This is a genomic window from Ruegeria sp. AB8, from assembly GCF_056542605.1.
Window position 1 is genome coordinate 110,672 of record NZ_JBQGAB010000002.1, and the last position, 54,945, is coordinate 165,616.

Annotated in this window: 58 protein-coding genes (2 of these 58 only partly in view); 33 read left to right on the forward strand and 25 right to left on the reverse strand. The window is 60.2% G+C overall.

Annotation, left to right across the window (positions count from 1 at the left end):
* Both ACR0CG_RS02640 and mutY read right to left on the reverse strand, forming a co-directional pair.
* Positions 1 to 873: the 5' portion of an alkane 1-monooxygenase gene (locus ACR0CG_RS02640; RefSeq protein ID WP_170614224.1), read on the reverse strand. 264 nt of this gene lie to the left of the window's left edge; 873 of the gene's 1,137 nt are visible here — the first part of the coding sequence; it begins with the start codon at positions 871 to 873; its stop codon lies off the left edge, out of view.
* A 59-nt stretch (positions 874 to 932) separates the two neighbouring features.
* Positions 933 to 1,988 carry an A/G-specific adenine glycosylase gene (gene mutY, locus ACR0CG_RS02645; protein ID WP_480522741.1) on the reverse strand — a complete coding sequence of 352 codons (1,056 nt, stop codon included), beginning with the start codon at positions 1,986 to 1,988 and terminating at the stop codon, positions 933 to 935.
* An 81-nt stretch (positions 1,989 to 2,069) separates the two neighbouring features.
* Here mutY and ACR0CG_RS02650 point away from each other — a divergent pair, with 81 nt between their 5' ends.
* Genes ACR0CG_RS02650 through ACR0CG_RS02660 form a run of 3 tightly spaced genes read left to right on the forward strand, consistent with a single transcriptional unit; the run spans position 2,070 to position 4,364 of the window.
* Positions 2,070 to 2,576, forward strand: a complete 507-nt coding sequence (locus ACR0CG_RS02650; RefSeq protein WP_480522742.1) for a DUF721 domain-containing protein — start codon at positions 2,070 to 2,072, stop codon at positions 2,574 to 2,576.
* Positions 2,577 to 2,589: 13 nt separating this feature from the next.
* Positions 2,590 to 3,252, forward strand: a complete 663-nt coding sequence (locus tag ACR0CG_RS02655; protein ID WP_480522743.1) for a DsbA family protein — start codon at positions 2,590 to 2,592, stop codon at positions 3,250 to 3,252.
* Positions 3,252 to 4,364, forward strand: a complete 1,113-nt coding sequence (locus ACR0CG_RS02660) for a CaiB/BaiF CoA transferase family protein (protein WP_480522744.1) — start codon at positions 3,252 to 3,254, stop codon at positions 4,362 to 4,364. The genes ACR0CG_RS02655 and ACR0CG_RS02660 overlap by 1 nt, the downstream gene beginning before the upstream one ends.
* Here ACR0CG_RS02660 and lpxK read toward each other — a convergent pair whose 3' ends face one another.
* The 5 genes from lpxK to ACR0CG_RS02685 form a co-directional block, all read right to left on the reverse strand.
* On the reverse strand, positions 4,365 to 5,363 hold the full coding sequence (lpxK, locus tag ACR0CG_RS02665) for a tetraacyldisaccharide 4'-kinase (RefSeq protein ID WP_480522745.1): 999 nt from the start codon (positions 5,361 to 5,363) through the stop codon (positions 4,365 to 4,367).
* On the reverse strand, positions 5,350 to 6,585 hold the full coding sequence (locus ACR0CG_RS02670) for a 3-deoxy-D-manno-octulosonic acid transferase (RefSeq protein ID WP_480522746.1): 1,236 nt from the start codon (positions 6,583 to 6,585) through the stop codon (positions 5,350 to 5,352). Before ACR0CG_RS02670 ends, lpxK begins: the two co-directional genes overlap by 14 nt.
* Complete coding sequence (locus tag ACR0CG_RS02675; protein ID WP_480522747.1) at positions 6,582 to 7,382, reverse strand: 3'(2'),5'-bisphosphate nucleotidase CysQ; 801 nt, start codon at positions 7,380 to 7,382, stop codon at positions 6,582 to 6,584. Before ACR0CG_RS02675 ends, ACR0CG_RS02670 begins: the two co-directional genes overlap by 4 nt.
* A complete protein-coding gene (locus ACR0CG_RS02680) occupies positions 7,369 to 8,715 on the reverse strand; it encodes a TldD/PmbA family protein (protein ID WP_480522748.1) in 1,347 nt (448 codons plus the stop codon). The genes ACR0CG_RS02675 and ACR0CG_RS02680 overlap by 14 nt, the downstream gene beginning before the upstream one ends.
* Positions 8,716 to 8,964: 249 nt before the next feature.
* On the reverse strand, positions 8,965 to 10,482 hold the full coding sequence (locus ACR0CG_RS02685) for a DUF2125 domain-containing protein (protein WP_480522749.1): 1,518 nt from the start codon (positions 10,480 to 10,482) through the stop codon (positions 8,965 to 8,967).
* Positions 10,483 to 10,616: 134 nt separating this feature from the next.
* On the opposite strand from ACR0CG_RS02685, the gene ACR0CG_RS02690 reads away from it, so the two are divergent.
* From ACR0CG_RS02690 to ACR0CG_RS02700, 3 genes are read left to right on the forward strand one after another with little or no spacing between them, the layout of a single operon-like run.
* On the forward strand, positions 10,617 to 11,366 hold the full coding sequence (locus ACR0CG_RS02690; RefSeq protein ID WP_480522911.1) for an SDR family oxidoreductase: 750 nt from the start codon (positions 10,617 to 10,619) through the stop codon (positions 11,364 to 11,366).
* Positions 11,363 to 11,971: an enoyl-CoA hydratase/isomerase family protein gene (locus tag ACR0CG_RS02695; protein WP_480522750.1), complete on the forward strand. Its 609-nt coding sequence runs from the start codon at positions 11,363 to 11,365 to the stop codon at positions 11,969 to 11,971. The genes ACR0CG_RS02690 and ACR0CG_RS02695 overlap by 4 nt, the downstream gene beginning before the upstream one ends.
* Positions 11,968 to 12,705 carry a VOC family protein gene (locus tag ACR0CG_RS02700; RefSeq protein WP_480522751.1) on the forward strand — a complete coding sequence of 246 codons (738 nt, stop codon included), beginning with the start codon at positions 11,968 to 11,970 and terminating at the stop codon, positions 12,703 to 12,705. The genes ACR0CG_RS02695 and ACR0CG_RS02700 overlap by 4 nt, the downstream gene beginning before the upstream one ends.
* Here ACR0CG_RS02700 and ACR0CG_RS02705 read toward each other — a convergent pair whose 3' ends face one another.
* The gene (locus ACR0CG_RS02705) at positions 12,706 to 13,002 is read right to left on the reverse strand and encodes an HNH endonuclease (RefSeq protein WP_480522752.1); all 297 of its coding nucleotides are present in this window, start codon (positions 13,000 to 13,002) and stop codon (positions 12,706 to 12,708) included. It abuts the gene before it with no gap.
* Between the two features lie 47 nt (positions 13,003 to 13,049).
* Between ACR0CG_RS02705 and ACR0CG_RS02710 the strand changes: the two genes are divergently transcribed.
* Positions 13,050 to 14,234: a TIGR03862 family flavoprotein gene (locus tag ACR0CG_RS02710; protein ID WP_480522912.1), complete on the forward strand. Its 1,185-nt coding sequence runs from the start codon at positions 13,050 to 13,052 to the stop codon at positions 14,232 to 14,234.
* 1 nt (position 14,235) lies between these two features.
* Here the strand turns inward: ACR0CG_RS02710 and holA are convergent, their stop codons facing one another.
* The 4 genes from holA to ACR0CG_RS02730 all read right to left on the reverse strand — a co-directional run bounded on the left by holA (position 14,236) and on the right by ACR0CG_RS02730 (position 18,849).
* On the reverse strand, positions 14,236 to 15,264 hold the full coding sequence (holA, locus tag ACR0CG_RS02715; protein WP_480522753.1) for a DNA polymerase III subunit delta: 1,029 nt from the start codon (positions 15,262 to 15,264) through the stop codon (positions 14,236 to 14,238).
* Positions 15,261 to 15,764 (reverse strand): LPS assembly lipoprotein LptE, encoded by a 504-nt coding sequence (gene lptE / locus ACR0CG_RS02720; RefSeq protein WP_480522754.1) that lies wholly within the window; start codon positions 15,762 to 15,764, stop codon positions 15,261 to 15,263. Before lptE ends, holA begins: the two co-directional genes overlap by 4 nt.
* Positions 15,751 to 18,288: a leucine--tRNA ligase gene (leuS, locus tag ACR0CG_RS02725; protein ID WP_480522755.1), complete on the reverse strand. Its 2,538-nt coding sequence runs from the start codon at positions 18,286 to 18,288 to the stop codon at positions 15,751 to 15,753. The genes lptE and leuS overlap by 14 nt, the downstream gene beginning before the upstream one ends.
* 72 nt (positions 18,289 to 18,360) lie before the next feature.
* On the reverse strand, positions 18,361 to 18,849 hold the full coding sequence (locus ACR0CG_RS02730; RefSeq protein WP_170614449.1) for a DUF3576 domain-containing protein: 489 nt from the start codon (positions 18,847 to 18,849) through the stop codon (positions 18,361 to 18,363).
* A 282-nt stretch (positions 18,850 to 19,131) separates the two neighbouring features.
* Between ACR0CG_RS02730 and ACR0CG_RS02735 the strand changes: the two genes are divergently transcribed.
* A complete protein-coding gene (locus ACR0CG_RS02735; RefSeq protein WP_480522756.1) occupies positions 19,132 to 20,196 on the forward strand; it encodes a porin in 1,065 nt (354 codons plus the stop codon).
* Between the two features lie 104 nt (positions 20,197 to 20,300).
* Complete coding sequence (locus ACR0CG_RS02740; protein ID WP_480522757.1) at positions 20,301 to 20,960, forward strand: YggS family pyridoxal phosphate-dependent enzyme; 660 nt, start codon at positions 20,301 to 20,303, stop codon at positions 20,958 to 20,960.
* On the opposite strand, the gene ACR0CG_RS02745 is transcribed toward ACR0CG_RS02740, so the two are convergent.
* Positions 20,944 to 21,444: a L,D-transpeptidase family protein gene (locus ACR0CG_RS02745; protein ID WP_480522758.1), complete on the reverse strand. Its 501-nt coding sequence runs from the start codon at positions 21,442 to 21,444 to the stop codon at positions 20,944 to 20,946. The two genes, ACR0CG_RS02740 and ACR0CG_RS02745, sit on opposite strands and share 17 nt — an antisense overlap.
* Entirely contained in the window at positions 21,441 to 22,535 is a 1,095-nt protein-coding gene (ribA, locus tag ACR0CG_RS02750; protein ID WP_480522759.1) for a GTP cyclohydrolase II, read from the reverse strand. Before ribA ends, ACR0CG_RS02745 begins: the two co-directional genes overlap by 4 nt.
* Positions 22,536 to 22,697: 162 nt before the next feature.
* Here ribA and ACR0CG_RS02755 point away from each other — a divergent pair, with 162 nt between their 5' ends.
* Positions 22,698 to 23,384: a response regulator transcription factor gene (locus ACR0CG_RS02755; protein ID WP_050605036.1), complete on the forward strand. Its 687-nt coding sequence runs from the start codon at positions 22,698 to 22,700 to the stop codon at positions 23,382 to 23,384.
* Positions 23,385 to 23,584: 200 nt separating this feature from the next.
* Here ACR0CG_RS02755 and ACR0CG_RS02760 read toward each other — a convergent pair whose 3' ends face one another.
* Positions 23,585 to 23,827, reverse strand: coding sequence for a hypothetical protein (locus ACR0CG_RS02760; RefSeq protein ID WP_170679434.1), 243 nt, complete (start codon positions 23,825 to 23,827; stop codon positions 23,585 to 23,587).
* A 210-nt stretch (positions 23,828 to 24,037) separates the two neighbouring features.
* Between ACR0CG_RS02760 and ACR0CG_RS02765 the strand changes: the two genes are divergently transcribed.
* The 4 genes from ACR0CG_RS02765 (at position 24,038) to ACR0CG_RS02780 (ending at position 26,671) form a co-directional block, all read left to right on the forward strand.
* The gene (locus tag ACR0CG_RS02765; RefSeq protein ID WP_480522760.1) at positions 24,038 to 24,826 is read left to right on the forward strand and encodes an exodeoxyribonuclease III; all 789 of its coding nucleotides are present in this window, start codon (positions 24,038 to 24,040) and stop codon (positions 24,824 to 24,826) included.
* A gap of 76 nt (positions 24,827 to 24,902) precedes the next feature.
* Entirely contained in the window at positions 24,903 to 25,820 is a 918-nt protein-coding gene (trxA, locus tag ACR0CG_RS02770; protein ID WP_480522761.1) for a thioredoxin, read from the forward strand.
* Between the two features lie 27 nt (positions 25,821 to 25,847).
* Positions 25,848 to 26,489, forward strand: coding sequence for an LON peptidase substrate-binding domain-containing protein (locus ACR0CG_RS02775; protein WP_480522762.1), 642 nt, complete (start codon positions 25,848 to 25,850; stop codon positions 26,487 to 26,489).
* A complete protein-coding gene (locus tag ACR0CG_RS02780) occupies positions 26,486 to 26,671 on the forward strand; it encodes a Trm112 family protein (protein ID WP_170679437.1) in 186 nt (61 codons plus the stop codon). The genes ACR0CG_RS02775 and ACR0CG_RS02780 overlap by 4 nt, the downstream gene beginning before the upstream one ends.
* Before the next feature lie 25 nt (positions 26,672 to 26,696).
* Here the strand turns inward: ACR0CG_RS02780 and ACR0CG_RS02785 are convergent, their stop codons facing one another.
* A complete protein-coding gene (locus tag ACR0CG_RS02785; protein ID WP_480522763.1) occupies positions 26,697 to 27,959 on the reverse strand; it encodes an FAD-dependent monooxygenase in 1,263 nt (420 codons plus the stop codon).
* Between the two features lie 51 nt (positions 27,960 to 28,010).
* On the opposite strand from ACR0CG_RS02785, the gene ACR0CG_RS02790 reads away from it, so the two are divergent.
* From ACR0CG_RS02790 to ACR0CG_RS02805, 4 genes are all read left to right on the forward strand, one after another.
* Positions 28,011 to 29,339 (forward strand): amidase, encoded by a 1,329-nt coding sequence (locus ACR0CG_RS02790; RefSeq protein ID WP_480522764.1) that lies wholly within the window; start codon positions 28,011 to 28,013, stop codon positions 29,337 to 29,339.
* Positions 29,340 to 29,448: 109 nt separating this feature from the next.
* A complete protein-coding gene (locus ACR0CG_RS02795; protein WP_480522765.1) occupies positions 29,449 to 30,630 on the forward strand; it encodes an aminotransferase class I/II-fold pyridoxal phosphate-dependent enzyme in 1,182 nt (393 codons plus the stop codon).
* A 14-nt stretch (positions 30,631 to 30,644) separates the two neighbouring features.
* Positions 30,645 to 33,566, forward strand: coding sequence for a DNA translocase FtsK (locus ACR0CG_RS02800; protein WP_480522766.1), 2,922 nt, complete (start codon positions 30,645 to 30,647; stop codon positions 33,564 to 33,566).
* Positions 33,567 to 33,606: 40 nt separating this feature from the next.
* The gene (locus ACR0CG_RS02805) at positions 33,607 to 34,182 is read left to right on the forward strand and encodes a LolA family protein (RefSeq protein WP_480522767.1); all 576 of its coding nucleotides are present in this window, start codon (positions 33,607 to 33,609) and stop codon (positions 34,180 to 34,182) included.
* Positions 34,183 to 34,217: 35 nt separating this feature from the next.
* Here ACR0CG_RS02805 and ACR0CG_RS02810 read toward each other — a convergent pair whose 3' ends face one another.
* Both ACR0CG_RS02810 and ACR0CG_RS02815 read right to left on the reverse strand, forming a co-directional pair.
* Complete coding sequence (locus ACR0CG_RS02810; protein WP_170679447.1) at positions 34,218 to 34,799, reverse strand: transglycosylase SLT domain-containing protein; 582 nt, start codon at positions 34,797 to 34,799, stop codon at positions 34,218 to 34,220.
* A 60-nt stretch (positions 34,800 to 34,859) separates the two neighbouring features.
* Positions 34,860 to 35,741, reverse strand: a complete 882-nt coding sequence (locus ACR0CG_RS02815) for an AEC family transporter (RefSeq protein ID WP_480522768.1) — start codon at positions 35,739 to 35,741, stop codon at positions 34,860 to 34,862.
* An 80-nt stretch (positions 35,742 to 35,821) separates the two neighbouring features.
* Between ACR0CG_RS02815 and hspQ the strand changes: the two genes are divergently transcribed.
* Positions 35,822 to 36,148 (forward strand): heat shock protein HspQ, encoded by a 327-nt coding sequence (gene hspQ, locus ACR0CG_RS02820; RefSeq protein ID WP_480522913.1) that lies wholly within the window; start codon positions 35,822 to 35,824, stop codon positions 36,146 to 36,148.
* A 35-nt stretch (positions 36,149 to 36,183) separates the two neighbouring features.
* On the opposite strand, the gene ACR0CG_RS02825 is transcribed toward hspQ, so the two are convergent.
* From ACR0CG_RS02825 to ACR0CG_RS02835, 3 genes are all read right to left on the reverse strand, one after another.
* Positions 36,184 to 37,761, reverse strand: a complete 1,578-nt coding sequence (locus ACR0CG_RS02825; RefSeq protein WP_480522769.1) for a gamma-glutamyltransferase family protein — start codon at positions 37,759 to 37,761, stop codon at positions 36,184 to 36,186.
* A gap of 208 nt (positions 37,762 to 37,969) precedes the next feature.
* The gene (locus ACR0CG_RS02830) at positions 37,970 to 38,422 is read right to left on the reverse strand and encodes an ATP-binding protein (RefSeq protein ID WP_480522770.1); all 453 of its coding nucleotides are present in this window, start codon (positions 38,420 to 38,422) and stop codon (positions 37,970 to 37,972) included.
* Positions 38,423 to 38,444: 22 nt separating this feature from the next.
* Positions 38,445 to 38,783 carry an STAS domain-containing protein gene (locus ACR0CG_RS02835; RefSeq protein ID WP_480522771.1) on the reverse strand — a complete coding sequence of 113 codons (339 nt, stop codon included), beginning with the start codon at positions 38,781 to 38,783 and terminating at the stop codon, positions 38,445 to 38,447.
* Between the two features lie 102 nt (positions 38,784 to 38,885).
* Between ACR0CG_RS02835 and ACR0CG_RS02840 the strand changes: the two genes are divergently transcribed.
* The 3 genes from ACR0CG_RS02840 to ACR0CG_RS02850 all read left to right on the forward strand — a co-directional run bounded on the left by ACR0CG_RS02840 (position 38,886) and on the right by ACR0CG_RS02850 (position 41,229).
* The gene (locus ACR0CG_RS02840) at positions 38,886 to 40,058 is read left to right on the forward strand and encodes a thiolase family protein (protein ID WP_480522772.1); all 1,173 of its coding nucleotides are present in this window, start codon (positions 38,886 to 38,888) and stop codon (positions 40,056 to 40,058) included.
* 95 nt (positions 40,059 to 40,153) lie between these two features.
* The gene (locus tag ACR0CG_RS02845) at positions 40,154 to 40,609 is read left to right on the forward strand and encodes a GAF domain-containing protein (RefSeq protein WP_480522773.1); all 456 of its coding nucleotides are present in this window, start codon (positions 40,154 to 40,156) and stop codon (positions 40,607 to 40,609) included.
* Between the two features lie 101 nt (positions 40,610 to 40,710).
* Positions 40,711 to 41,229, forward strand: coding sequence for a GNAT family N-acetyltransferase (locus ACR0CG_RS02850; RefSeq protein WP_480522774.1), 519 nt, complete (start codon positions 40,711 to 40,713; stop codon positions 41,227 to 41,229).
* 22 nt (positions 41,230 to 41,251) lie between these two features.
* Here the strand turns inward: ACR0CG_RS02850 and ACR0CG_RS02855 are convergent, their stop codons facing one another.
* Positions 41,252 to 41,596, reverse strand: a complete 345-nt coding sequence (locus ACR0CG_RS02855; protein ID WP_480522775.1) for a DUF1294 domain-containing protein — start codon at positions 41,594 to 41,596, stop codon at positions 41,252 to 41,254.
* A 58-nt stretch (positions 41,597 to 41,654) separates the two neighbouring features.
* Between ACR0CG_RS02855 and ACR0CG_RS02860 the strand changes: the two genes are divergently transcribed.
* The 9 genes from ACR0CG_RS02860 (at position 41,655) to rarD (ending at position 52,470) form a co-directional block, all read left to right on the forward strand.
* Complete coding sequence (locus ACR0CG_RS02860) at positions 41,655 to 42,224, forward strand: helix-turn-helix domain-containing protein (RefSeq protein WP_480522776.1); 570 nt, start codon at positions 41,655 to 41,657, stop codon at positions 42,222 to 42,224.
* Positions 42,224 to 42,847 carry a LysE family translocator gene (locus ACR0CG_RS02865; RefSeq protein ID WP_480522777.1) on the forward strand — a complete coding sequence of 208 codons (624 nt, stop codon included), beginning with the start codon at positions 42,224 to 42,226 and terminating at the stop codon, positions 42,845 to 42,847. Before ACR0CG_RS02860 ends, ACR0CG_RS02865 begins: the two co-directional genes overlap by 1 nt.
* A 4-nt stretch (positions 42,848 to 42,851) precedes the next feature.
* Complete coding sequence (locus ACR0CG_RS02870) at positions 42,852 to 43,232, forward strand: GFA family protein (protein WP_170679464.1); 381 nt, start codon at positions 42,852 to 42,854, stop codon at positions 43,230 to 43,232.
* A gap of 15 nt (positions 43,233 to 43,247) precedes the next feature.
* Entirely contained in the window at positions 43,248 to 45,698 is a 2,451-nt protein-coding gene (locus ACR0CG_RS02875) for a GcvT family protein (protein WP_480522778.1), read from the forward strand.
* Positions 45,699 to 45,808: 110 nt separating this feature from the next.
* A complete protein-coding gene (locus ACR0CG_RS02880; RefSeq protein WP_480522779.1) occupies positions 45,809 to 46,861 on the forward strand; it encodes an alcohol dehydrogenase catalytic domain-containing protein in 1,053 nt (350 codons plus the stop codon).
* Positions 46,862 to 46,872: 11 nt separating this feature from the next.
* A complete protein-coding gene (locus ACR0CG_RS02885) occupies positions 46,873 to 47,766 on the forward strand; it encodes a homocysteine S-methyltransferase family protein (protein ID WP_480522780.1) in 894 nt (297 codons plus the stop codon).
* A gap of 10 nt (positions 47,767 to 47,776) precedes the next feature.
* A complete protein-coding gene (locus tag ACR0CG_RS02890; protein ID WP_480522781.1) occupies positions 47,777 to 48,757 on the forward strand; it encodes a GlxA family transcriptional regulator in 981 nt (326 codons plus the stop codon).
* 89 nt (positions 48,758 to 48,846) lie between these two features.
* Positions 48,847 to 51,300 carry a GcvT family protein gene (locus ACR0CG_RS02895; protein WP_480522782.1) on the forward strand — a complete coding sequence of 818 codons (2,454 nt, stop codon included), beginning with the start codon at positions 48,847 to 48,849 and terminating at the stop codon, positions 51,298 to 51,300.
* 264 nt (positions 51,301 to 51,564) lie between these two features.
* Entirely contained in the window at positions 51,565 to 52,470 is a 906-nt protein-coding gene (gene rarD / locus ACR0CG_RS02900; RefSeq protein WP_480522783.1) for an EamA family transporter RarD, read from the forward strand.
* Here rarD and ACR0CG_RS02905 read toward each other — a convergent pair.
* Positions 52,461 to 53,171 (reverse strand): SGNH/GDSL hydrolase family protein, encoded by a 711-nt coding sequence (locus ACR0CG_RS02905; protein WP_480522784.1) that lies wholly within the window; start codon positions 53,169 to 53,171, stop codon positions 52,461 to 52,463. The two genes, rarD and ACR0CG_RS02905, sit on opposite strands and share 10 nt — an antisense overlap.
* A gap of 2 nt (positions 53,172 to 53,173) precedes the next feature.
* Positions 53,174 to 53,584 carry a nuclear transport factor 2 family protein gene (locus tag ACR0CG_RS02910; RefSeq protein WP_480522785.1) on the reverse strand — a complete coding sequence of 137 codons (411 nt, stop codon included), beginning with the start codon at positions 53,582 to 53,584 and terminating at the stop codon, positions 53,174 to 53,176.
* On the opposite strand from ACR0CG_RS02910, the gene ACR0CG_RS02915 reads away from it, so the two are divergent.
* On the forward strand, positions 53,470 to 54,330 hold the full coding sequence (locus tag ACR0CG_RS02915) for an RluA family pseudouridine synthase (RefSeq protein WP_480522786.1): 861 nt from the start codon (positions 53,470 to 53,472) through the stop codon (positions 54,328 to 54,330). The two genes, ACR0CG_RS02910 and ACR0CG_RS02915, sit on opposite strands and share 115 nt — an antisense overlap.
* 2 nt (positions 54,331 to 54,332) lie before the next feature.
* Here the strand turns inward: ACR0CG_RS02915 and ACR0CG_RS02920 are convergent, their stop codons facing one another.
* Positions 54,333 to 54,524: a hypothetical protein gene (locus tag ACR0CG_RS02920; protein WP_170679485.1), complete on the reverse strand. Its 192-nt coding sequence runs from the start codon at positions 54,522 to 54,524 to the stop codon at positions 54,333 to 54,335.
* Positions 54,525 to 54,630: 106 nt separating this feature from the next.
* Between ACR0CG_RS02920 and ACR0CG_RS02925 the strand changes: the two genes are divergently transcribed.
* Positions 54,631 to 54,945: the beginning of a helix-turn-helix transcriptional regulator gene (locus ACR0CG_RS02925; protein ID WP_480522787.1), read on the forward strand. Its footprint extends 378 nt past the window's final position; the window shows 315 of its 693 coding nt (coding positions 1-315); the start codon lies at positions 54,631 to 54,633; the stop codon falls past the right edge of the window.

Consider the following 54,945-nt stretch of genomic DNA (forward strand, 5'->3'; position numbering starts at 1 on the left):
CGATGCCTTTTGCGATGCGTTCCACGAATGGTGCGGGTGGACGTGTTCGTATTTTCCGTCGCCCAGATGTTTCCGGGTCAGACCGTAATGTTCCACGTAGTTCACCAGTTCAAGCTGCCAGACCGCGACTCCGGCCTGCAGCAGGAACAGGCCCAGTCCGGACCAACCGCCCAGTGCAACCGCCAGCAGCAGCATCCCTCCTTGCAGGGCCCAATACCGCCAGAACGGATTTGACCGATCGGTCCAGGGCCGGTCCTTGCGGCCGAGTTTGGCCTTTTCCGCACGGAACGCCGAGACAAGACATTCGCGCAGGACACGGGGATAAAACCGGTGAAACCCTTCGTTGTAACGCGCGGTGACCGGATCGCGTGGCGTGCCCACGTAGCGGTGATGCACCAGCAGATGTTCAGAGCGGAAGTGGGAATACAGAACCATGGACAGCAGGATGTCTCCCAGCCAGCGCTCAAGCCGGCCTTTCTGATGCATCAGTTCATGGCTGTAATTGATCCCGATTGTGCCCGAGAGCACACCCATGCCGAAGAAAAGGCCGATCTTCGCAGCCACGCTCAGGTGGTCCGTGTGCGTGGCGTACCAGATCAGGCCGAACAATGTCAGGAACTGCAGCGGGACCCAGATTTTAGTCAGCCAGATATACCAGCCAAGCATGGAATCGGGCGTATCCGGGTCGCCATTTTCAAGCTCCATCCCCGTCAAACGGTCGAGCAGGGCAAAGGTCCACCATGTCGACAACGGAACCAGCAGAACCCATGCGCCGCCCAGAACGGCCGTTACCCAGATCACGGGGATCAGAAGGATAGAAAGCCAAAAGGGCAGGGCCGATTGCCAGCGTGACAGGGTGTCTTGTGCGATCATGGTCGGGCTCCGCAAGTGTGGCCCGACACTAGCCGGGCATTGAACTGTGATTCAACGGCTCAATGGTCGCGCCACAGATCATAAGCCTTGCGCATGACGGTCGGCAGGTCACCGGGTCGGAATGCGTGTTTTTCAATGATGGTCAACCCCGCCGGGGCCGTGTTTTCAGGCAGGGGCGCCGCCCAGATGCGCAGCACCAGATGGAAATGGGTGAACGTGTGGCGCACTTCCGCTGGCAGGACCTGCCAGTTTCCCGCAAAAGGTGGCGATTCGATCGGCGTGTCGGACCAGTCCGAACCTGGCCAGCCCAGCATCCCCCCCAGCAATCCCTTGTCCGGTCGGCGTTCCAGCAGCATCGCACCATCCACGCGCTGGGCGATATAGACATGCCCGAACCGAGTGGGTTTCGGCTTTTTGGCAGTTTTCCGGGGCAATTCCGCCTGCGTGCCCGCTAGGCGGGACTGGCAGGGCGCGCGCAGGGGGCAAATGCCACAGGCCGGAGATTTCGGGGTGCAGATCGTCGCGCCAAGATCCATGACCGCCTGAGCATGATCGCCGGGCCGTTCCAACGGGGTCAGGCCTGCCGCCTTGTCCTTCAACTGTGGTTTCGATCCGGGCAGAGGATCGTGAATGTCGTAAAGCCGGGATATGACCCGTTCGACGTTGCCGTCCAGAACCGTTTCAGGGCGGTCGAAGGCGATGGAAGAAATGGCCGCAGCGGTATAGGGACCGATACCCGGCAGTTTCAACAGGCCGTCATATGTGTCGGGGAACTGGCCTGCATGCACATCAGTCACGATGCGCGCGCATTTCAGCAGGTTGCGGGCGCGGGCGTAGTAACCCAGCCCGGCCCATTCCCCCATGACCTGATCGTCAGGCGCCGCTGCCAAGGCGCCAACGGTCGGCCAGCGCGCGGTGAAGCGCAGGAAATAGTCCCGCACGGCGGCAACGGTGGTCTGTTGCAACATCACCTCGGACAGCCAGACATGATAGGGATCGGGACGGACCCCGGCAGCCCGGTTTGCGGGGCCGACACGCCACGGCATTTCGCGTGCATGACGGTCGTACCAATCCAGCAACGCCGTGCAGACGTTAAATTCAGTGATGTCACGCAAGTTTTATGCCTCTCCCTGTCGGGTTTCGCTGGCGCCCGTTGTTCTGCCCATTACAATAGCCGCGCAGGAGTTGGAAACCAGATGCGACCGAGACGTTCGACCACCCGCGGGTTCAAACGGACCGCAACATTGCTGAACAATCAGATCCGTCAGGCCGGTGAAAGCCGGGGGTTTGCCGTATCGCGTCTACTGACCCACTGGGCCGAGATCGTGGGGCAGGATATTGCGGCCATCGCGCGGCCCGTCAAGGTTGGGTATGGCAAAGGGGGGATAGGCGCGACGCTGACCCTGCTGACCACCGGCCCGCAGGCACCGATGCTGGAAATGCAGAAAGAACAGCTGCGCGGCAAGGTGAATGCGGTTTATGGCTATAACGCGATCAGTCGCGTGCGCATCACGCAGACCGCGCCGACAGGATTTGCCGAGGGGCAGGCCAGTTTCGACCACAAGCCGAAACCGGTGAAACCCGAAATCAAACCCGAAATCGCTGCCGAGGCAGACAAAGTGTCGCGTGACGTAAATGATGGTGATTTGCGCGCGGCCCTTGAACGCCTGGGCCGCAACGTTTTATCCAGACAAAAACGCTGAGAAAGGGCTGAGAATGAGCCGTATTGCAACCGTAATCTGCGCGGCGGTCGCCGTTGCCGCTGGCGGCTATTGGCTGTCGCTGTCAAATTCCACCCCCGCCAACCCGCTGATCAGCAGCGCCGAGGCGCAGGAAGCCGACCTGGACACCTCGACCATTGTCGAGATGGTGCAGGGGGCCGCAGATGCTCCGGTCGAGATCATCGAATATGCGTCCTACACCTGTCCGCATTGCGCGAATTTTCACACGGGGCCGTACAAGCAGCTGAAAAAGGAATTCATCGACACAGGCAAGGTGAAGTTCATCTACCGCGAGGTTTATTTTGATCGCTACGGTCTGTGGGCGTCGCTGGTGTCCCGTTGCGGCGGACCGGAAAAGTTCTTTGGCATCACGGATCTGATCTATGAAGGCCAGTCCGATTGGTCCCGCGCGGGTGGTCCCGCCGAAATCGTTGACGAGCTGCGCAAGATCGGTCGTCTGGCCGGTATCGGCAACGATGAGCTTGAGGCCTGCCTGCAGGACGGAACGCGCGCACAGACGCTGGTGGCCTGGTATCAGGAAAACGCCGAGCGCGACGGCATCACCGCGACACCGTCATTTGTCGTTAACGGCAAAAAGGTCTCAAACCAGTCTTACGAAGAGTTCAAACAACTGATCGAAGACGAGTTGGGCAACTGATGGCGGCCCCGCTGGCCGGTCTGAAGGTTGTCGAACTGGCACGAGTTCTGGCCGGCCCCTGGGCCGGTCAGACCTTTGCGGACCTTGGGGCCGAGGTCATCAAGGTCGAATCTCCGGACGGGGATGATACCCGCGCTTGGGGACCACCCTTTGTAACGCGGGATGACGATGTATCGGCGGCGTATTTTCACGCGACCAATCGGGGCAAGGCGTCTGTCACGGCGGATTTCAGAACCCCCGAGGGTCAGGAAAAGGTGCGCGCGCTGATTGCGGATGCAGACGTCCTGATCGAAAACTTCAAAGTCGGCGGCCTGAAGAAATACGGGCTGGACTATGACAGCGTGAAACAGATCAATTCGCGTCTGGTCTATTGCTCGATCACCGGGTTCGGTCAGACCGGTCCCTACGCCAAGCGGGCCGGGTATGATTTCATCATTCAGGGCATGTCCGGACTGATGTCCATTACCGGTGAGGCGGACGGGCAGCCGCAAAAGGCGGGCGTTGCGACAACGGACGTGTTCACAGGGGTATATGCAGTCGCGGGCGTACTGGCCGCTCTGTATCAGCGCCAGACAACAGGCCGTGGGCAACATGTGGACATGGCGCTGCTGGATGTCGCCGTGGCTGTTACCGCCAATCAGGCGCTGAACTACCTGACAACCGGTGTTGCGCCTTTGCGGATGGGCAACGCGCACCCCAACCTGGTTCCGTACCAGGTGTTCGACTGTGCCGACGGCCATATCGTCATCGCCACCGGCAATGACCGCCAGTACCAAAGCCTGTGCCAAATCCTGGGGCTGGCAGAACTGGCCACCGCGCCGGATTTTCTGCACAACAAGGACAGGCTGGCCAACCGTCGGGTTCTGATCGCCCTTCTGAATGGCGCAACGGCGCAGCGCAACAAGGCTGAGCTGCTGGCAGCCTGCGAAGCCGGGGGCGTTCCCGCCGGTCCAATCAATACGATGGACGAGGTGATGGCGGACCCACAGGTCATTGCGCGTGGAATGCAGATTGAACTGGACGGTGTGCCGGGCGTGCGCACGCCATTTGTGTTTTCCGATGCCGAGCTTGCCCTGACCCGCCCTTCGCCGAAGCTGGGCGAGGATAACTAATCAGGGCGATGGGGCCGCTTTAAGCACCATGTCCCGGACCAGATCGAATTGGTCCACCTGGAGACGGACAGGCAGGGTGATAACCTTGCTACGAAATGCGGGCGGCAGGCGCACGGCGTCTTTTTCGGTTGTGACCATCTGTGCGCCCAGCAAGCGGGCTTCGTTTTCCAGACGGGTCATCAGGGCGGGTGTCAGAGGCTGGTGATCATCCAGTGCCTCGGCCCGAAGCAGGCGCGCGCCCTGCTGGCGCAGGGTCCGAAAAAACTTCTCCGGATGCCCGATGCCTGCGAATGCCAGAACCGGGGCGTTGTCCCACTCCATGCCGGTTTGCAGCGGTTCTACCGCGCCGGTGGCAAGCGGCACGTTCAGACGTTTGCCCCACTGCGCGGTAAATGTGTTCTGTGCGTCGGAATCGCCAAGTGACAGAACCAGGCTCGCACGCTGCAGACCGGCGTCGACGGGTTCGCGCAGGGGGCCGGCCGGCAGGCACAAACCGTTTCCGAACCCGCGTGCAGCATCCACTACGATGACCGAGAAATCCTTGGCAACGGACGGATTCTGAAAACCATCATCCAGAATGATCGCGGTGGCGCCTGCATCGGCCGCCGCTTGTGCACCTGCTGCCCGGTCCTTGGCCACCCAAACTTCGGCAAAGGCCGCCAGCAACAAAGGCTCGTCTCCGACCTGTGCGGCGCTGTGTTTGCCCGGATCAACGCGCACGGGCCCATCCAGCGAGCCGCCATGGCCGCGCGAAACCACATGCGCTTCGTGCCAGGCGTTGCGCAGTTGTTCGATCATCCAGATCACGGTGGGTGTCTTGCCGGTGCCGCCCGCATTCAGGTTGCCGATACAGATGACCGGAACGCCCGTCCTGATCCCCGGTTCCAAGGCGACTCGCCGGGCAGTCGCTGCCGCATAGAGCCGCCCCAGCGGCGCCAGCAACCGGGCACGCAGTGCGGGACGGTCGGGCGGGGAATTCCAGAACTCAGGTGCCCGCATGCTTTGTCCTCCGGAGGTCCAGCAGGTCCTGAATCATGTCGATCAGCCGATCTGCCTGTGGGGCGCCCTCGGTCACGATCTGCCATCCGGCCAGGGCCATGTCGGCCGCGCGGTCCGGTGCCAGCAATTCCTCGACCGCGTTGCCGAGTTCGGTTGCGGTTCTGACTGTGCGGGCGGCATCCACCATGTCCAGACGGTCATAGAGCTCCTGATGGCGGTGGACGAACGGTCCATGGATAACCGCCGATCCAAGTGCCACCGCTTCAAGCGGATCATGACCGCCCATGCCTCTCTCCAGCGAACTGCCTGCGAATGTCACGGCGGAAACTCGTTGCCACAGGCCCAGATCCTCGCGTTCGGCGGACAGGATCACCTGTGTTGTGTCTTCGATCGGTTCGCCGTTGTCCCAGTCGACACAGCGCAGGTCCATGGCCGCAAGGCGCCGGTGCAGGGGGGGCGCTTCGGACGCGTCCGCCACATGCAGAACCAGCGCGAGCCTGGGCAGCATCCGCAACGCCTGCCGGTGCGCGCTGAGCACCGAGATGAACTCCTTGTCCTGCACGCATGAGGCAAGCCATACAGGACGACCGGCCAGCACGTGATTGGTCTCGATCAACTCGTCCTCGGGCCATGGGCGCGGGTTGGGGCTGATATGCAGCGGCGGAGATTCCGTGACCTTGGCTGAATGTATGCCCAGCCGCCGGATCTGACGGGCGGCTTCAGGCGTGGTCGTGAGAATCGTGTGAAAACAGTCGAACGTGTATCGGGCAAGGTCGGGCAGCCATCTGGCCCCCCGCGGAATCACGACATCGACCTGAGCTTCGATCAGGATCAGCGGAATGCCGTTTTCTTCCGCCTGGGTGATCAGGTTGGGAACAAGCCCGCCGCCAACCCAAACACCAATGTCCGGTCGCCAGTGTTCCAGAAATCCGCGAACCGCGCCGGTTTGCTCGGCCGGAAGGGAAACAACCGGAAAGGTGCTATCCGCCCAAAGCGCCAGATCGGCGCCGTAAGGGGCGGTAATCAACACCGACAGGTCAGGACGGGACCGCGTCAACCTGTGGCAAAACTCATCCATAACGCGCAAGCGCAGGTGGCTGTTGACGTGAACCCAAAGCAATTCGCCGTCCGGGCGCGCCTGCTGCTGTTGCCCTCCGGTTTTGGGCACGCCCCAGGACAGTACCCGATAGGCCGCAAGGCTGAAGGACCCGGGCTTGCTCATACCGGCAGCCCGTGCCCGTCCGGGTCAAGCTGTTCGCACAGCAACCTGTAGGTTTCGGCACCCGCCGCGATCACACCGTTCAGGCGCGGTTGGGAGTTGTTGAAGCGCAACGGCTGTCCTTGCCGGTTCGAGCAGATGCCACCGGCTTCGCGGATGATCAGATCACCGGCTGCAATATCCCATTCCCAACTGGGCCTTAAGGTCAGCATCCCGTCAAACCGCCCTTGCGCCACTGCGGCCATGCGATAGGCCAGGGATGGGCGGTAGTTGCGTTTGAAATCGGGCACCTGCCCGTGCTTCCAGTGAACGGGCTTCAGGTTAGGTTTGGCAGCCAGAATTTCGGCGTCATGCAGGCGGTTTGTCTGCGTGGTATGAATCCGCTCACCGTTCAGTGTTGCGCCCTGTTCAGCCGCTGCCGCATAAAGAAGATTTCGCATCGGCAGATAGATCACCGCCGCCGTCACCTTGCCCTGATCCGCGACCGCCAGGGAATGTGCCCAGGTTCGCGACCCTTCGGCAAAGCTGCGGGTTCCGTCGATCGGATCGATGATGAATGTCCTGCGGCGTGACAGCCGGTCGGGTGAATCTTCGGTCTCTTCGCTCAGCCAGCCATAACCGGGGCGTGCCGAAGGCAACATCTGTTCGAGCATCGCGTTGACGGCCAGATCCGCCTCGGTCACGGGGCCGGTGCCATCGGATTTGTCCCAGCGCTGCGCATCTGCCCCCGAGTATCGGGTGGCGATCTTGCCAGCCTCCCGGGCGGCCTCGATCAGCAGGGGCAGGTCAGTTGCCGGCAAGTGTCATTCCCTCAATCAGCAGCGATGGGACAACCCGTGACAGATAGGGGCGCGCGTCATTTGCCGGGACGATCCGTTTCAGCATGTCGCGCAGATTGCCCGCAATCGTGCATTCGTTGACCGGGTGGGCAATCTGCCCGTTCTCGACCCAGAACCCGGATGCGCCACGGGAATAGTCGCCCGTGTTGGGGTTGATGGTCGACCCGATCATCGACGTCACAAGCAGCCCGTTGCCCATGTCGCGCAACAGGTCCTCGCGGCTTTGGTCGCCCTGCGTCAGGCTCAGGTTCCAGTTGCTGGGCGAGGGCGGTCCGGACACGCCGCGTGCGGCGTTGCCGGTGGACAGCATTTCAAGTTTGCGGGCACTGGACAGATCGAGGGTCCAGCCGGTCAGTACACCGTTTTCGACTATCGCCCGGCGGCTGGTCGGCAGTCCTTCGGCGTCAAACGGGCGTGATCCCGAGATGCGCGGGCGGTGCGGGTCTTCGATCAGCGACAGATGATCGGGCAGGACCTGCTGGCCCAAACAATCGGTCAACCATGACGCCCCGCGCGCGATTGCAGACCCGTTGGCGGCCGCCAGAAGATGGCCGATCAGCGAGGATGAGATGCGTTCGTCAAACAACACCGGGAAACTTCCGGTTGCCGGTTTGCGGGCTCCAACCTGCTGGACGGCGCGTTCCCCCGCAGTGCGCCCGATTTCTTCCGGGCTGCGAAGATCGCTTTGGAAGGTGCGGCTGTCGCCGTCGTAGTCACGCTCCATCCCGGTGCCTTCGCCCGATATTGCAACACAGGATGTCGACCGGCTGCTGCGCAGATACCCCCCGGAAAATCCGTTCGTGGCTGCAAGATGCACCCTGTGTGTGCCATACGCAGCAGCGGCGTCTGACACTTGTGAGACGCCGGTCACGGCCAGTGCAGCAGCTTCGGTCGCCAGTGCGTCCTGCAGCAGGTCTTCGGCCGCGGGCTCGGGGGTTGGGTCGAACATTTCAAGCGAAGGCATGTCCCGTTCGGTGGCCAGCTGGCCGGGATCGGCCAAACCGGTGAACGGGTCTTCGGGGGCTTCACGCGCCATCGCCACGGCGCGTTCGGCCATCGCGCTCAGCGTCTCAGGGCGGCTGTCAGAGCTTGAGACAATCGCCTGACGTTTGCCAAGAAATACGCGCAGACCCAGATCGGTTCCTTCCGAGCGCTCGGCATGTTCCAGAGCACCCTCACGCACTTCGACCGACACCGAGGAGCCGTCAATCACGATCGCATCTGCGGATTCTGCCCCGGCCTTGCGCGCAGCATCAAGCAGGTGATGGCTGATCTCTTCGGGTGTTCGGGTCATGACGCCTCCGCTCTGATTATTACTGGACCTAGCCTTGGACTGCGCGCCCCGCAAGTCCTGCGGCCGGATTGAGCGTGACGAAGCACCGGATCAGTCTGAGTTTGGGGTATTGGTGGGTGTGTGTCCGGTTCGGCAGGGTGGGACGGCACTGTTGTGTTCGCTTTACCCAAGCTGCCGCGGGTCACGGTATTTGCTGAAGTGCGAGGCTGGCACCACAGGCCGTTCAGACCCGTGGTGCCAGTGGCTGGCTTATTTGATGCGCTGGCCGTTCGCCAGAATCTGACCGTCTTCGGTGAACTTGATAGTCGAGTTCAGCGTGTCCGGCGCGTCACCCGGTACGGCCATCAGCCCCATCATCATCCGGGCACCCAGCGCGTCGTTGTCCGAAATCACTCCCATGCCGATCAGCTTGTCGATCAGGGCGTTCGCCCCGACAAGCTGCAGATTCGCTTCGCCAGCGGGAACCGGCATGCCGCCAGGTTGCTGGGTGTTGGTATTGTCGAACGTGAAGTCACCGTCACCGGTCAGGCGGGCACCCACCAATGAAACCAGAAGCTCGGTGATTTTCAGCGAGTGCAACTCGCCCGGTGCTTCGCCGGTCAGATCTTCTGCCACTTCGGGATCGAAGATATTCATCAGCACCTTCGCCGTTCCGGTGCTATTCAGCGCGATGGTCGCCGGGTCGCGGGGCAGTGCGCCTGTAGGGTCGAAGATGCTCCACAAAACATCGGACATGGTGAAGTCGGTCAGGTTCAACCCAAAGGCAAAGGGCTGGATCTCTTCCGATTGCTGAACCGGCAGTTCGAATTTCAGCCCGGCATTGGTCATCGCGATTTCGATCGGGAACGGCAAATCGGCGGTGGTGACGGCCAGCCTGGTGCTGTTTTGGTTGATGTCGTAGGCAATCCGCTGTGCGTCAAGGCTGGCGCCGAACTGGCCGCCTTCGGACTGGCTGCTCATGGAAAAGGCTTCGCCCTTGCTCGTGCCGGCGATATTGGTCTGGCCAGATGCATAGGTGAACCTGCCCGAAAAGGCGAAACCGGCCTCGTACAGCGCCGCCGGGTCCGACATGTTGAAGTCGGCCGGTATCACGCTGTCGCTGTCCATGACAAGCTGGTCCAGCTTGCCGTCGATTTTGCCGGTTTCACCGCTTTCGGGATCGTCAAAGGCAAGCCCGTACGTCAGGGCGGTCACAGCAAAGGACTGTTTGATGTCGCGCCCGTCGCGGATTCGCATCTGCGAACTGCCGGTCAGGCCGGTCATCGTCATGCTGGCGTCCAGAATTTCCCGGGGCACGGGCTGGCCGTCAACCTGAATGTTGTCCAGCGAGACGGCCATGGAGTTGGCCGTGTAGGTATAGGTCATGTCGTCCGGCGTGCCGGAAACAACCATGTCCAACCCATCCAGGGCGTAGACCACATCGGCAGAGAATTCCTCGCCTTCGGCATTGCCGGTGACGCTCATGGGAAAGGAATCGGGAAAGCCGATGCTGACGGTGCCATCGCCGTTGTCGCCCAGCGTCATTTCCGGGACCTTGATCACGAACTGCCCTTCTTCTTCGGGCAAGGCCATTGCAAGCGTCATGTCCGAGATGGTGGTCACGGCACCCGACACCGACTGTTCGCCGTTTACGGTATAACCCATTTGCGTGAAGTAAGCCTGCCAGTCGGCCCAGACGTCGCTGGCTGTTACGTCGGCCAGCGCCCCCTGGCTGACAACGGCATAAGCCAGAACAGCGCCGCAACTGCGGCGAAGGAAATGCGACATAGGATTACCCTTCTCGATGAATTTTTGCGCATATCGTCGTGCCTGCGGCGGCGGGCGTCAAGGGGGCAGGGCTGGACCAATTCCCCTTGCGCGCGTTACAGAGTCCCCAGATATGATTTTAATGGGGGCAGAGTATTCCGATGCAAGGGAAAACTGTACTGATAACCGGTGCCAGCCGGGGTATCGGCGCCGAGGCAGGGCGCGTATTTGCCGCAGCCGGCGCCAATGTTGCATTGGTGGCGCGCAGCCGCGACCAGATCGAGGCTTTGGCCTCGGCGCTGGGTGACAATGCCATCGCGCTTAGCTGCGATGTCAGCGACTTTGCACAGGTGGAACAGGTCTTGGCCGATTGCGTGGACCGGTTTGGCGGCCTGGATGTTCTGATCGGCAATGCCGGTGTCATCGAGCCGATCTTTCATCTGTCCAATGCCGATCCCGTGGCCTGGAGCCAGGCGATCGATATCAACCTCAAGGGCGTGTTCTACGGGATGCGTGCGGCGCTGCCCATCATGCGCGCGGCGGGCGGTGGTACGGTTCTGACAATATCCTCGGGCGCGGCTTCCAACCCGGTCGAAGCCTGGAGCCACTACTGCGCGTCCAAGGCCGGAGCCAAGATGATGACCGAGTGCCTGCATCTGGAAGAGGCCCATCACGGTATTCGCGCGATGGGGCTGTCTCCGGGAACGGTTGCGACGGACATGCAGCGGGTGATCAAGGCCAGTGGTATCAACGCCGTCAGTCAGCTGGACTGGAGCGATCATATTCCGGCCGACTGGCCTGCACGGGCCCTGTTGTGGATGTGCACGCCGGATGCGGATGAGTTTCTTGGGACGGAAATCTCGCTGAGGCAGGAAGACATCCGCAAAAGGGTCGGGCTGACGTGATTGAACTGGATAAGGCCGACGGGTTGTGGACCGTCACCATCAACAACCCCGGAAAGGCTAACGCGCTTACCGGGGACATGCTGGCGCGTCTGGCCGAGATCGCCGAAAGTGCAACACAGGCCCGCGCATTGGTCTTGACCGGCGCCGGCAAGGTGTTCAGCGCGGGCGCGGATCTGGACGAGGCCCGGGCGGGTCTGGCAACTTCGGATGTGTGGGAGCGCCTTTCGGGCGCAATTGCCGCATTGCCCTGCCTGACCATCGCCGCGCTGAACGGAACTCTGGCAGGGGGCGCGAACGGCATGGCCCTGGCTTGCGATATCCGCATTGCAGTGCCGACGGCGAAGGTCTTTTATCCGGTCATGAAGCTGGGCTTTCTGCCACAGCCATCCGATGCCAAACGCATGACGGCGTTGATCGGAGCTGCGCGGACAAGGCTGATCCTGATGTGTGGTCAGAAAATTTCCGCGCAAGAGGCTTATGCTTTTGGTCTGGTCGACAGGATCGTCGAGCCGGACCATCTGATGACCACTGCCCGTGATCTGGCAGCCGACAGCCTTGCGGCCAATCCCGAAATCGCCGCCGGGATCGCAAGGATGTGCCGATGAGGTTGTCCGCCCTGCGCCTGCGTGTTGACGACCCGGATGCTCTTGCGGGGTTTTACCGCGATGCGTTTGGAATGTCCGTGCGGTGGGAAGGTCCGAACCGGCGGGTCGGTTATGCAGGTCAGGATGCGGATCTGTTGCTTATGCCCGGAGGTGGTGGCTATCGGCACGACCGGGGTCAGCGATACTGGAAGATCGGGATCACTGTGCCCGACGTTGATCTGGCCGCCGCCCATCTGCGCCGAATGGGCGTCGATGTCAGCGCGCCAAGGCAGTTCCTGGATATCGGATATATGGCACATCTGAGCGATCCGGACGGCTTTGTGATCGAATTGCTGCAGCATGATTTTGACGGCAACCGCCCGGACGGGGCCGCCGATCCAGAAGACCCCTTTGCGCGGGCCCGTATCGGACAGGTAACGCTGCGGACGGGTGACCTTGCGTCCGAAGACCAGTTCTGCAGTGGCCAGGGCATGCGGTTGTTGTCGATGCAGGATGTCGCGCTTTATGGATTTGATCTGCACTTTTACGCTTTTACGAAAGACGTGCCGCCAAGTGGTGATCTTTGGGCCGTCCAGAACCGCGAATGGCTTTGGAAACGCCCCTATACCACGTTGGAGTTTCAGCATGTCCCGGATGCGCAATTCTCGCCGGTGCCGGATTACCGGGGGCTGGAAATAGAAGGGCTGGGTGCCGCAGTCAGCGATGCCGCCGGGGATCGATGGTTGCCTGCATAGTCAGCGCCCGCGCCGCTTGCCCGGAACCCTGGAACGGAAGCCGGGTGGTCGCTTTCGCACCCAGATCAGAAACTTCTCAAGCCGGGGATGGGCGCGCAGGGCTTCGACCGTACTGTAACTGCGCGCGAGTTCGGCTTCGGTCAGCGTGGCGTGAACTTCTTTGTGGCAGATCTGGTGCAGCAAAACGGTGGGTCCGCCCTTGCCACCTTTGAGTTTTGGGATCAGATGGTGCACGCTGCCGCTCCCTTCCGGGATCGGGCGGTCGCAAAGCGGGCAGATCGGATCGGTTGTCGCCATGGTATGGCAGAGTCGCGCCGTCTGAAGCACATGACAAGAGGGCAATGATGGCGCAGGCTGTGGTGATCGGAGCAGGTCCGGCGGGTCTGATGGCGGCAGAGCAATTGGCCCGTGCCGGCCATAACGTGCTGGTGCTTGAGGCCAAACCATCCGTTGCGCGCAAATTCCTGATGGCAGGCAAGTCCGGATTGAACCTGACCAAGGATGAGCCCTTTGACACACTGATCCGGTCCTATGGCAGCGCGGCTGACTGGTTGCGCCCGATGATCGCGGGGTTCGATGCGCAGGCCGCGCAGGAATGGGCGCGCGATCTGGGGCAAGAAGTGTTTACCGGCTCGACTGGTCGCGTGTTTCCGAAGGCGATGAAAGCATCGCCTTTGTTGCGGTCCTGGTTAAGGCGACTGGATACGTCCGGGGTGCAGATAAGAACGCGCTGGCGCTGGCTGGGTTGGGAAGGACAGAAACTGCTGTTTGAGACACCCGATGGTCGTCAAAGCCTGTCCAGTGACGCCACGGTGCTGGCACTGGGCGGGGCCAGTTGGGCGCGACTGGGATCGGACGGTGCCTGGGTGACGCATCTTGCGAAGAAAGGCGTGCCTCTGGCCCCGTTCGCCCCATCGAACTCGGCCCTTTCTGTTTCCTGGAGCCCGCATATGCAGCCGCATTTCGGCGCGCCGCTTAAATCAGTTGAATGGCGCGCCGGTGATCTGCGGTCTCGAGGAGAGGCGACCCTTTCGGCGACGGGGCTGGAAGGGGGCGGGTTGTATGCCTTGACCCCGGCGTTGCGCGACGGCGCGGAATTGCAGGTCGATCTCTTGCCCGATCTGGCAGAGGATGTGCTGCACCGCCGGTTCTCGGACAAAAAAACCAAGACAACGCTGTCTCAGTGGTTGAAAAAGAGTTTGCGATTGCCGCCGCAGAAAGTCGCATTGTTTCACGAAATGACGGCGGGGCAGTCACTTACGCCAAAACAGACGATCGAAATGCTCAAGGCTTTGCCCGTGCGTGGCGCGGAATTGCGCCCGATGGACGAGGCGATCTCGACCGCAGGTGGTGTTGTCCGCGCGGCTTTGGACGACGGGTTGATGCTCAGCGTCATGCCCGGCGTATTCTGTGCGGGCGAGATGCTGGACTGGGAGGCTCCGACCGGCGGGTATCTGTTGACTGCATGTCTGGCGACCGGGCGATGGGCAGGCAGATCGGCGGCGGAATGCCTGGAACGGGCAGGGTGAACTAGCGCGACCGGGCCAGCATGGCCAGACGGATCATCGCCCGTTCGACCAGTGCCAGCGCGGGTGCGGTCTGACCGGCTGATCGCAGGGAAAGGTCCGTATCGGTCAGCACCGTCAGCGCGGTTTGCAGCTTTTGCGCACCCCAACCCTGTGCCTGTCGCAAAATCCGGTCGCGGCGCTTGCCGTAAACAGGCGGACGCAGCTTGCCGATACCCTGCGCTGCACCGCCCGGATCTGAAGCGCAGGCATAAAGCGTGCGAAAATGCCGGGTTGCCCCGATGCACAAGGTGACTGCATTTGTGCCCTGCGCCTGCAAACGGCGAAGCAATGGCCCGATTTCGGCCGTTCGTCCTTCGGCAACCACATTCAGGACATCGTCCAACGCCGCTTCGGTCGAGCGCGGCGCGCAAGATTCGACATCTTCGATGGTCAGCTCAGAAGGGTCGCCGCGCTTGTATAATGAAATCTTTTCAACGGTCTGGGTGAAATCCCCTGGGCTGAGCGCAACCGCCAGTTCAGCCAGCGCCGACATCGTGTCTCGGGGGATATTGTGAAGGCCTGCTTCGGACAGAATCCGTTCAACCTCGGCCCGGGAAGGCGGATCGTCGTAGATACCCACGGCATAGGCCGCCGGATGGGTTTCGAACGCCTTGCGGATTTTCGAACTTGGTTTGAGCTGACCGGCGGTCACGACGATCTGCGCGTCGCCAAGCGCCCAGTCTTCCAGCGCTGACAGAATCGCAGGCGCTGCGGTCTCCGTCGCATCCTCGACAAACGCGGCCCGGGGGCCGGGAAAAAACCCAACCGCCTTGATCGCATCCAGCAGCAACGCCGGATCGCCGCGCAATTCCGATCCCGGGATTCGGGTCAGCCGCATCTCTTCCTCGGCGGCCGGGCCCAGAAGGGCCGCCAGAACCTGCTGCCGTTTCAGCGCAACACGCATCGCATCCGCGCCGTAGATCAGCAGCGCGGCCTTGTCCGCGTCGGGCCTGGTAAAATACCCCTCGGCCTCGCGCGGGCTGAGCTTCATGTGGCCGGACCTGTGGTGGCGTACAGGCGATTGACGATCTGATCCGAAAGCATCACCATCAGACGTTCCTTGGCCGCGCGTTCCCCGGCCAGGGTCGAGACGGTTGAACCGGCAGCCGAATAGGCCACGAAATTGGTTTCTGAGCCTGATGCAACCACCTGCCCTGTGGCTTTCGACACAAGCGTAAAGTTGGCCCGGCCATTAATGGTCAGGCGGTTGATTTCGTTGGTCGTAGTGATGGCCGCTGCCAGAGTCGTGGTCGCGACCTGAACATTCAGGTCGTAATCTTCAACCTGTTCCGCGCTGCGCCCCAGACGCTGTTCTAGGTTCTGAACCAACAGGTAGCTGTCGACGTCATTCGGGGCAGACACGACAACCTTCCCGTAGAGCGCTTCGCCTGAACCGCCGGGGGCATAAACCGGCTGGAAACCGCAAGCGGCAACAAACAGAGCAGCTGCAAGCGGCAGCATCCGCCACGATTTGCGATCAAACAACGACATTCACGATCCGGCCCGGTACTACGATCACTTTCTTCGGCGCTGCACCGTTCAGCGCCTTTTGCACAGCTTCGGTGCTGAGCGCGACTTTTTCAACCTCGTCCTTCGCCAAATCCTTGGACACGCTGATTTCCGCGCGGCGCTTGCCGTTGATCTGAATCGGCAACGTGACCGTGTCGTCGATCAGCATCGTCTCATCTGCGACGGGCCATGGTGCGACTGCCACCAGACCTTCTCCGCCCTGATGCGCCCAGATATCTTCGGCCAGATGCGGTGTCATCGGCGACATAAGCTGTGCCAGCGTTTTGATTGCCTGCTTCTGGGCCGAAGCCCCTGCCTTTGATTTGGCCAGCGTGTTTGTGAAGGCATAAAGCTTGGCGATGGCCGCGTTGAAGCCGAAGCTTTCGACACCCAGCGACACATCGCGGATGGTTTTATGCATCTCGCGCAGCAGGTCCTCATCACCTTCGCCTTTTGCGTCCGGGTCCATGGCACCGATCTTGTCGCAAAGGTTCCACACGCGATTGAGGTGTTTATAGGCCGCTTCGGCCCCGGCCGCGGTCCATTCCACATCCCGTTCGGGTGGCGAATCGGACAGCACGAACCAGCGGGCTGTGTCGGCACCGAAGGCAGAAATGATGCTGACCGGATCGACCACGTTTTTCTTGGATTTTGACATCTTGGCCGAGGGGATGATCTCAACCTCGGTGCCGTCGGCCAGTTTGCCGTCGGTCACATCCTCGGGCAGGTGATAGACTGGGCGGCCATTGGCGTCGCGGGTCTGGTAGATTTCGTGCGTCACCATGCCTTGGGTGAATAGGGCATCAAACGGCTCGATGGCTTTTTTCGGCAAGTGGCCCGTGATGTTCATCGCACGTGCGAAGAATCGGGAATAGAGCAGGTGCAGAATCGCATGCTCGATGCCGCCGATATACTGATCAACATTCATCCAGTATTCGGCTTCCGCCAAATCCGTTGGCGTTTCTGCACGCGGGGCGGTGAAACGGGCGAAATACCACGACGAATCGACAAAGGTGTCCATCGTGTCGGTCTCGCGTTTTGCCGGGGATCCGCATTTTGGGCAGGCGCAGTCACGCCAGGTCGGGTGACGGTCCAGCGGGTTGCCGGGTTTGTCGAACGTGACATCGTCAGGCAGGCGAACCGGCAGGTTTTCTTTTTTCTCAGGTATCACGCCGCAGCTGTCACAATGAACAACGGGAATCGGGCAGCCCCAATAGCGCTGGCGGCTCAAACCCCAGTCGCGCAGGCGGTATTTGGTGACGCCTTCGCCCCAGCCGGCCTTTTCGGCAAAATCGACGGTGGCGTCGATCGCCTCGTCACCCGTCGCCTCGGTCAGGCCCGCGAAGTGATTTACCCAGCGAACCTTTTCGGTTTTGGGCGGGACAAAAGCAATCTTGTCGACCGGCGTGTCGTCATCCAGTGCAAAGAAGGTGTCCACCACGGGCAGGCCATATTTGCGGCAGAAATCGAGGTCGCGCTGGTCATGCGCCGGGCAGGCAAAGATCGCGCCAGTGCCGTAATCCATCAGGATGAAGTTGGCGATCCAGACAGGAAGTTCCCAATTCGGGTCCAGCGGGTGTTTGACGCGAATGCCAGTGTCATAACCCAGCTTCTCGGCGGTCTCAATCGCCTCTTCGGTCGTGCCGCCTTTGCGGCATTCGGCAACAAATTCAGCAACTTCGGAACTTTCTGCCTCAAGCTGCTTGGCAATCGGGTGATCCGGCGAGATACCAACAAAGGACGCGCCCAGCAGCGTGTCGGGCCGGGTCGTATAGACGGTGATCGGCTCGCCGCCATCTGTGCGTTCAAAGCCGAATTGCAGGCCGCGCGACTTGCCAATCCAGTTTTCCTGCATCAGGCGTACCTTGGCGGGCCAGTTATCCAGAGTGTCCAGCGCGTCGAGCAGTTCCTCGGAATAGTCCGAAATTTTGAAGAACCACTGGGTCAGTTCGCGACGTTCCACCAGCGCTCCGGACCGCCAACCGCGCCCGTTTTCCACCTGTTCGTTGGCCAGCACGGTCATGTCGACCGGATCCCAGTTCACCACGGCGTTTTTGCGATACACCAGCCCGGCTTCGAGCATGTCCAGGAACAAGGCCTGCTGCTGGCCGTAATATTCGGGGTCACAGGTAGCGAACTCGCGAGACCAGTCGATCGACAGGCCCAGCGGTTTCATCTGCCCGCGCATGTCGGCGATGTTTCCGTAAGTCCAGTCTTTCGGGTGGCCACCAATCGCCATCGCGGCGTTTTCCGCTGGCATCCCGAACGCATCCCAGCCCATCGGGTGCAGCACGTTGTGGCCGGTCGCCAGTTTATGCCGCGCGATCACGTCGCCCATCGTGTAGTTGCGCACATGCCCCATATGGATTCGGCCGGACGGGTAGGGGAACATCTCAAGCACGTAATATTTCGGCTTGTCCGCCTTGTGGTCGGCGGTGAAGATCCCGGCCCTGTCCCAGGCCTCCTGCCATTTTGCTTCGATTTCGTTGGCCGAGTAGCGCGACATGGTGCGGTCCTTCGTGAATGAAAACGCCGGGCATGAACCCGGCGTGGTAATATTGCGATTTGCGGCGGGTGGCTAGAACTTGTTGTCCGCAATGCGTAGCTGGCGTGCGCGGGACAGGATTGCATCCTCGACCGCGCGGGTGGTTGCGGCACTGACCGGAGCGCCGCCACTGGTTTGCAGCGAGACAGTCAACGAGCGCGCCGCCAGCGCCGGGTCACTGATATGGACCGTCGCCCGGTACGAGCGCCCGCCACCCGGTGGCTTGCCATAGCCGGTCACGATCACACCGGTAAACGGGTCAACTTCCTGTACTGGAAGGAAATTCAGCACATCCAGCGAAGCGCGCCACAAATAGCGGTTCACATTTGTGACCTGCTCGGAGTTGTTCGGTCCGAAGACATCCCAGATCGTTGTACGGCCCGGATCGCTGAGTTCGCGTTCGTCTGTCGAAGAGCCATCGACAGTCAACGAGCGTGCATCCCCCGGCAATGGCTGGCTGCGCCCGCAGGCGGCGACAGCGGCGGTCAGTATTATCAAACCCAGAATCGTTTTCAGGCGCATCGTCGACAGGTCCTGCTTCATTGGTTTTGCGTTGTTGGTTGATACTCCTAGACAAGGCGCAGTGCAGCAACAAGCCTATTCTTTTCTTATATTGGCGCAGAATGCGGGTTCCGGGGGTGGAAATCGACTGTGGCATCCTTGCACCAATCCGGGGCCAATGCAGGCGACGCAATTAAGGTAAGCTTGCGCGAAGGGGGCAAAAAGAGCGAAACGGTGTCCGTGCTGAGACATGTGCTGAGGCATATGTCGAGTAGAAAAACTTTTGAAACCGAGGGAAACAAGATGAAAAAAGTTCTCTTCGCATCGACCGCTCTGATTGCAACCGCAAGCGTTGCAGCGGCTGATGTTCGCTTCAGCGGTTACGGCCGTTTTGGTATCGGCTACCAGGAAGACCGTAGCTTCTCGACCTCCGCCGTTGTCCGCTCCGTGACAACCGGTGGTGCTGTCACCACCACAACCCTGACTGCATCGGTTCAGGGCTCGGACACCATCCTGGTATCGCGCTTCCGTCTGAACATCGACGCAAACGTTGAAACCGACGGTGGCGTAGAGTTCTCGGGTCGTGTTCGTCTGCAGGCTGACGAAAACGCGGCAACCGGCGAAGCCAACTCGGCTGGCCTGAACGGCGCACGTTTCTCGGTCATCTACGGTGGTCTGCGTGTTGACGCCGGCAACGTATCGGGTTCGTTCGACAACTTGGCAAACTACTACGGTAACGAGCCTGGCCTGGAATCGTTCATCGGTCAGTACTCGGGCGTTGACTACAGCTTCCTGTCGTACTCCTCGACCGGTTCGGGCGCAAACGCTGTGTTCTTCCAGTACGCAGTTGGTGATTTCGCCTTCGGCGCGTCGTACGACCAGGTTGACACTGTGACCACCACAATCGGTACCGTCGCAGGTGGCCCGGCTCTGACAACCGTTTCCGGTTCTGGCGACCGTTGGGACGTCAGCGCGACCTACAGCTTCGGCAACATCACTGCCGCTGTTGCTTACGGTCAGACCGACGTTTCGGGCGGTGGCAGCAAGCCTAGCCTGGCTGTTCTGACCCTGGGTGGCGAATGGGGCGACTTCTCGGGCACCCTGTTTGTTGCTGACGATAAAACCCGCGTAAGCGGCACCGACGGCACCGCATACGGTCTGTCGCTGGCGTTCAACGTTGGCGCAGCAACCACCCTGACCGCAGCATACGGTGACGGTTCGGCAAGCAACGACACCCGTCAGTATGGTATCGGCGCTATCTACGACCTGGGCGGCGGTGCATCGCTGCGCGGTGGTGTAGGCAGCTCGAAGCCGGGCGGCGGAAGCAGCACCATCCGTGCTGACTTCGGTGCTCAGTTCAACTTCTAAGTTGATCTGAAACCGCAAGGTTTGAGGGCAGGTCGAAAGACCTGCCCTTTTCTTTTGTGCCGACTTGGTGTTTGTCTGCGCAGGTAGGCAGATTGAGGAACCCCATGTCGCTGCAGGAAATCACTGACCGTATCGCCAAGGCGGAAATTGCCAATGGACGGCCCGCTGGCGCGGTAAAGCTGATCGCCGTTTCCAAGGTTCAGCCCGATGAACGGGTTCAGGCGGTGCTGGATCAGGGCCATCGGTGTTTCGGTGAAAACCGGGTGCAGGAAGCAGCAGGAAAATGGCCCGCCTTCAAAGAGCGGTACGACGGCATTGACCTGCATCTGATCGGCCCGCTGCAAACCAACAAAGCACGTCTGGCGATGGAACTGTGCAACGCGATCCACTCGGTTGACCGCCCCAAACTTGCCAAGACACTGGCGCGTCTGGCGCAGGAACAGGGCCATTGCCCTGACCTTTTCATTCAGGTGAATACCGGGGAAGAGGAGCAGAAGGCCGGAATCATGCCTTCAGATTCGGATGCGTTTGTTGCCGAATGCCGTGACCTCGACCTGCCAATTCAGGGATTGATGTGCATTCCCCCGATAGAGGAGGAGCCTTCGCTGCACTTCGCCCTGCTGGCAAAGATCGCAGCACGAAACGGCTTGTCCGGGTTGTCCATGGGCATGAGCGGGGATTTCGAGAAAGCCATCGCGCTGGGTGCAACGCATGTTCGCGTCGGTTCGGCAATTTTTGGCGAGCGGGTCAGGCCGCAGGGATAATCAATCGCGTGCCTTGGGCGACACGCCTGGCAATCCATTTCAGATGGTCCCGGCGAAAGGCCACGCAGCCTTCGGTGGGAAACCCCTGTCGCCGCCATTGATGAATAAAGATGGCCGAGCCGCGCCCTGGAATCGCGTCAGGCCAGTTCCAGTCAACGACGAGCACAAGATCGTACAAAGGGTCTGATCTGCGCAGTTTCTCGTGGCTGTGGGCGTAAGGCGCCCGTACCAGATGGTTATAACCCGCATCCTGGATGTCGTCAGACCAAAGATCCCCCGGACCGATCGGAAGCGCCCATGGCACGGGCCGACAGATGCGGTCCGGCCGGTACAGCATGGCCACAATCCGGTGCGTTCCAACCGGTGTTGCGCCGTCGCCTTCGCGCTTGTCCGCGCTGATCCCGCCTTTGCCGATGGCGCAGGGGAAGACCCGACCCAGAAACCGGACACCGCGCGGCGTCAGCACAAGATCATTTGGTGTCACAGCAGATGGCCCGACTTTGCCGCCTTTGTCGCCAGATACCCCCGATTATGCGCCGTTTCGCCAACTTGCAGCGGCACCCGTTCGGTTACGGCGATTCCTGTTTTCTCCATCATCGCAATCTTTGCCGGGTTGTTGGTCAGCAGGCGGACTGCATTAAAACCAAGGGATTTCAGGATATCCGACCCCAGGCGAAAATCCCTCTCGTCATCTTCAAAGCCCAGGCGGTGATTGGCCTCGACCGTGTCAAATCCTTGATCCTGCAGGAAATAAGCACGCATCTTGTTGGCCAGCCCGATGCCGCGACCCTCCTGATTGAGATACAGCAGGACGCCGGCACCTTCCGTGCCCATCTGGGCCAGGGCCCCGCGAAGCTGCGGGCCGCAGTCGCATTTCAGGCTGCCCATCAGATCGCCTGTAAAACACGCCGAGTGCAATCTGGCCAGAACCGGCTTGCTCCGATCCGGGCGTCCGATCTCGATGGCATAATGCTCTTCTCCACCATCTTCGGGACGGAAAATGTGCAAACGGCCTGCCTCGGACACTTCCATGGGCAGGCGCGCCGCAACGACTTCGTGCAAGGCGCTGCGGTCAGCCAGATGAGGTGCCGCGCGCGTATGATCAATGCAGGTCAGTCCATGTGCCGCCGCAAAGGCGCGGCCGTCTTCGATTGCGGTGACAACAGCGGAAGGTAACAAACGCGCGGATTTCGTCAGCGCAATCGCGATCCGATGCAGATTGGCATGTCCCTGACGCTCGGACATCAGGGGGCCTTTCATCGGTGCGTTCAGATCGTCTGACGGATCGGCGACGGCCTGCACCCATCCAATATCCGCATCCGCCGGAAGGATCACGCGCGCCAGATCGCCGTCATAGGCCCGCGCCTTGAGCGTTTCCGCCCGCCGTCCGGTGATCGTGACAACCGGGTCGCTGCCAAGACCCCTGAGATCGGCAAGCCTTTGCGCGCTGAGTGTTTCGGATGCTACGGCCAACACGCTAAGCCCGCTGTCATCTGTCAGGACTACAGGCAGGCCCATGCGCAGATCAGCCCGCGCCCGTGCCAGCAATTCCGAGATGTCTGGAATGAGACTCATTCGCGTTATCCTATAACGTTTCGTCCATCAGGTAGCCTGATCCGCGGAAAATGTGAAACATTTCCTATACGTCAGACACGAGGTCGTGAGACAGTTGCAGCAAATCTTGTTGATTGCATATTCCACACGCAAGTGATGCAAAAGGCATAGGAGGACGGGAACATGGCTCAGCTCAAGAAAATTCTGCTTGTGGATGATGACGAGGATCTGCGCGAAGCTCTGAGTGAGCAGCTTGTGATGACCGAGGATTTTGATGTCTTCGAAGCATCCGACGGGTCGTCAGCCATGGAGCGCGCCCGCGAGGCGATCTACGATCTGGTGATTCTTGATGTTGGCCTTCCTGACACCGACGGGCGCGAACTATGCCGCCTGATGCGTAAACAAGGTGTAAAAAGCCCGATTCTGATGCTGACTGGCCATGACAGCGACGCCGACACCATCCTGGGTCTGGACGCCGGCGCAAATGATTACGTCTCGAAACCGTTCAAATTTCCGGTTCTTCTGGCTCGCATCCGTGCCCAGCTGCGCCAGCACGAGCAATCTGAAGATGCGGTGTTCGTCCTGGGCCCCTACACTTTCAAACCGGCGATGAAGATGCTGATCACCGAAGAGGATCGCAAAATTCGCCTGACCGAGAAAGAAACCAATATTCTCAAGTTCCTGTACCGGTCCACCGACGGCGTTGTTGCCCGCGATGTCCTGCTGCACGAGGTCTGGGGCTACAATGCAGGTGTCACAACCCACACGCTGGAAACTCATATCTATCGCCTGCGCCAGAAGATCGAGCCCGACCCGTCCAATGCGCGCCTTTTGGTCACAGAATCGGGTGGCTATAGACTCGTTTCGTAACTGGGTGTGGATTGAGGTGGATCAAAGTGATACTCTGTAAACATATTTAAGGTGATCGTATCCCGCGCATGTCCGGGTCATGACATGTACCTCCCTGTTGGACTGCCGGGCCTCCGGGCCCGGCTTTTTTATTGCAACCGAAGGTTTACGTGTGAATTTCGGCGCTCCGGCCGTGTGGTTGCGCGCTGGCATTATGTAAGTCAGTTGTCTTTCCAGCGGTCTTCATACTCTCCGAGCAATCTGGACATTGTCAGCAGTGATGCGAAAAGCCGGGCGTAAACGTCCCGTGACAACATCGGTTTGTTGTCGTCCAGCAACTGCACGAGATCGCTCACACCTTCGGCAAAGGCATCGCACACCTGGTGGTCTGCGATCGTGGGGTCCAGCGTCCAGATGCCGTTCTGATCGTAGTACGCTGCAGGCTGCGGTTCGTGTTCAATCATGGTGTGGCCTCATTCATCCGATGCACACCTGTGACCGCGACATGCAGCGGGCAAGCCTGTTGGCAGGAAGTCACAAGAAAATGGCGAACTCGACAAAGCGATGAAGAAAACGAGCGCCTCACATCAAATTCCATGCGGGTTCTTTTTCTCATGGCACCCTGACCACCGGGGCGTTAGGTTGCACCAACCGCGATACAGGAGACCTTCTGCATGCCCTTCACAATTGCCACATGGAACATCAACTCGGTCCGGCTGCGCGAACCTATCGTGTTGAAATTGCTGCGGGAAGAGGCCCCCGACGTTCTGTGTCTGCAAGAGTGCAAGTCACCGGTCGAAAAAATCCCGACCGAAGGGTTCGCCGAGTTGGGCTATACCCATCTGATCGCGCGGGGTCAGAAAGGGTATAACGGCGTGGCCATCCTGTCGCGTCTTCCGCTGGAGGAGGTGGGCGATAAGGATTTCGCCGGGCTGGGTCATGCCCGCCATATCGCCGGGCGGCTGGAAAACGGCGTGGTGATTCACAACTTCTATGTCCCGGCAGGCGGCGATGTGCCGGACCGTGAGGTGAACGAGAAATTCGGTCAGAAACTGGATTACCTGACGGATATGCGGGACTGGTTCCATTCGGAGAAACCCGAAAAATCCATCCTGGTCGGTGATCTGAACATCGCCCCGCGCGAAGATGATGTCTGGTCGCACAAACAACTGCTCAAGGTGGTGTCGCACACGCCCATCGAGGTCGAGCAACTGGCCGAAACGCAGGATGCGGGCGGTTGGGTCGATGTCACACGCAAGGACATCCCCGAAGGCCAGCTTTTCAGTTGGTGGTCCTATCGGGCGCGGGATTGGGATGCCGCGGACAAGGGGCGGCGGCTGGATCATGTCTGGGCGACGCCCGATATATCGAACGCGGGTCATTCCAGCCGCGTTCTGCGCGAAGCGCGCGGTTGGGAGAAACCCAGCGACCATGCGCCTGTCTTTGCGACTTTCGACCTTTGAACCCGCAACTCTACTATTGGTTTCTGCCCTTTGTGGTTGCATATAGAGGCCAAGTTCGAACGAGAGAGTGTAAGCCATGGAACTTCTGAACGCCGCAGCCGGCGCTGATGTCACCGATCTGATCAAGGACGGAACCGAGGCCACGTTCATGGCCGATGTTGTTGAAGCGTCGCAGGAAACTCCGGTCATCGTCGATTTCTGGGCACCGTGGTGCGGGCCGTGCAAGACGCTAGGACCCCAGTTGGAAGAGGCCGTGACCGCCGCCAAGGGCGCGGTGAAGATGGTCAAGATCAATGTGGACGAGGCCCAGATGATCGCCTCGCAGATGCGCGTTCAGTCGATCCCGACCGTCTATGCGTTTTTCCAGGGCCAGCCCGTTGACGGGTTTCAGGGCGCGGTGCCAGGTTCCGAGGTCAAGGCGTTTGTGGACCGCGTGATCGAAGCGGCCGGCGGCCAAAGCCCGGGCGGACAGTTGGATGATGCCGTTCAGGCCGCCGAAGAAATGCTGGCTGAAGGGGCCGCCGTCGATGCGGCGCAGACCTTTGCCGCCATTCTGGGCGAAGATCCGAACCATGCCGGAGCCTATGGTGGTTTGGTGCGTGCGCATATCGCGTCTGGCGATCTGGAACAGGCCGAAGCCATCCTGAACGGGGCACCGGCCGAAATCTCCGGCACAGCCGAGCTTGAGGCCGCGCATGCCCAGCTGGAACTGGCCAAACAGGCAGCCGATGCAGGCCCGGTGGCCGAGCTGAGCGCCGCCGTCGAAGCCGAACCCGGCAACCATCAGGCCCGGTTCGATCTGGCGCAGGCCCTGCATGCCAATGGTGATGTCGAGGACGCGGTGGCGCAATTGTTGGAACTGTTCCGCCGGGACCGCGAATGGAACGACGGAGCCGCCAAAATCCAGCTGTTCACGATTTTCGACGCGCTCAAGCCAAATGACCCTGTGGTTCTGAACGGGCGGCGCAAGCTCAGCTCGATGATATTTGCCTAATTCCGGATCAGGGCTACACTCGGATACATGATGCATCCCGCCGATCTGCCGGAAACGGTATCCGTTTTTCCATTGCCCGGGGCGCTGCTGTTGCCCCGTTCGCGCCTGCCGCTGCACATTTTTGAGCCGCGTTATCTTCAGATGCTGGACGACGCGCTCAAGACTCAGGAACGGCTGATAGCCATGGTTCAGCCGAATCCGTGCCAAAGCGATGAAAGCAAGCTGCACCAGATCGGATGTGCCGGGCGGGTGACACAGTTTTCCGAAACGGAAGATGGCCGATATCTGATCACACTGACCGGGATTTCGCGGTTTCGGGTCAAATCCGAACTGGATGCATTTACGCCCTATCGACGGTGCTCGGTCTCGTGGGATGGGTTTGACCGCGATCTGGGCAAGGCGGAACGGGATGACGGGTTCAATCGCACAAGGTTGCTGAACCTGCTGGAGCGATTCTTTTCCTCACGCCATCTGTCGACGGATTGGGACACGTTGAAGGACGCAGATGATGAGTTGCTGGTCAACTCTCTGTCGATGCTGCTGGATTTCGACCCCGAGGACAAACAGGCTCTGCTCGAGGCGCCCTGTCTACGCACCCGACGTGAAACGCTTGTGACGCTGATCGAATTCGCCCTGCGCGGCGGCTCTAACGAGGAAAAACTGCAATGAGCGAACCCGACACCACTTTTGATCGCCGCATGCTCGAGGCGCTGATCTGCCCGCAAACCCATACGACGCTGCATTATGATGCCGAAAAGCAGGAGCTTGTGTCGAAAGCCGCGAATCTCGCCTTTCCGATCCGCAACGGCATCCCGGTGATGCTCGTGGATGAAGCACGAGAACTCGACTGATCGTCTCAGGGTGCCCGGCGGCGTTTTAGATCGCGCGCCCCTGCAGCAGTTTTGGCAGGTCTCCGGTCAGCCCGGCGGCCTCGCGCACAAAGCCCCGGCGCAACCCGGGCATAGAGCCGACGATGCCCATGCCGATGTCGCGACCGATCCGCAGCAGCGGGTTGTCGTTGGAAAACAGCTTATTGAACACATCCGTCGCCATGGCCAATGCGGCTGTATCGAACCGCCGCCACTCCTGATAGCGTTCCAGCACCAGAGCCGAGCTGAAATCCTCGCCCCGCCGTCCGGCCAGCGTCAGCACCTCGGCCAGCGCGCCGACATCACGCAATCCGGCGTTTAATCCTTGCCCCGCGATCGGGTGCATGCCGTGCGCGGCATCCCCAACGAGCGCCAACCGCTCGCCGATGAAGGAATTGGCGATGGTCAGGTTCAGCGGGTAGGTGAACCGGTCGCCCTGCAAACGGATGTCGCCCAGGAAATCCCCGAACCGGGGGCGCAGGACCTGCAGATAGTCGGCTTCTGACAGGGCGTTGATGCGCCGGGCCGTGTCGGTCCGTTCACTCCAGACAATGGAGCTGCGATTGCCGGTCAGCGGCAGAATAGCCAGTGGACCTGGCGGCATGAAGAACTGGTGGGCAATGCTGTGATGGGGCAGGTCATGTTCGATGGCGCAGACCAGCGCCGTCTGCCCATAATCCCAGCCGGTGCGCCTGATGCCCGCCCGCGCGGCAGTGCCGCTTCGGCGCCCGTCGCATCCGACAAGCAGGCCGCCGGTCAGAACAGAGCCATCGTCAAGTGTCAGTGACACGCCCGTTGCATCGCATTCCTGCGCTACGACTGTTTTCCCGCTCAGTTGCGTTATGCCCTTTTCCTCGGCCATCGCCTCAAGAAAGGCGCGACGCAGATGGCGGTCTTCGACCATGTAGCCCATCGGGCCTTCTTCGATCTCGGCATGGTCGAAATGCATGAAGAAGGGCGACGGGCCGGCCCCGGCATGCCCGTCGGTGACCTTGATCTCGAGCATCGGTTGCGCATGCCCGGCAACCCTGCTCCAGACGCCGGTCGCCGCCAGCAATCTTTGCGAAGCAAGCGCAAGTGCGTAGGCCCGGCCGTCAAATGCGGCGTCCTTGCGCACGGTCTCGGCCAGCGCGTCGATTACCGTTACAGAATGCCCGGTCTGCGCCAGTGCCAGTGCCAGTGCGGGGCCGTTCAGGCCGCCGCCAACGATCAGGATATCCGAAACCTTAGTCATGCCCCGCAATATGCGCGCCCTTTCGGGATTGTCCATGTGCGGTCGTGTCGCTACCGTCCCCTCATCGTAGATAAATGGAGGTGAGGGATGCAGGAGTGGCTGACCATGACCGCGTGCGATCTGGGGCGCGGCATCGGAATGGGGCAGATCGACCCTGTGGATCTGACCGAAACCTATCTGGCGGCCATCGACGCGCATCCGCATCGTGATCGTATTTATGCCCGCGTTACCCATGACCGCGCCCGGGCCGAAGCCAAGGCCGCAAAGGAACGAGCCGGCTTGGGGCTGCGCCGATCCTTGCTGGACGGTGTGCCAATCAGCTGGAAAGACCTGTTTGACACGGCAGGCATCGCAACCGAGGCAGGCACGGCCCTGCTTAAAGGTCGCGTTCCGGATGCCGATGCCGTGGTCGTGCGCAACGCCACCGCCATGGGAACGGTGTGTCTGGGCAAGACACATATGAGCGAGCTGGCCTTTTCCGGCCTAGGACTGAATCCCATCACCGGTACGCCGCCCTGTATTGACGATGAAGAGGCGGTGCCCGGCGGCTCATCCTCGGGCGCGGCGGCTTCGGTAGCATGGGGGCTGGCGGCTTGCGGGATCGGATCGGATACCGGCGGGTCGGTACGCATCCCGTCGGCCTGGAACAATCTGGTGGGCCTGAAAACAACAGCCGGACGCGTCAGTCTTGAGGGCACTGTGCCATTGTGCCTGCGGTTTGACACGGTTGGGCCGCTGGCCCGTTCGGTCGAGGATGCTGCGCACGTGCTGGCGTTGTTGGAAGGTGGCACTCCCGCCGACTTGCGGGGGGCCAGCCTGAAAGGGCGGCGGTTTGCCGATCTGCAGAATGTTGCCAGGGATGATTTGCGGGACGGCCCGCGCAAGGCGCTTGAGGAAGCCCTGAACCGACTGCGGGAGGCCGGCGCGCAAATCGTACCGCTGGATGTTCCTGAACTGAACGACGCCATGGGTCTGACCAGTGTAGTCTATACGACAGAAGCGTATGGGCTGTGGCGTGACGTGATCGAAGCGAACCCCGATGCCATGTATCCGGAAATTCTGGAACGATTCCGCATCGGCAAGGCGCATTCCGGCCCGGACTACGTAGCGGCCTGGTCCAGGCTCAAGGCCTGCCGCAGCGCATGGGACGCCGCAACCACCGGGTTTGACGCGGTTCTGGCCCCGACGGCACCCATTCTGCCGCCGAATCTGGACCGTCTGATGACCGACCATGACTACTACGTCACTGAAAATCTGCTGGCCCTGCGCAACACACGCATCGGCAATTTGATGGGTTTGGCTTCTCTGACTTTGCCTACCGGAACACCCGGTTGCGGATTGATGATGCTAGGCTATCCGGGTTCGGAAGAAGCGCTGTTACGGCTGGGATCTGCGGCCGAATCCGCGTTGGCCTGAATGCCACAATCCCCTGATTCGGCACCTCTTTGTCTGGACGAGGCGGGGTGCGACCTGTAATCTGCCAAAAAATCGGGACAAAAACGATCCCGGCATTGAGGCAGTTGTTATGAATTTCCCCGAGCGGTTTTCGGACCTACCGGCATATGCATTCCCGCGTCTGCGCGCCCTGTTGGATCACCATCAGCCGGGCGGTGAGGTCATTCATATGACTATCGGCACGCCAATGCATGATTTCCCGGCGTGGGTGACGGATATCATCGCCGAAAACGCTGCTGATTTTCAGGGATATCCGCCGAACGAAGGTTCGCCCGCGCTGCGGTGTGCGATCACCGATTGGATCGAACGTCGTTATGGTGTTTCGCTTGATCCCGATACCAACGTGATGGCCCTGAATGGCACGCGCGAAGGTCTGTATAACGCAGCTATGGCGCTGTGCCCGGAGCAGAAGAACGGCCAGCAGCCGATCGTTCTATGCCCGAACCCGTTTTATCAGGTCTACATGGTCGCCTCGATCTCGGTCGGGGCGCAGCCGGTTTTTGTTCCGGCCACGGCCGCCACTGGTCACTTGCCGGACTATGCCGGTCTGCCCGAGGACGTGCTGAACCGAACTGCGGTGGCCTATATCTGCTCGCCCGCCAACCCGCAGGGCGCGGTTGCGTCGCGGGACTATTGGGCTGAACTGATCCGTCTGGCCGAGAGATACGATTTCCGCATCTTCGCCGACGAATGTTATTCCGAGATTTACCGCGACGAAGCTCCGACAGGTATTCTGACCGTGGCGCAGGAACTGGGAGCGGATCCTGAGCGGATCGTCCTGTTCAATTCGCTGTCCAAACGATCCAATCTGGCCGGGCTGCGTTCGGGACTGATTGCAGGCGGCCCTGAGACGATCAAAAGGGTCAAGCAGCTGCGGGCCTATTCCGGCGCGCCTCTGCCCGCGCCGTTGCAGGCTGCGGCTGCAAAAGTCTGGGCGGATGAGGCGCATGTGGCCGAGAACCGTGCACTCTATCAGGATAAATACGCCATTGCGGATGAGGTGTTCGCTGGCGTGCAGGGCTATATGCCGCCTGAGGGCGGGTTCTTCCTGTGGCTGCCGGTCGAAAACGGCGAGGAAACAGCGTTGAAGCTGTGGCAGGAGACAGGGGTGCGTGTCCTGCCAGGCGCATATCTTTCTCAAGGCGATCCGGGACAGAACCCGGGCGAGCAATTTATCCGGGTCGCCATGGTGGCCCCAAAAACAGAGTTGCAGCGCGGGCTGATCACGCTTCGCGACTGCATCTATTCGTGAGGTACGAGGGCAAAATGGCATCATTGAACGCGCGCAACCGCGATCCTTTACTGGACAGCACAACGCAGGCCGCGATTGAGCGGCGCAGCAAGGAATTGATCGGGATCGCCCTGATCCTGCTGGGTTTTGCGGCAGCGACAATGATCTGGTCCTACACGCCGGATGATCCGAACTGGATGGTATCGACAGACGCGCCGGTGCAGAACTGGATGGGCCGTATCGGGGCCTCGATCGCTGCGCCTCTGTTCATGATCGTGGGCTGGGGAAGCTGGAGCATCGCTTTGGTGTTGATCGGCTGGGGCATCCGCTTTGCCGGTCACTTCGGCGAAGATCGCGCCGTTGCGCGCCTGATCTTTGCGCCGATCTGGATCGCGGTTGTATCGGTTTATGCAGCGACTCTGGTGCCGGGCGACGCATGGCGCGCCACCCACAGCTATGGTCTGGGCGGTTTGTTTGGCGATACCGTGATGGGTGCGTTGCTGACATTGTTGCCGATTTCCTCGCATTTCATGGTCAAGCTGATGTCGCTGGCGATGGCGGTGGGGATGCTGGCGCTGGGCGTTTTTGTTCTTGGGTTTACCAAAGACGACGTCCGGCGCGGGTTCCGGGCTTTCCTGCTTGGTCTTGTTCTGTCCTACGACATGCTGATGAAGGGTCTTGGCCGCAGCGCATCTGCCACGGCCCAGGCCGCGCGTGACCGCCGCGCGCGGTGGGAAGATCGCAAGGCCGCCCGGATCGAGGCTGATGACCTCGTGTTCCAGGACGATATGGATTTTGCCGATCCGGTATTCGAAGAGCTTGAATTCGAGCCCGGGCCGCAGAAAACCGGCCTGCTGGCGCGGATGCCCGCGTTGATCCGGCGACCTGAACCGATGCCGGAACCCGAACTTGTCGACCCTGAACCGGTTGCAGGTTTCGACGAAATGCCGGGTGAGGATCGTATCCGTTCAAAAATTTCGGCAGCCGTCCGCAGCCGCCGGGTCGCCACCGGTGAGATGACGCCCGAACCCGATCCGAACCTTCCGCTGACCAAGGGCCGCGGCAGAGGGCCCGACCCGCTGATCCTGAACACAGCGCGGGCCGGAGAATTGCCGCCTGAGCCACCCATTACTGCGGGCGGGTTGCCACCCGAACCGCCGTTGACTTCAGGGGCGGCGCCCGAATGGCAGGCGCGTGAGCCGAACGCGTACGTGCCTGAACCCGATCACATGCAGGGCTTTCAGCCGGAACCCGATTTTGACGGCGACGACGTGTTTGAGGACGCACCCGAACTCGTGCCAGAGCCGCGCACGGCGATGAAAATCCCGGTGGCCGAGCCTCGCAAACCGGTCGTGGCACAGCCTGTGCGCCGCAGCCCGCCTCCGTCGCGTCGTGCTCAGGCCGAAGCGCAGCCGACCTTGTCGTTCGAGGAACGGCATTCGGATTTCGAATTGCCGCCGCTGGGTCTGCTGTCCAATCCGGCCAGCATTCAGCGCCATCATCTGAGCGATGAGGCGCTGGAGGAAAACGCGCGGATGTTGGAAAACGTTCTGGACGATTATGGCGTCAAGGGTGAGATCGTCAGCGTCCGCCCCGGCCCTGTGGTGACCATGTACGAACTTGAACCGGCTCCGGGCCTGAAAGCAAGCCGTGTGATCGGTCTGGCGGACGATATCGCGCGGTCCATGTCCGCCTTGTCGGCGCGGGTTTCGACCCTGCCGGGGCGTTCTGTGATCGGTATCGAACTGCCCAACGAAAATCGCGAGATGGTCGTGCTGCGCGAAATCCTCGCCAGCCGGGACTTTGGCGATGGCAACCACGCGCTGCCTTTGGCACTGGGCAAGGATATCGGCGGGGAATCCGTTGTCGCGAACCTGGCCAAGATGCCTCACCTGCTGATCGCGGGTACCACGGGCTCCGGTAAGTCAGTGGCGATCAACACCATGATCCTGTCGCTGCTGTATAAGCTGACGCCGGATGAATGTCGCCTGATCATGATCGACCCCAAGATGCTGGAGCTGTCCGTTTATGACGGCATCCCGCATCTGCTGTCCCCGGTTGTGACCGACCCAAAGAAGGCGGTTGTGGCTCTGAAATGGGTCGTGGGCGAGATGGAGGACCGCTATCGTAAGATGTCCAAAATGGGCGTGCGCAATATCGCGGGCTACAACGGCCGCGTGAAGGACGCGCTGGCCAAGGGCGAACTGTTCAGCCGCACGGTTCAGACCGGGTTTGACGATGACACCGGCGAACCCACATTCGAGACCGAAGAATTCGCACCTGAGGCGATGCCCTACATCGTCGTCATCGTCGACGAAATGGCCGATTTGATGATGGTCGCGGGCAAGGAAATCGAAGCCTGCATTCAGCGTCTGGCACAGATGGCGCGGGCTTCGGGTATTCACCTGATTATGGCAACGCAGCGTCCGTCGGTCGACGTGATCACCGGTACGATCAAGGCGAACTTCCCGACGCGGATTTCATTCCAGGTGACCTCGAAAGTCGACAGCCGTACCATCCTAGGTGAAATGGGGGCTGAGCAACTGTTGGGGCAGGGCGACATGCTCTACATGGCGGGTGGGGCCAAGATTACCCGCTGCCACGGTCCGTTCGTTTCGGACGAAGAGGTCGAGGAAATCGTCAACCACCTGAAACAGTTCGGTCCACCGGACTACATGAGTGGGGTAGTCGATGGCCCGACCGAGGAAACCGCTGACAATATCGATGCTGTTCTGGGCCTGAATACCGGTGGAAACACCAACGGTGAGGACGCCCTGTACGATCAGGCAGTCGGGATTGTAATCAAGGATCGCAAATGCTCGACCTCGTACATTCAGCGAAAACTTGCCATTGGCTACAACAAGGCCGCGCGGCTTGTTGAGCAGATGGAAGACGAAGGCGTTGTTTCGTCAGCAAATCACGTCGGCAAACGCGAAATCCTCGTCCCCGAGCAGTAGGATATTTAATAACAAGAGCAAAGCGCTTATCTGGTGTCTCATGAAACAGATAGCCTTTGCCCTTGCTTTGACACTGGCCGCGCCTGCGGCCTGGGCGGCAGACAAACTGCCATTGTCGCAGATTTCAAAATACCTGAACGATATGAAAACCGTTCAGACGTCGTTCACTCAGGTCAACGATGACGGATCGCTAAGTACCGGAAAGCTTTGGATTCAACGCCCCGGCAAGATGCGGTTCGAATATGACCCCCCCAATGATGCCGTCGTTCTGGCGCGCTCCGGATCCGTGATGATCTTTGATCCGAAATCAAACCAGCCGCCCGAGCAATACCCGCTGAACCGGACACCGTTGTCACTGGTGCTGAAGCGAAATGTAAATCTGGGTGAGGCGAATATGGTGGTGGGGCACGAGTTTGACGGAACGGCCACGATCGTTACTGTGCAGGACCCCAAAAACCCCGACGCAGGCCGGATCGAGCTGATGTTTACAGGCGATCCCATTGAGCTGCGTAAATGGGTGATTCACGACAATGCCGGGGGGCAGACCACGGTCCTGCTGGGCGCATTGGAAACAGACGGACGCTTGAACCAGAGTCTGTTCTCACGCCCAAATTAGGACAGGCCGGGTAACTTTCGGCCTGCGCAATGGTGTCAGATTCGGCAGGACGCCAGCTGGGCCTGATAAAGACGCGCCCGCGCATCGACATCATCGGCCACGTTGAGCAACCAGGATTTGCCGTTGTAGGTGCCACGCGCAAAGCCGGCGTGACCTTCGTGATAGGCCAGGTACTGGTTGCGTGTGTCGCTGGGGTGGATGCCATTGCGTTCGTAGCTTTTGTTCATGTACCAGCCGATGAAGTCGGACGCGTCGCGAATGCGATCCCGCTTGGCGCGCCGTTTTCCGGTTTCGCGCTGATATTGCTCCCACGTGCCATCAAGGGCCTGGCTGAAGCCGTAGGCGCTGCTCTGACGGCCTAGCGGGATCACTCCCAGTGCGTATTTGTGCGGGGTTCGTGCATCGTGACGATAGCGGCTTTCCTGATAGATCGTCGCCATCTGAACGTGAATGGGCACCCCCCATTTCCGTTCGGTGGATTTGAACGCCTTGATGTAGTCAGGTCTTTCGCGCGCAATACTGCACGCGTCATTCAATCTGCTGGGCGGTTGCTTGGAACCGCCCCCACAGGATGCCAAAAGCAGCACCCCAAGGAGTACAACTAGAATTCTGCTCATGTGCCTCGTGCCTTTTTTGTTCATTCTAGCGCAGATTGTAGTTTGAGGAAATCACTTTCGTTACAGAACAATAGCCAGAATGACAGGTAATGCCCCCACGGAAAGAAGAGTCGAGACCATGACCATTCCGGCAACCGCGTCTGAATCGGCCTTGAACCGCTCGGCCAGAAGGTACGATGTGACTGCCACCGGGGTGCACATTTGCAAGACCAGCACACCGAATGCCACGGCCCCAAGATCGAACGTCACTGCAACGGTCCAGCCCAAAACAAAGCAAACGCCAAGCTTCAGAACAGACAGCCAGATTGCCTGCCCCAGCTTGTCCGTGGTCAGACGTGCAATCGCGACGCCGAGCGTGATCAGCATCATGGGCACCGCCATCTGCCCCAGCAACTCAAGCGTATTGGTTAGAAACAAGGGCGTTTCCCAGCCTTGCCACAAAAACAGCGCGCCAAGCAGCGTGGCCCAGACCATTGGCTCGCGTATGACTTTGCCAAACGCGCCTTTTCCGGCCACCAGATAGATTCCGTAAGTGAATGAAAACAGGGCCGTGACCGCAAGAAAGATCACCGCATAGCCCAGTCCCGCCTGCCCGAATGCAAAAATACACAGAGGCAGCCCAAGATTTCCGGTATTCCCAAAAATGAGCGGCGACAGATACGTGCGCTGCTCCAGTTTTAAAAGATGCACGGTCACTTTGAAGACCACGGCAAGTGCCAGATTCCCGGCAATGGTGGCCAGCGTGAACCGTGACAGATCCCCGCCCGGAATTTCGGTCTGCATCAAGGCGACGAAGATCAGACTTGGCACGGCCAGTGTCATCGCAAACCGTGTCACGAACTGCAAACGGTACTCGAATCCCAGCCTGACCCAGGTAAACCCAATCCCTGAAAGCAGAAATACCGGAGCGACGATTTCGAACACTGTCAGTAGTAGGTTCACAGACTGTTTCCCTGAATTTCAGATCAATGATTGGCATTTTGGCTCGGAAAGAGGTAGTAAGACCTCCGGGGGCTGAAACAATGCTGAAGACAAATGCCAAATACGGCTTGGGCCAGGTGGTCCGCCATAAGAAACATCCCTTTCGAGGGGTGATTTTTGACGTGGATCCGGAGTTCTCAAATACGGAAGAATGGTATCAGGCGATTCCTGAAGACAGTCGGCCGATAAAGGATCAGCCGTTTTATCACCTGCTGGCTGAAAACGACCAATCCTTCTATGTTGCTTATGTTTCAGAACAAAATCTGGTTGCCGACCAGTCCGGAGAGCCGGTTGAGCACCCCGATATTCCCGACATGTTCGGCCCGTTCGAGGATGGCGCGTATCCGCTGCACTTTCATCTGAATTGATGACCGCATAGCTGCCGCCTTCCGGTCGCCGAAACTTAATACCCAAGCGCACATCCGTCTTTTCTGGGGTCACTTGCGCCCTCAAGAACACCGCTTTCACAGATTCGGATCGCCTGTGCACCGCCGAGGGGTGTGTCAGGAATTGAAACAGTGTGGCCAATGTCAGACAATTGTTGCGCTACTGCTTGCGGATATCCGCGTTCCAGTTTCAGTACCCCACCATCGGCAAAGGCGCGCGGCGCATCGATGCTGCCCTGAAGACTCAAATCAAAATCGACAAGATTGGACAGGAATCTGGCGTGTCCGGTCGGCTGGTAGGCCCCGCCCATGACGCCGAATGGCATCACTACCCGGCCGCCCTGTTGCAGCATCCCGGGAATGATCGTGTGCATCGGGCGTTTTCCACCGCCCAGCTCATTGGGGTGCCCGGCTTGCAGCGTAAAGCCCGCCCCGCGGTTCTGCAGCAGAATGCCATATTTTTCAGACGCGATCCCTGATCCGAAGCTGTGGAAGATCGAGTAGATGAGAGATACGGACATCCGGTCCCGGTCGACCACCGTGATATAGACGGTATCCTTGTGAACGGACTCGGTCAGCGGTGCGGCGGCGGCCATAGTGCTTTTGGGGTCGATAAGTGCAGCCAGCCTGTCTGCAATGTCCTGATCTGTAAACCGTTCGGCCCTGGCCATATGATCGGGGTCCGCAATGAATCGATTGCGGGCATCGTAGGCCAATTTGGTGGCCTCGGCCTCGATATGAACCCTTTGCGCACCAAAAGGGTCCATCCCGGCCAGATCAAAGTTCTTCATAATATTGAGCAACAGGATCGCAGTCGCCCCTTGCCCATTTGGCGGGTGTTCGACAAGGTCCGTGCCTTTGTAGTGCCCGCTCATTGGGTTGGTTTGCGTCCATCTGGTGGCTTGAAAGTCATCCGATGTGTGGACCCCACCCAATGTGTTCAGGGCGGAAATCATGTCTTGCACGATGTCACCGGTGTAGAATGCTTCGCGCCCGTGACGAGCAATTTGGCGCAGAACTTCCGCCTGACCCGGAGCGCGAAAGACCTGACCTGTTTCCGGGGGCTTGCCATCGACCAGATAGTGGTCGCGGGCCGCACCCTGCAAAACAGCCGCGCCGGATTTCCAGTCGAAGGCCACTCGTGCGGCCACCGGAACACCGGTCTCGGCGTAGTCGATGGACGGTTGCAAAATCGCCTCAAGCCCCAGCCGTCCTTCCGTTTCCGCCAGGTGGCAAAACGCATCAACAGCACCCGGAACTGTCACCGCATCCGGGGTGTTCAGGGGCACGGTCTTCAGGTCCTTTGCGCGCAACGCCTCTGCATTTGCTGCTTGGGGCGCGCGGCCTGAACCGTTCAGCGCGCGAATTTCGTTCTCGCCTGCGCGATTGAACAGGACAAAACAATCGCCACCCAGACCGGTCATTTGTGGTTCGCAAATGCCCAGCAGAACCGCACCGGCGATGGCGGCGTCCATCGCGTTTCCGCCCTGCGCCAGTATGTCCAGCGCCACCTTGGCCGCCAAAGGGTGAGACGTCGCACACATGCCTTCGGTCGCCAGCACTTCGGAACGTCCGGGTTTGTGCAGATCGCGCATGACGGGGCTCTCCTCATTGAACGCGCAGACCGTATCGCGCGGCAGAGGAATGTCCAGTCAACTTGAGGGGAGGTTCCTCGGCGCCGGTCACTGGGTGGGGGCTGTGATGCTGGGCGCCGAGGGAAGCTATCTGAGCTACAAGACCCTTTTGCCAATTATTTGCGGCGCGACAATGTTTCGATCTGGGCCTTATTGTGGCCATTTCGGGTCAATTCGCCTCATCCGGGAAATCGAAGCGCAAAGACAACCTATTGCACCCTTCGCGCCGCTCATAGTGGATGGCGCTGGTCAATTGGTGAATCAGGAACCATCCGAATCCCCCTTCGGGCAGACTCTGTCTGGTTGTGTTGACGTCCGCCGGAATTCCATCGGGCACTCGACACCCCGGCAAAGGGTTGCCGGTATCCGTAATGACAATGACAAGCCAATCTCTGTGAAGGCGGCACCTGACTAGAACACGGGCTGGGGCGATGCCTGCGTAGGCATGTTCGACCACGTTGTTTATCGCCTCGGCCAGCGCGATTTTTACGTCGCTTGCCTGTGGCGCGGGCAATCCGCGCTCGGCGAGGCTGGCGCTTAGACGGGCGATACCCGTGCTCGCCTCAGCTTCGGTTGCGGCAAAGCTCAGTTCCAGAAAATCATGATCATGAACAGAGGCCACGCGAATGGTTTCCTGTGCAACTTTAATCCGCAGCCGGCGTCAGGGCGTCTTCCAGCGTCGCAAACAACCGGAAAACTGTATCCATGCGGGTCAGCCGAAACACTTTCTCGACAAACGGATGCAGTCCCGCCAGATCCAGGCTGCGGTCATCACCAAGCTGTTTCATGGATGCGACGATGGCACCCAGTCCGCTGGAATCGATGAATTCGACATCCGACAGGTCCAGCACCACCCGGCCCGCACCGCCGTCGGTCTGATTACGCATATCTTCCTTGAACTGTATCGCAATGGCGGCGTCGATCCGGTCGGCCTGAACCGTGATCACCTGCGTCTCACCGGTTGTCGTGCTGATCAGACCCATGTCCAGTTGCCCTCCAGAATGAAAAAACCTCGTAGAAATACGCTAGACGGCAATTCTTACCATTCGGTATTCAGAACCTGGAAAACCAGAAGGAGAATCCGGATGAAGCAGGTCGTGATCGCGGGTGCAGCCCGCACCCCAATGGGCGGGTTTCAGGGCATGTTCGATGGGGTTGCGGCGGCCGATCTGGGTGGCACGGCCATTCGAGCGGCCATGCAGGGGGCCGGAGTACAGACCGTGGACGAGGTTCTGATGGGCTGCGTTCTGCCCGCCGGTCAGGGGCAGGCTCCGGCGCGGCAGGCCGGTTTTGCCGCCGGTTTGGGCGAAGACGTGCCCGCAACGACCCTGAACAAGATGTGCGGGTCCGGGATGAAGGCGGCGATGATGGCGTTTGACCAGATTGCGCTGGGTCATGCCGACACCATGGTCGCGGGCGGTATGGAAAGCATGACAAACGCCCCCTACTTGCTGCCCAAAATGCGCGGCGGGGCGCGCATCGGTCACGGTCAGGTGGTGGACCATATGTTTCTGGACGGGCTTGAGGACGCGTATGACAAGGGCCGCCTGATGGGCACCTTCGCCGAAGACTGCGCCGAGGCCTATCAATTCACGCGTGAGGCACAGGACGAATACGCGCTGCAGTCTCTGTCCAACGCGCTGGCCGCTCAGGAAAACGGGGCGTTTGACGGCGAAATTGCGCCGCACGTCGTGCGGACCCGCAAAGGTGAAGTCACACAAGATATTGACGAACAGCCAAAATCGGCGCGGCCGGAAAAGATTCCGACCCTGAAACCCGCGTTTCGCAAGGACGGAACCGTAACGGCCGCCAACTCCTCATCGATCTCCGATGGTGCGGCGGCGCTGGTTCTTGCCTCCGCCGAAGTGGCCGAGGCGCAGAGCCTGAACGTTCGTGCGCGCATCCTCGGGCATGCCAGCCACGCGCAGGCTCCGGGCCTCTTTACGACCGCTCCGGTTCCGGCGGCGCAAAAGCTGCTGTCCCGCATCGGATGGAGCAAGGATGACGTCGATCTGTGGGAGGTGAACGAAGCCTTCGCCGTCGTTCCCATGGCGTTCATGCGCGAAATGGGTTTGCCGCGTGAAAAAGTGAATGTGAATGGCGGCGCCTGCGCCCTGGGTCATCCGATCGGCGCATCAGGTGCCCGAATCATGGTGACGCTGCTCAATGCTCTGGAAAAACGAAACCTCAAGCGGGGTGTGGCAGCCATCTGCATCGGCGGCGGCGAAGGCACCGCAATTGCAATCGAGCGGGTTTGACCCTTCATCTTTTTCCAAATACTCCGGGGGTGAATTGAGCCAACGGCTCAAGAGGGGGCAGCGCCCCCTTACCCACCACAGACGGGATTTCCACCATGACTGCAGACTACACCATGCTGGCCAGAACCATCGCCGCTCTGACCGAAGGCGAAAGTGACGAGGTTGCACTGATGGCCACCGTCGCCTGCGAGGTGCATCATTCCGACGACCGGTTCAACTGGACCGGGTTTTATCGGGTGACCGAACCGGGGTTGCTGAAAGTCGGCCCTTACCAGGGGGGGCATGGCTGTCTGGTCATTCCCTTCGACCGGGGTGTTTGTGGTGCGGCTGCGCGCACAGGGCAGGTGCAGCTTGTTCCGGATGTCGACGCGTTCCCGGGGCATATCGCCTGCGCGTCCTCAACCCGATCCGAACTGGTCCTGCCTGTTCACAATGCCGCAGGTGAGGTAATTGCGGTTTTCGACATCGACAGCGATCTGCCCGATGCGTTTTCGGAGGATGACGCCGAATACCTGACGGAGATATTGTCCCAAACTTTCGCGCGAGCCTGATGGAAACGCAGGGGGCGAAAGGCCCACTCTCGGACTTCGAGATTTTGCTTCACGCAAAGACCCGCTAAACTCTGAAGGCCTCGAAACCTGGCGGGTCCGGCATGATTCCACACCAATTCTCTACTCAACGGCTTTCGGTCAGCCACTGGAAAGACCATCTTGCCCAACCGCACTTGCGGCGCAAGCTAGCTGACGATCTTGCCGCGCTTCTGATCCCTGCGGTCCTGAAAAACCTGCCGCCGCCCATGCAGTTGCGGGACCGGAACATCTCAGCCTGGATCGAGGCCCGTCACGCCGAAAGCGACATTCTGCTGGTGCGTCAAGGCACCGACAATGAGCTGATCGGACTGATGTTGCTGGCCGTCGATACGGAGAGTGATCCGCCTCCGAGTGTCCATACCGGCTATCTGATTGCAGAAACTGCCTGGGGAAACGGCTACGCCTCCGAACTGTTAAAGGGGCTTCAGACCGCAGTGCTGTCAGGCCCTGCCATGCGACTCGTTGCCGGTGTCGATCGCGACAATCCAGCCTCTGCCCGCGTGCTTCAGAAAGCGGGTTTTAAACTTTGGACGGAACGCTGTTCCGCCACCACCGAGATGTATGTCTGCGACGTCGGCTGATTGACGGTGCAGTCAGGTCTTGTCACTGTATAAGGGTCGGCAGGCCGTTGGTCATGACAAGATACAGGGCCAAGACCTGCAACGTGGCAACTCCGAACAGCCAGGCCGAGAATCCGCGTTTTCGGGTTTTGTGTCGAAACACCCATCGTCCCAGCAACGCGCCGGGGCTGCCGCCGAGGGCCGCAAGCCACAACAACCGGCGTTCTGGAATTCTACGCTTGCGCCGCTGCGCCCGGACCTTGTCCCAGCCGAAACACAGCAGGGTCAGACCGTTAACCGCCCAAAGATAGATCACTGCAATCCACATCAGTGGGACATAGCCAATCGGACAGGTCGACCCAAGTGAAAAAATGCTTGGAATTTTCACGGAATCGCGTCATCGTGAAAAACGAGGAGAAAATTTCACGAGAATCGGAGTGGCCCCCGTGAACAGCCAGGCCCCGCAAAGCGCGACACTCGGAGCGGACATCCGCGCCCTGCGCAAGGCGCGTGGGCTGACGCTCACCGATATCGCGACACGGCTGGACCGGTCCGTCGGCTGGCTCAGCCAGGTTGAGCGCGACAAATCCGAACCATCGATCTCGGATCTGCGCCAAATTGCCGAGTGTCTTTGCGTTCCGATGTCGATGCTGTTTGCGCATTCCGCGGCGCCTGCCGCCGAACAGGGCTATGTCGTCCGGGCCGGATCACGGCGACCGATGGGGTCTGGCGAAGAAGGGCTGATCGAAGAACTGCTGTCTCCTGATCTGACCGACGATTTCGAGATGGTGCATTCTACCTTTCAACCCCAGTCCCGCATGCAAACCCCTGCAAATCGCCCGACGCAAGAGGTCGGTTACATGGTTTCCGGGCGGCTTGATCTCAAAATTGGCGATCGTGAATACACGGTGGGTCCGGGCGACAGTTTTCGGATCAAGCACGAGCCCTATCAATGGTCCAACCCCTATGACGAGCCCGCAGTTGCGGTCTGGGTCATCGCCCCGCCGGTATACTGATGAGCTTTGAGGCCTGGACCATATTCGCACTTTTCTGGGTGGTATTCGTTACCACACCGGGGCCGAACGCGGTCAATTGTATCTCGAACGGGATGAACCTGCCATTTGCCAAGGCGATGCTGGGTGTTCTGGCCATTGTGACTCAGGCCAGCGCGTTTCTGATCCTGTCGGCACTGGGCGTGACCGCATTGATCGCGGCGTCCCCAACCGGGTTTTTCATCGCCAAACTGATCGGGGCAGGGTTCCTGATCTGGATGGGCGTGCGCGGCTGGATGAACGCGGCAAAGCCGGCACCTGCCACGGAACGTCCAGCGCGGCATGTCTATCTACATGCACTGGCCATCGCCACGATCAATCCCAAAAGCGTCGCAGGATACCTGGCCGCGTTTTCGCAATTCGTGCAGCCCGATGTGCCGATCTGGCAGCAAATGTCGGTCATCATGCCAACAGCGCTGGTCATTACGACACTCAGCTATACCGGCTTCACACTTCTGGGCGCGCTCATGGGCAAGGCGGCACTGGGCGCGGTGTTCAACATCTGGGTGCGCCGGATGATGGCTGCATGTTTCATCATTTACGGTGTGCTGCTGGGAACCAGCACCACGCCGACAGCAAGGGGGTAATAGAATGCAGACAGGTTCTTGTTTGTGCGGCTCGGTTGCCTTCGCGGTCGACGGTGAGCTTTCACCGCCATCGGCCTGCCATTGCGGTCAATGCCGCAGGCAGTCGGGTCATATCTGGGCGTCCGCCTCGACGCATCAGGACAATCTCAGTTTTTCCGCCAGTGACACGCTCAGCTGGTTTCGTGCCTCGGATATCGCCCGACGCGGCTTCTGCAGCGCCTGCGGTTCGTTCCTTTTCTGGCAACACAATGACGAGGACACGATTTCGATTTCCATGGGGGCGCTTGACGAACCCACGGGCCTCACGCTCGCCCGCCACATCTTCGTGGCCGACAAGGGCGATTACTACGACATCACGGACGATCTGCCTCAAGAGGCACAGTAACAGGGATCAAACAACATGAATGATTTTCCGACAAAAGCCCGAGTGGTTGTTATCGGTGGCGGTGTGGTGGGGGCTTCCTCGCTGTACCATCTGGCCAAGAAGGGCTGGACCGACTGCGTTCTTCTGGAAAAGAACGAGCTGACCGCAGGTTCGACCTGGCACGCGGCGGGTAACGTGCCGACGTTTTCGACCTCGTGGGCGATCATGAACATGCAGCGCTATTCGACCGAGCTGTATGCACGGCTGGGCGAAGAAGTCGCCTATCCGATGAACTACCACCAGTCCGGCTCGATCCGTCTGGCGCACAGCAAGGAGCGGATGCAGGAATTTGAGCGGGCGATGTCGATGGGTCGTTACCAGGGCATCCCGATGGAGATGTGGACCCCGGAAGAGGCCAAGGAACGCTATCCCTTCCTTGAAACGCATGATCTTGAGGGGGTTCTGTATGATCCGACCGATGGCGACATCGACCCCGCGCAGCTGACGCAAGCGCTGGCCAAGGGGGCCCGCGACATGGGCCAGAAGATCATCCGTTTCTGCCCGGCAACCGGCGTGACCCAGCATGACGACGGGACCTGGACCGTACACACGGACAAGGGCGATATCGCCTGTGATTATGTGGTCAACGCCGCCGGTTACTACGCGCAGCGTGTGGGAGAGTGGTTCAAACCTTATGGCGGCCGAACCGTTCCCGCGATGGTCATGAGCCACCAGTATCTGCTGACCGACGAAATCCCCGAAATCCAAGCATGGTCCAAGGAAAACGGGGGCAAGAAGCTGCCGCTACTGCGCGACGTGGATATCTCATACTACCTGCGTCAGGAGAAGAACGGCTTCAACCTCGGCCCGTATGAGCCCAATTGCAAGGGCCACTGGATGACCGAAGATGACCCGATGCCCGAGGACTTCAGCTTCCAGCTGTGGAATGACGATCTGGACCGGATCGAGGACATCGTGACCGACGCGATGGAGCGGGTGCCGCTGATGGCGACCTCGGGCGTGGGCCGCGTGATCAATGGCCCGATCCCCTATGCACCGGATGGTCTGCCGCTGATCGGCCCGATGCCGGGTGTGAAGAACGCGTTCGAGGCGCACACATTTACCTTCGGTATCGCGCAGGGCGGGGGGGCAGGCAAAGTGCTGGCCGAATGGATCGTCGATGGCGCGACCGAGTGGGATATGTGGGCTGTCGATCCGCGCCGCTACACCGACTACACCGATCAGGACTACTGCAACCAGAAAGGTCTGGAGGTTTATGGCAACGAATACGCCATGCACTTCCCCCAGCACGAATGGCCTGCGGCGCGCGACAAGAAACTGTCGCCGGTTCATGCCAAGGTGAAAGAGCTGGGCGGTGTCATGGGGGCCTATAACGGCTGGGAACGGGCCAACTGGTTCGCGCAGCCCGGCGACGACACGTCGCTTGAAGCCACCCACACATGGGGTCGCTCGGGTCCGTGGGAGCAGCGCGTCAAGGAGGAATGCGAGGCCGTGCGCGACCATTGTGGTGTACTGGATCTGCCGGGATTCTCGCGCTTCATGGTCAAGGGCGAAGGTGCTGCCGAGGCGCTGCGTGGTCTGGTCACAGGTGGCCTGCCCAAGACGGGTCGCATGAACCTTGTCTATATCTCTGATGATCGTGGTCGCATCCTGACCGAGATGTCCTGTATCCGGATGGGCGAGGACGAGTTCGTCATGATCACGGCCGCAACCGCCCAGTGGCATGACCGCGACATTCTGCTGAACGCTATGCCCGAAGACGTTTCGGTCGAGGATGTGACCACCACCCGCGATACACTGATCGTCACGGGGCCGAAGTCGCGAGAGATCCTGTCGGGCATGACCGATGCGGACCTGTCGACCGGATGGCTGACCCACCAGTCGGCAACCGTCGCCGGGCAACCCGCTTACCTCATCCGTGTTTCCTTCGCAGGTGAGCTGGGTTGGGAGGTTCATGCCCTGAACGAACACATGCCAGCGATCTATGGCGCCATCATTGACGCGGGTGCCAAGCCCTTCGGGATGTATGCGCTCAATTCCCTGCGTGTCGAAAAGGGTTATCGTGCGTGGAAAGGCGACCTGTCGACCGACTACTCGCTTCTGGAAGGCGGTTTGGAGCGGTTCGTGAAACTGGACAAACCACAGGACTTCCCCGGCAAGGCTGCGATCCAGAATGAAAAGCAGCAGGGCGTGAAAAAGCAGTTCGTCACCATGCTGGTCGAGGCCGGAGATTGCGACGCACCGTACATGTCGTGCCTCTGGCATGATGGCCAGATCGTGGGTGAAACCACATCCGGTGCATGGGGGTATCGCATCAATGCGTCGGTCGCACTGGGCATGGTGCGTCCTGATCTGGCTGCTCCGGGCACCGAGCTGGAGGTCGAAATCTACGGTCAGAAATGCCGAGCTGTCGTACAGCAGGATCAGCCGCTCTGGGATCCGGAAAACGCACGGTTGCGCGCCTGATCCATCAGAAAAACTGCGGGTCGGCCAAAAGTCAGGCGGACCCGCAATTTGATGCAACACCGCTGTCGGGCATAATGCATCCGCAAAACCTGCAACGGGGAGAGATGGCAATGACCCAACCGGAGACAATGTCCGGTGTTTACCTGACACGCCATGGCGGGCCGGAGGCACTGGAATGGCGTCAGGATATTCCCCTACCCACCCCCGGACCCGGGCAGGTTCTGGTCCGGGTGGCTGCGGCAGGCGTCAATAATACCGATATCAACACGCGTGTTGGCTGGTATTCACCGGATGTCACGGATGCAACGGACGCGGTCGATCAGGATGTCGATGCCGGCGGTTGGGGCGGCGCTCTGCAGTTTCCCAGAATACAGGGCGGTGATTTGTGCGGCATCGTTGAGCGGACAGGGTCCGGCACCGGTTTCCAGCCAGGTCAACGTGTCACCTGTCCGATCAACTTGCCGCGCCCACGTCCCGGTCAACCCAGCGGTTTCATTGCATTGGGTTCTGAGATTGACGGCGCTTTCGCGCAATACTGCCTGGTCGAGGCAAGCGACCTCTACGACGTGTCCGCGTCACCTCTGTCGGACACCGAGATTGCGGCAATACCCTGCGCTTTCGGCACGGCAGAAAACCTGCTGACCCGCGCAGGTGTAACGGCCGGACAAAAGGTTCTTATAACTGGGGCATCCGGTGGGGTCGGGCTGGCTGCCGTCCAACTTGCAACATTGCGGGGGGCTTCGGTCTGGGGTGTCACCAGCGCTGCCAAAGCAGATGTGGTCAAGGGACAGGGTGCGATAGATACCTTTGATCGCGACGCGGCCTTGCCGCCAGACATGTTCGATGTGGCGGTCGACGTCGTCGGCGGACCGGCATTTCTGGGGTTGATTCTGGCGCTGAAGCCGGGCGGGCAATACGCCGTTTCCGGCGCCATAGCAGGCCCGATTGTACAAGCGGATCTGCGCGATATCTACCTGAGGGACATCACCATTCATGGCTGTACGCACCAGGCATTCGACGTTTTCGGACGGCTTGTCGAACTTATCAATGCAGGGCGGATCAGGCCGCTGATCTCGAAGACGTATCCTCTGAAAGACATTGCCCGGGCGCAGGAAGATTTCCAATCCAAAGCGTTTCCGGGGAAACTGGTCCTGATTCCGTAACGAGGTAAGACATGGCAGACATCACCCTTCTGGACGGCTCCATCGGGCAGGAACTGGTCAAACGCAGTGGCGACCGGGCAACGCCGCTTTGGTCAACGCGGGTGATGATGGATCACCCGGAACTGGTGGGCGACGTTCACGCTGATTATTTTCGCCGCGGCGCTACGATCGCGACCACCAATACCTATGCTGTTCACCGTTCGCGCCTGGAACGTGTGGGATTGGAAGACCAGATCGGAGCGCTGACGGACACCGCCCTTTCTCAGGCAGAACGCGCACGCGCGGGAACCAAAGGGCGCATTGCAGGCTCGCTGGGTCCGCTGCTGGCCACCTACAGGCCCGACCTGCGGCCCGACCCTGAGGACGCCGCTTCGAAATACGCCGAACTTGTCGAACTGATGGCAGGCAGGGTCGACCTGTTCCTGATTGAAACCGTTTCGTCGGTACAGGAAGCAGAAGGTGCGTTGCGCGGCACAGTCGATGGCGGGCGTCCCGTCTGGCTGGCCCTGACCGTGGATGACACAGACGGCACACGTTTGCGGTCTGGTGAACACCTGTCGGAAATCACACCTTTGATCGACCGCTTTGCGCCAGAGGCCGTGCTCGTCAATTGCTCGCCGCCCGAGGCCATGCCTGCGGCTTTGCAAATCATCGCGAACATGGGAAGACCGTTTGGCGCCTATGCGAATGGATTCACCGAAATTTCCGAGGGATTTCTGAAGGACGCCCCGACCGTCGACGCGCTTGAACAGCGCAGCGATCTGGGGCCTCAGGTCTACGCCGAACACGCCATGCGCTGGGTGGAACAGGGGGCCACCATCGTAGGCGGTTGTTGCGAGGTCGGTCCGGACCATATCGAGGCACTGGCCGAACAGTTGCGCTCAGCCGGGCACAGGATTGTCTGAGGGCACGAGAATGCAAAAGCGGACAGGACCCGAACCGCAAGGATCCGGCAAACAGCATCAGTTCGATATCATGGTTGCGCCGGGATACGTTTTGCTGGAGCTCGCGTCATTGGTCGATGTCCTGCGGATTGCCAACCGCGTTTGCCCGAATCCTCCGTTCCGGTACACCTATCGGTCGCTAAGAGGCGGCCCTGTCGAAAGCAGCAGCGGTGCGACCGTTTCAACCGAACCGGTTTCTGCACAACCTGATGCCGACTATCTGTTCGTGATCGGCAATTCCGACCCGGACCTGCCGGACCTGTCACTTGGGCGGGTGGTTTCGGACTATACCTACCGCGGCGCACAGGTGTTTTTGCTGGCCGAGGCCGCCAGCCGCTATATTGACGAGCAAGGCACGGATGACATGGCCACCCACTGGGAGAACGCATCTTTCCTGCGCGAAAGGGGCGCCCGGTTCGAAGCCAAGATGTCCATCGCAACCCAGCAGGGTTCGGTCGTCACCTGCGCCGGAATGGAGGCGACCACCGATGTCGCGCTGGCCGTTATCGGGCGCCATGTTTCGGGCCCTGCCAGGATGACGGTTGCTGACATCATGCTGCACGAAAACATCCGGGACTTTTCCTCGCAGCAGCCGTTTTCCGGGGTTCGGACCACGGCGACCGGGGATGCAAAACTGGACCAGTGCATCAAGCTGATGCAGGCCAATATCGAAGACCCTTTGCCGATCCAGAACATCGTCAAACTGCTGGGGCTGTCGAATCGGTCGCTCGAACGCAAGTTCCGGTCGATCTTCGGAACCACACCAAACGGATTTTACCGCGAAATGCGGCTGGCGCGCGCGAACAATCTGCTTCTGAACACCACCATGAGCGTGCGCGAGATCGGCCTGGCATGCGGATTTCCCAACGGATTCTCGTCGATTTACAAGAGCTTTTATGGAATCACGCCGTTTGTTCTGCGGCGGGAAAAGCGGGCATCTTCGCAAAGGTGATTTTTGCAGAGGACCTGACGATTTTGATGCATTTGTTGTCGCACATCCGTGGCATTTTATCCCAAACCTGACACAGCGGAGACATCAGGATGGTTGATCTTCCCACCAAGGCCCGAGTGGTCATCATCGGCGGCGGCGTTATCGGATGCTCGGTCGCGTATCATCTGACCAAGAAGGGTTGGACAGATGTCGTGCTGCTGGAACGCAAGCAACTGACCAGCGGCACCACCTGGCACGCCGCGGGTCTGATCGCGCAGCTGCGCGCGACTGCCAACATGACCAAACTGGCGAAGTACAGTCAGGAACTCTATGGCTCGCTTGAGGAGGAAACCGGCGTCGCGACCGGGTTCAAGCGCTGCGGATCGATCACCGTGGCCCTGACCGAAGAGCGCAAGGAAGAAATTTATCGCCAGGCCGCCATGGCGCGGGCATTCGGGGTCGAGGTCGAAGAAATCACGAACGAGCGCGTGGCGGAGCTTTATCCGCATCTGAACCTCGAAGACGTCAAGGGTGCGGTTTACCTGCCGCTGGACGGACAGGGCGATCCTGCCAATATCGCGCTGGCGCTTGCCAAGGGCGCACGGCAGCGCGGCGGCATTGTCAAAGAACGCGTGAAAGTCACCGAGATCGTCAAACAGGGCCGCAAGGTGACAGGTGTGGACTGGGTTGCCGATGACGGCAGCGCCTCGGGCCACATCGAATGCGACATGGTGGTGAACTGTGCAGGCATGTGGGGGCACGAGGTTGGCCGGATGGCGGGCGTCAACGTCCCGCTGCACGCCTGCGAGCATTTCTACATCGTTACCGAGAACATCGATGGTCTGACGCAGCTGCCCGTGCTGCGGGTGCCGGATGAATGCGCCTATTACAAGGAAGACGCGGGCAAAATCCTGCTGGGCGCGTTCGAGCCGAACGCCAAGCCATGGGCCATGGACGGTATCCCGGATACCTTCGAATTCGACCAGTTGCCCGAGGATTTCGACCATTTCGAACCGATCCTCGAAGATGCCTGCAACCGGATGCCCATGCTGGCCGAGGCCGGAATCCATACCTTCTTCAACGGCCCCGAGAGCTTTACCCCCGACGATGCCTACCACCTTGGCCTTGCGCCCGAGATGGACAATTTCTGGGTCGCAGCCGGGTTCAACTCGATCGGCATTCAGTCCGCCGGTGGCGCGGGGATGGCACTGGCCGAATGGATGGATACGGGTGAGAAACCGTTTGACCTTGGCGATGTGGATATCAGCCGGATGCAGCCGTTCCAGGGAAACAAACAGTACCTGTTCGAACGCTCGAAAGAGACGCTGGGCCTGCTCTATGCCGATCACTACCCCTATCGTCAAAAGGCGACCGCGCGCGGTGTGCGGCGGACGCCGTTCCACCACCACCTGAAGGAACAGGGCGCGGTATTTGGTGAACTGGCCGGATGGGAACGCGCCAACTGGTACGCCAGTGAAGGGCAGGAGCGTGAGTATCAGTACAGTTGGAAGCGCCAGAACTGGTTCGAGAATTCGGCCGCCGAGCACCGCGCCGTGCGCGAGAATGTCGGCATGTACGACATGTCGTCGTTCGGCAAGATCCGGGTGGAAGGTCCGGATGCCGAGGCGTTCATGAACTATATCGGCGGCGGTGACTACTCAGTGCCCAATGGCAAAATCGTCTATACCCAGTTCCTGAACCGCAGCGGCGGCATTGAAGCGGACGTGACGGTCACCCGCCTGACTGAAACGTCCTATCTGGTGGTCACTCCGGCGGCGACCCGTCTGGCGGATCAGACCTGGATGCAACGCAATGCCGGCAATTTCAACGTGGTCATCACTGACGTCACCGCGGGCGAAGGGGTGCTGGCCGTGATGGGCCCGAACGCCCGCGCGCTGCTTGAAAAGGTCTCGCCCAACGACTTCACCAACGCAACCAATCCATTTGGTACCGCACAGCAGATCGAGATCGGCATGGGGCTCGCCCGCGCGCATCGCGTGACCTATGTGGGTGAACTTGGTTGGGAAATCTGTGTCTCGTCTGACATGGCGGGTCATGTGTTCGAAACACTGCACGAGGCTGGTCAGGACATGGGGCTGAAGTTGTGTGGGATGCACATGATGGACAGCTGCCGGATCGAAAAGGGCTTCCGCCATTTCGGCCACGATATCACTTGCGAAGACCATGTTGTCGACGCCGGACTCGGGTTCGCTGTCAAGGTCGACAAGGGCAGTGATTTCATCGGCCGCGAGGCGGTAATCGCGCGCAAGGAAAGCGGGCCAAAGAGTCGCCTGGTGCAGTTCAAGCTGACCGAAGCTGAGCCGCTGCTGTTCCACAATGAACCGATCATTCGCGATGGTGAGTATGTCGGCTATCTCAGCTCAGGCAACTATGGCCACACGCTGGGCGGTGCCGTTGGTATGGGATACGTGCCATGCGAGGGCGAGAAGGCGGCTGATGTATTGGCATCGAGCTATGAGATCGACGTGTGCGGTGTGAAGGTTAGGGCAGAGGCATCGCTGAAGCCGATGTATGACCCTAAATCCGAGCGCGTCAAAGTCTGAACCGGTGCGTTGGGGGCGCTGCCCCCGCCGCAGCAAGCTGCGCCTCCCCCGGGATATTTGCGGCCAGACGAATGAAGGATCCCTTGTTCATCTGGCCAAAAATATCCCGGAGCGCGATGCAGAGCCTCGCAAATAGTGAAAAGCCAGCTGAAAGCCCAAGGCGCGATCCTATCAAGGTTCGTGATACGAGCCTTCACAGAATTCACAGTTCCCAACCCGGCCTGAACTGCCGTAAAGACGAACGGTATCAGCCGGAGACCTGACATGGCGGACATCGCTGCTCCAACTCAGAACGTCGACACGCCGCGCGGTCTGGCGCTGGCTGTAACCGCCTATGTACTGTGGGGGTTTCTGCCGCTGTACATGAAGGCGATGGCGCATATCGGTCCGGTCGAGGTTGTGGCTCATCGGGTGATCTGGTCCGTGCCGGTCGCCGGTCTGTTGCTGATCGCGCTGGGGCGTACAGGCGATCTGAAGGCAGCCCTGCGAAACCCAAAAATGCTGGGCATGGCCTGCCTGACGGCCGCTTTGATTTCAGTGAACTGGGCGATCTATGTCTGGGCTATTGCCACCGGGCGGGCGCTGGACGCGGCCTTGGGGTACTATATCAACCCCTTGTTCAGCATTGCGCTGGGCGCAGTTTTGCTGCGCGAACCTTTGAACCGAACGCAGATAGTAGCGGTTGGGCTGGCAGCGTTGGGCGTCATCATACTTGTGCTCGAAGCCGGAGCACTGCCTTGGGCCGCCCTGGGCATGATGTTTACTTGGGGCTTTTACGCGTTCTTCAAACGCTCCCTTCCTATCGGACCAAACCAGGGGTTCCTTCTCGAGGTTCTGGTTCTTCTGATCCCGGCGCTGGCCTATGTGACCTGGCTGGGTGTGCAAGGCAGCGGACATTTTGGGTTGGCCGGGGCGGATACGATGCTGCTGGCGGGTGCCGGTGTGGTGACGGCGGTGCCTTTGCTGGTTTACGCCAACGGCGCCAAGTTGGTGCGGTTGTCCACCATGGGCATTCTGCAATACATCGCTCCAACCATGATCTTCATCACCGCGATTACCCTGTTCGGAGAACAAATCGATCGTGGTCGCATGATCGCCTTTCCGCTGATCTGGGCGGCTTTGGTTGTCTATTCGGTTCCGATGATCCGGCAGATTCGGGCTCAGTCCTGACGCAGCGCGCGGGCAACTTCATCCGCCCAGATCGCGTAGGTTTTCGGACTGGGGTGATACCCGTCTGGCGCGGCAAGCGCCGGGTCATCCGGCAAATCCAGCACGAGGTGCCGGCACTGAGGGCGCTCTGCGACCACCTTCTGCAGCGCCTGATCCAGCCGTCGCGCCTGCCGGTCCAGAACCCAGGCCAAAGGTTGGGGTAAGGCCGGAAAACGGCCCATTTGCGGGACTGCAGTAACAATCACGCGCCGCGCGCCCATGGCGCCTGTCAGCAGGGACATCAGGCGGGCTTGTCGTTCGGCAAACCGGCGTTGCGTCACGGCGCGGGTGACGTCATTCACACCCAGCGCCGTCACCACGGCATCGAACTGAGTATTCAGTGCGCCGAGACGGTCTATCGTATCCTGCGTTGTATGGCCGGTCGTAGCCTCCAGCCGCCATTCAACACAAAAGTGCCGCGCCAGCCGCTGGACGAGTTGCCCGGACAAGGCCTGTTTCTGCGTGCCTGCGCCTACGCCGGCAGCCGAACTGTCACCCGTGATCAGCAACCGCAGCCGGGGCCCGCGGCCTTCGCGGCCTTCGCGCGGCCCTGATGGCTCGGGCAGCATCTGGGCATTGCGCCGGACAGACAGACCCTGCATCGCCAGAACCGGCAGCAGCGGAAGGCGCAGAAGCTGATCAGGGGCGACAGGAGCACGCATGGTCAGCTCAGCGCCTTGCGAAATTCCAGAAAGCGGGCGTCGCTCATCACCTGCGCCATCATCGCCTCGCGCAGGGCGCCGACGGTTTTGTGCGGGCGCATGACCACTTCGAATTTCTGGATCAGGCCATCGTCATTCAGCGTGATCAAATCCACACCCACGGCATCCAGTTCACCGACCTTGCATTGGAACTCCAAAGCCCAGTCGCAACCTTCGCCCATGACGCGGCGATAGCGAAACTCGGAAAACACCTGGCTGACATGCCCAAGCACCACCGCAACCGGTGCACGCCCGGTCCATGTGCTGTAATAAGTCGGCGGCAGGAACTGCACATTCTCGGCCAGCAGATCCGGTATCCGGGCCTCGTCACCTTTTGCAACCGCGTCCTGCATGCGCTCGATTGTCGGATGCATCTCTGTTCCTCCTCAACTTGGTCCGAGAGTTGCCGAACGATGGGTCGCAGGCAAGGACGAAGTTGCGGGAGGTCGCGCGCTGCGATAGGAAAGCCCGCATGAGCGAGACCTACACCCCCCCGAACACGCCACTGGATGTGCTGCATGAAGACGCGCAGCTGATCGTGGTGAACAAACCGCCGGGCCTGCTTTCGGTACCCGGCCGGGGGGAGCATCTGTCGGATTGCCTTCTGACCCGGGTTCAGGCGGCTTTTCCTCAGGCCCTGCTTGTTCACCGGTTGGACCGGGACACGTCAGGTGTGATGGTGTTTGCACAAACACCGCATGCGCAACGCCATCTGGGTCAGCAGTTCGAACAGCGCCAGACGCGCAAAACCTATGTTGCGCGTGTGTGGGGCCAGGTTGAACCCAAATCCGGAACGGTTGATCTGCCTCTGATCGTCGACTGGCCAAACCGGCCGCGCCAGATGGTGTGTCACGAGACGGGCAAACCTGCGGTGACGGACTGGCGGGTCGTCCGACATGAGGACCGCAGCACGCGCATCCGGTTGTTTCCCAAAACGGGCCGGTCGCATCAGCTGCGGGTTCACATGCAGGCATTGGGGCACCCGATTCTGGGCGATCCGTTCTATGCGACGGGTGCGGCGCGGGATTACCCGCGCCTGATGCTGCATTCCGAAGAGCTTCGCCTGAAGAACCCCGAAGGCGGAGTTGCGATGAAATTCAGGGCCAAGCCCGATTTCTGAAGCTAAAGCACCCAGCCCCATATCATCTTGAGGTTGCCCAGAGAAAATCGTCTGACACGCCTTCGCTGTTGCATGGACCGACAGTGGCGTTCGGCCATGATCTGCCGTTCAATCTCAAACCCGCGCAAGGTGTGATCCTGAGACCATCTTCCGAGTTTCAGCGTCATCATGACGTGGTTGTCGCGGCTTGGCATTATTGCTCTCCATTTTTTCGTGATGTGCCAAGCATTGCAGCCCTCTCCTGACACCACCCTGTCAGTGGGGTGTGCTACTGTGTCAGCAGACCGTCAGGAGGATGCGATGGGCCGATCTACCCGTCTGTTTGAAATTATCCAGATCCTGCGCATGTCCGATGCACCGGTGACAGCGGATGCGCTGGCAGAGCAACTGGAAGTATCTGTTCGCACCGTGTACCGCGATATCGCGGCGCTGCAGGCGCAGCGGACGCCGATCGAAGGTGAGGCGGGCGTGGGCTACGTGATGCGCCGGGGGTATGATCTGCCGCCGCTGAACTTTGATGCGGAAGAGATTGAGGCGCTGTGGGTTGGGCTGTCAATGCTGGCCCGCACGGGTGACAGCACGCTGCAACAGGCCGCAGATCGCGTTTGCCGGAAA

What these genes read in the sequence shown, in the direction of transcription:
- ACR0CG_RS02650 (WP_480522742.1), top strand. Translation starts at nt 2,070, where the DNA reads ATGCGACCGAGACGTTCGACCACCCGCGGGTTCAAACGGACCGCAACA.
- ACR0CG_RS02655 (WP_480522743.1), top strand. Translation starts at nt 2,590, where the DNA reads ATGAGCCGTATTGCAACCGTAATCTGCGCGGCGGTCGCCGTTGCCGCT.
- ACR0CG_RS02660 (WP_480522744.1), top strand. Translation starts at nt 3,252, where the DNA reads ATGGCGGCCCCGCTGGCCGGTCTGAAGGTTGTCGAACTGGCACGAGTT.
- lpxK (WP_480522745.1), bottom strand. Translation starts at nt 5,363, where the DNA reads ATGCGGGCACCTGAGTTCTGGAATTCCCCGCCCGACCGTCCCGCACTG.
- ACR0CG_RS02670 (WP_480522746.1), bottom strand. Translation starts at nt 6,585, where the DNA reads ATGAGCAAGCCCGGGTCCTTCAGCCTTGCGGCCTATCGGGTACTGTCC.
- ACR0CG_RS02680 (WP_480522748.1), bottom strand. Translation starts at nt 8,715, where the DNA reads ATGACCCGAACACCCGAAGAGATCAGCCATCACCTGCTTGATGCTGCG.
- ACR0CG_RS02685 (WP_480522749.1), bottom strand. Translation starts at nt 10,482, where the DNA reads ATGTCGCATTTCCTTCGCCGCAGTTGCGGCGCTGTTCTGGCTTATGCC.
- ACR0CG_RS02700 (WP_480522751.1), top strand. Translation starts at nt 11,968, where the DNA reads ATGAGGTTGTCCGCCCTGCGCCTGCGTGTTGACGACCCGGATGCTCTT.
- ACR0CG_RS02705 (WP_480522752.1), bottom strand. Translation starts at nt 13,002, where the DNA reads ATGGCGACAACCGATCCGATCTGCCCGCTTTGCGACCGCCCGATCCCG.
- ACR0CG_RS02710 (WP_480522912.1), top strand. Translation starts at nt 13,050, where the DNA reads ATGGCGCAGGCTGTGGTGATCGGAGCAGGTCCGGCGGGTCTGATGGCG.
- holA (WP_480522753.1), bottom strand. Translation starts at nt 15,264, where the DNA reads ATGAAGCTCAGCCCGCGCGAGGCCGAGGGGTATTTTACCAGGCCCGAC.
- lptE (WP_480522754.1), bottom strand. Translation starts at nt 15,764, where the DNA reads ATGTCGTTGTTTGATCGCAAATCGTGGCGGATGCTGCCGCTTGCAGCT.
- leuS (WP_480522755.1), bottom strand. Translation starts at nt 18,288, where the DNA reads ATGTCGCGCTACTCGGCCAACGAAATCGAAGCAAAATGGCAGGAGGCC.
- ACR0CG_RS02730 (WP_170614449.1), bottom strand. Translation starts at nt 18,849, where the DNA reads ATGCGCCTGAAAACGATTCTGGGTTTGATAATACTGACCGCCGCTGTC.
- ACR0CG_RS02735 (WP_480522756.1), top strand. Translation starts at nt 19,132, where the DNA reads ATGAAAAAAGTTCTCTTCGCATCGACCGCTCTGATTGCAACCGCAAGC.
- ACR0CG_RS02740 (WP_480522757.1), top strand. Translation starts at nt 20,301, where the DNA reads ATGTCGCTGCAGGAAATCACTGACCGTATCGCCAAGGCGGAAATTGCC.
- ribA (WP_480522759.1), bottom strand. Translation starts at nt 22,535, where the DNA reads ATGAGTCTCATTCCAGACATCTCGGAATTGCTGGCACGGGCGCGGGCT.
- ACR0CG_RS02755 (WP_050605036.1), top strand. Translation starts at nt 22,698, where the DNA reads ATGGCTCAGCTCAAGAAAATTCTGCTTGTGGATGATGACGAGGATCTG.
- ACR0CG_RS02760 (WP_170679434.1), bottom strand. Translation starts at nt 23,827, where the DNA reads ATGATTGAACACGAACCGCAGCCTGCAGCGTACTACGATCAGAACGGC.
- ACR0CG_RS02765 (WP_480522760.1), top strand. Translation starts at nt 24,038, where the DNA reads ATGCCCTTCACAATTGCCACATGGAACATCAACTCGGTCCGGCTGCGC.
- trxA (WP_480522761.1), top strand. Translation starts at nt 24,903, where the DNA reads ATGGAACTTCTGAACGCCGCAGCCGGCGCTGATGTCACCGATCTGATC.
- ACR0CG_RS02775 (WP_480522762.1), top strand. Translation starts at nt 25,848, where the DNA reads ATGATGCATCCCGCCGATCTGCCGGAAACGGTATCCGTTTTTCCATTG.
- ACR0CG_RS02780 (WP_170679437.1), top strand. Translation starts at nt 26,486, where the DNA reads ATGAGCGAACCCGACACCACTTTTGATCGCCGCATGCTCGAGGCGCTG.
- ACR0CG_RS02785 (WP_480522763.1), bottom strand. Translation starts at nt 27,959, where the DNA reads ATGGACAATCCCGAAAGGGCGCGCATATTGCGGGGCATGACTAAGGTT.
- ACR0CG_RS02790 (WP_480522764.1), top strand. Translation starts at nt 28,011, where the DNA reads ATGCAGGAGTGGCTGACCATGACCGCGTGCGATCTGGGGCGCGGCATC.
- ACR0CG_RS02795 (WP_480522765.1), top strand. Translation starts at nt 29,449, where the DNA reads ATGAATTTCCCCGAGCGGTTTTCGGACCTACCGGCATATGCATTCCCG.
- ACR0CG_RS02800 (WP_480522766.1), top strand. Translation starts at nt 30,645, where the DNA reads ATGGCATCATTGAACGCGCGCAACCGCGATCCTTTACTGGACAGCACA.
- ACR0CG_RS02805 (WP_480522767.1), top strand. Translation starts at nt 33,607, where the DNA reads ATGAAACAGATAGCCTTTGCCCTTGCTTTGACACTGGCCGCGCCTGCG.
- ACR0CG_RS02810 (WP_170679447.1), bottom strand. Translation starts at nt 34,799, where the DNA reads ATGAGCAGAATTCTAGTTGTACTCCTTGGGGTGCTGCTTTTGGCATCC.
- hspQ (WP_480522913.1), top strand. Translation starts at nt 35,822, where the DNA reads ATGCTGAAGACAAATGCCAAATACGGCTTGGGCCAGGTGGTCCGCCAT.
- ACR0CG_RS02825 (WP_480522769.1), bottom strand. Translation starts at nt 37,761, where the DNA reads ATGCGCGATCTGCACAAACCCGGACGTTCCGAAGTGCTGGCGACCGAA.
- ACR0CG_RS02835 (WP_480522771.1), bottom strand. Translation starts at nt 38,783, where the DNA reads ATGGGTCTGATCAGCACGACAACCGGTGAGACGCAGGTGATCACGGTT.
- ACR0CG_RS02840 (WP_480522772.1), top strand. Translation starts at nt 38,886, where the DNA reads ATGAAGCAGGTCGTGATCGCGGGTGCAGCCCGCACCCCAATGGGCGGG.
- ACR0CG_RS02845 (WP_480522773.1), top strand. Translation starts at nt 40,154, where the DNA reads ATGACTGCAGACTACACCATGCTGGCCAGAACCATCGCCGCTCTGACC.
- ACR0CG_RS02850 (WP_480522774.1), top strand. Translation starts at nt 40,711, where the DNA reads ATGATTCCACACCAATTCTCTACTCAACGGCTTTCGGTCAGCCACTGG.
- ACR0CG_RS02865 (WP_480522777.1), top strand. Translation starts at nt 42,224, where the DNA reads ATGAGCTTTGAGGCCTGGACCATATTCGCACTTTTCTGGGTGGTATTC.
- ACR0CG_RS02870 (WP_170679464.1), top strand. Translation starts at nt 42,852, where the DNA reads ATGCAGACAGGTTCTTGTTTGTGCGGCTCGGTTGCCTTCGCGGTCGAC.
- ACR0CG_RS02875 (WP_480522778.1), top strand. Translation starts at nt 43,248, where the DNA reads ATGAATGATTTTCCGACAAAAGCCCGAGTGGTTGTTATCGGTGGCGGT.
- ACR0CG_RS02880 (WP_480522779.1), top strand. Translation starts at nt 45,809, where the DNA reads ATGACCCAACCGGAGACAATGTCCGGTGTTTACCTGACACGCCATGGC.
- ACR0CG_RS02885 (WP_480522780.1), top strand. Translation starts at nt 46,873, where the DNA reads ATGGCAGACATCACCCTTCTGGACGGCTCCATCGGGCAGGAACTGGTC.
- ACR0CG_RS02890 (WP_480522781.1), top strand. Translation starts at nt 47,777, where the DNA reads ATGCAAAAGCGGACAGGACCCGAACCGCAAGGATCCGGCAAACAGCAT.
- ACR0CG_RS02895 (WP_480522782.1), top strand. Translation starts at nt 48,847, where the DNA reads ATGGTTGATCTTCCCACCAAGGCCCGAGTGGTCATCATCGGCGGCGGC.
- rarD (WP_480522783.1), top strand. Translation starts at nt 51,565, where the DNA reads ATGGCGGACATCGCTGCTCCAACTCAGAACGTCGACACGCCGCGCGGT.
- ACR0CG_RS02905 (WP_480522784.1), bottom strand. Translation starts at nt 53,171, where the DNA reads ATGCGTGCTCCTGTCGCCCCTGATCAGCTTCTGCGCCTTCCGCTGCTG.
- ACR0CG_RS02915 (WP_480522786.1), top strand. Translation starts at nt 53,470, where the DNA reads ATGTGCTGTAATAAGTCGGCGGCAGGAACTGCACATTCTCGGCCAGCA.
- ACR0CG_RS02910 (WP_480522785.1), bottom strand. Translation starts at nt 53,584, where the DNA reads ATGCATCCGACAATCGAGCGCATGCAGGACGCGGTTGCAAAAGGTGAC.
- ACR0CG_RS02920 (WP_170679485.1), bottom strand. Translation starts at nt 54,524, where the DNA reads ATGCCAAGCCGCGACAACCACGTCATGATGACGCTGAAACTCGGAAGA.